This window comes from Spirochaetales bacterium, from assembly GCA_016930085.1.
Taxonomy (GTDB): Bacteria; Spirochaetota; Spirochaetia; order SZUA-6; family JAFGRV01; genus JAFGHO01.
Genome location: JAFGHO010000061.1, coordinates 57,672 through 109,037 on the forward strand (window position 1 = coordinate 57,672; position 51,366 = coordinate 109,037).

The following is a 51,366-nucleotide window of genomic DNA, read 5'->3' on the forward strand; positions in this document are numbered from 1 at the left end:
CGGCGACGACCCCCGAACCTTCGGGTCCGCCGACCGAACCAGTAAAAACAGCACTACCGACCCCGACACAGACACCGCGCCCGGCACAGACGCCGGAACCCTCCTCTCCGTCCCCGCTGCCGTACGACATACCCGAACCCTCACCCACGATAAAGCCCGACGACATACCCGAACCCTCACCCACGATAAAGCCGGATGAAATTCCGCCGCCGCGCCGGACAAGGGGGTAAGAAGAGAGACGATATAGAAATAGCATTTTCCAAATACTTGCATCAAAACACCGGGACCGGCAGACTCCTCACCCCCCCCGACCGCCCCTAATCGGACCATACGGACAGGCTACTGGACTTTTTCACCCGCCTGTGGTATAAAACTACCGGTACCCGGTCATGAAAGGGGAACGACGATGAAAAAAACGACAATCATCTTTATGGGAATAACAGCGGCCGTCTTCACGATTCTTGCCGCCTGCGGGGACGGTGACGGAAAACAAAAGAACAATGCCGCAGGGAGGTCGGAACCCGGCGAAGAGAGGATCTGCTGGGAAGCGGTCGGTAAAACGGGATTCAGCAGCGGAACGGCCGATTCGATATCACTTGATGTCGAAAACGGTATTCCGTATGTCACATTCAATGACAGCGGCCCCGGCAGCAATTTCAGTGCCATGCGGTTCAAAAACGGTGTATGGCACCGCATTGGAGACACCGGCGGCATCACCGCGGCAACGGAAAATCCTTCCTTGTATGTCTCCGAGGGCATCCCCTACATCGCGTTTCAGGATACCGCAAGGGAAAACAGGTTGTCCGTTGCTTCATGCGACGCCGATAAATGGCAGGTCGTCGGAGAAAGGGGAATTTCGGCAGGTCCCGCCGAAATTCCCGTGATCGCCGTCGACCGGGGCGTCATCTACGTCGCGTTCAGGGACAGCTCGGACAACTCGGTCGGCGTTACCGTATTCGCCTGGAATGACGGCTCATGGTCGCGTTTAGGCCGAAAACAATTTTCCGGCGGCCTTGTCTACGAAATTTCACTCGCCGTCGATAACGGTGTCCCCTATGTGTCGTTCATCGACTACCTTGCAGGAAACAGGGCATCGGTCATGAAATATAACGGAACATCCTGGGAATATTGCGGCGGCAGGGGAATGACCGAACATCCCGCCCTCTATACCGCTTTTACCGTAAAAGACGGTACCGCCTACCTCGCGTTTCAGGACACGGAAAACTCGGGCAAGGGAATATGTATAATCTATAAAAACGATGCGTGGGAAGTGGTGGGCGGCGAACCGTTTTCACCCGGACTCGCCAATTTCGTGTCCATCTCCGTCAGGGAAACGGTCCCCTACATCGCTTTCAGCGACGAACGCCGCCTTTACAAAGCGACGGTGGTGAAATTCGAAAACAATGACTGGGTGACGGTGGGAAGCCCCGCTTTTTCTGATTCCGCGATCGGCTATCTCCGCTGTGCCGCGGATGATGGGGCGGTCTATGCCGCATACAGCGACGGCATGCAGCAGGGTAAAATCACGGTCATGAAATGCTCAGGCGGCTTTTGATGCCGGAACAGCCGGTCTTGATTTCTTTCGAATAAATAACCTGCGTATCTTTACCATTGCTGCTGTTCGTGATGAATCCGGGTTGATTCTCTTCCCTAAAAAAAATCGAATCAAGAAAATTTCTCACAGAGTCGCAGGGGACACAGAGAAAGAATGTAATGTTTCTTTCGCCGGATCCCTTGTGAGAGATACAATTCCCACATACAACATCGAATAAATTCTCAAGATAATCTATTTTTATCGTTTAAACAATTATGCAACAGGAACTCATTAGTTACGCGGCGCGGCTTTTTCTGTTTTCGAAGAGAGAATGATAGAAACACGCCATTATAACCTGCGGTTATCGTCTTATAACCCGCGGTTATCGATTAGCCGCTTTATTTTCTCCTCCGGTCGCTTCCGTATGCTGCGCGGTTCGACGAGGGTGACCTTGGGAAGAATACCGAGGGCGCCCTCGATTCGCTTCATAATATCGTTCCGTAATTTTTCGAGGTCTTTCAGCTTGTCGATCATCGTGACCGTCTCCGAAATTTCCACCTGGATTTCCATGGTATCCGCCGTTCCTTCCCGGTCCAGCACGATCCTGAAATGGGGAACCGCCCCTTCGACTTCGACCAGTATTTCTTCGATCTGCGAAGGAAAGAGTTTCAGCCCCTCGAAAAAGATCATATCGTCCGTTCTGCCGGTTATCCTCGACATACGCACCGTGGTCCTGCCGCATCCGCATACCGGGCTTCTTGAAATCGAGGCGATATCCCCCGTCCTGTAGCGGATGAGGGGGAATCCTTCTTTCGTGATCGTGGTAAAGACGAGTTCTCCTTCTTCGCCCTCGGCCACGGGCTCCAGTGTTTTGGTATTGATCACTTCCGCGATAAAATGGTCTTCGTTGATATGAAGCCCGTCGCGTTTTTCACACTCGCCCGCGACACCCGGCCCGATAATCTCCGTCAGTCCGTAGGTGTCGAACGAGGTGATGTGAAGCCCCTCTTCGATACGGCTGCGCATCCGGTCGCTCCAGGGTTCGGCGCCGCATATTCCGGTCTTCAGATAAAGGCTTTCCGGATGTATATTTTTCTCTGCGAGCGTATCGGCTATATGAAGCGCGAATCCCGGCGTGCAGAGAAGGACGGTCGTTTTGAAATCCTTCATGATGATGATCTGCCGTTCGATCGGGCTGGTCGAGGCGGGAATGACGGAAGCGCCGATAAGCTGGGCGCCCTGATGAAAACCGAACCCACCGGTAAAGAGGTCGTAATGGAAGGCGATCTGCACGACATCGTGTTCGGTCACCCCCGCGGCCGCAAGAAGGCGTGCGGTGCACTCCGTCCAGGTACGGAGATCGTTTTTCGTATAACCGACGACGATCGGTCTCCCCGTGGTCCCGGACGTCGAGTGGATACGGACGATGTCCCGTAAGGGAACGGCGAACATGTCGTAGGGGTAACTGTCGTTCAGGTCCTCCCGCGTTGTAAAGGGAAGACCGCGCAAATGGTCGAGACTCTTGATTTTCCCGATATCGACATGATTGGCGTCGAAGATGTGTTTATAAAAAGCGACATTTCGGTAGACCCGGTTGAGTGTCGATTGAAGCCGTTCAATCTGGAGTTGTTCGAGATCCTCCCGTGAAAGTGTTTCTGTTTTTTCACTATAGATCATATTGACTCCTCGTCTCTTTATTTTCCTCATTTCCCTCCCCATGAAAGACGGCGGTGAGGAAAACAAGGTTATTCATTAATCCTCTGATAATCCTTTCCGAGATAGGCGCGCTGTACGTCCCGGTTTAAGAGTAATTCCTCCGCGGTCCCTTCGAGGAAGACCTGCCCCGTTTCCAAAACGTATCCCCTGTCCGCGACACCCAGGGCGGCTTTCGCGTTCTGTTCTATAAGCAAAACGGTCATCCCCTGTTCCCTGAGTCCGGTAATCGTCCTGAAAATACTTTTTACGATAATCGGGGCGATACCGAGCGACGGTTCGTCCATCATAAGGAGGTGCGGCCTCGCCATGAGCGCCCGCGCGATGGCGAGCATCTGCTGTTCGCCCCCGGAAAGCGTTCCCGCAAGCTGGGTTTCACGCTCTCCCAAAACCGGAAAGAGAACGAACATCCGCTCGAGATCGCTTTCCACTTCCTTTTTTTTACCTTTCCGCATTCTGAGGTACGCGCCGAGAATGAGATTTTCCTTTACGGAAAGCGTGTTGAACACCTGCCTCCGTTCGGGCACGAGTGAACATCCTAAAGCGACGATCTTCTCCGCCGCGCTTTGTTCGATATCCTTCCCGTTGAACGAAATACTGCCGGAAGCCGGTTTGATGATGCCGGCGATCGTGTTCAGGAGTGTCGTTTTGCCCGCCCCGTTCGCGCCGATGATCGTTACGATCTCTCCGGGTGAGACGTGAAGCGAAACCCCCTTGAGAACCCGGAGTTTCCCGTAACCCGCTTCGCAATTCCTTATCTTAAGCATCGTCTTCACCCAGATAGACGTTGATGACGTCGGGATTTTTTTGAATTTCACCGGGTGAGCCCTCGGCGAGTTTCTTTCCCCTGTCCAGCACCACGACGGCGTCCGAAATATTCATTACCAGCGATATGTCATGTTCGACCAGAAGAACGGTGATCCCCCACTCCTTGATCTTCAGAATGAGGCGGGCCAGTTCCTCCGTTTCGTACATGTTGAGTCCCGCGGCGGGCTCGTCGAGGAGGAGCAGGGCCGGTTCGGTCGCGAGTGCCCGCGCGATCTCCGCGATTCGCTGTTTTCCGAAAGGAAGATTCGACGCCTCTTCATCCGCGTATCCGGCAAGCTTAAGCGATTCGAGGATCTCGAGCGCCCGCTTCCTCATCGCCTTCTCCTCTTTATGAGTCCGTGGAAGGCTCAGGATACACGAAAGAATCTCTGAACGGGTTTTTGTGTGCCTTCCGACCATGACGTTCTCGAGGATCGTCATATGGTGAAACAACTTTGTCGTCTGAAAGGTACGTGAAATACCGGCCTCCGCGATTTTGTATTCTTTCAGGCCGGTAATGGTCCGGTCTCTGAATTTTACCTCACCCGAGTTCGGTTTCAGGCTTCCTGAAATCAGGTTGAAAAGGGTGGTTTTCCCCGCGCCGTTCGGACCGATGACCGCCATAATGATCCCGGGCGGAACGGTGAAACTCACATTATTAACCGCGTGAAGGCCGCCGAAATATTTGTCGATATTGATTGTTTCAAGCAGTATGCCGTTCATGTTTCTTCTTTTTACCGATTCTTTCTTTTATATACGCCGGTAATTCCCTGAGTGCCGCAATCAGCTCCTGAACCTTTGCTATCCGTAAAATACCGTGCGGCGCGAAAAGCATGATGACGATAAGGCTGAGTCCGAAAAAAACCTCATCAAAGGACCCGAATACCCCGCGCAGGGAGAGAAAATTCAAAAGGATTCCCATGAAAAGGCAGCCCCAGAGGTTATCCATCCCCCCCACGGCGACGATCGCCACATACCTGACGGACTTTATGACGGACGTCTCCGACGGCCCGATACTCCCGTTGTAGTGGGTGAGAAAAATCCCGCCGACGGAAGCAAACACCGCGCTCAGCACGAATATATACAGTTTGTATTTCGATGAATGTATCCCCATGGCATTTGCGGCCTCTTCGCTTCCGTGAATCGCCCTGAGAGCCCGGCCCACCCTCGAATGAACCAGATTGAGCGCGACAATCATGCCGACAATCACCAGAAACCATGCAACATAGTAATTCGCCACCCGGTGGGCCATTTTTCCGCACACCACAATACCCGGAAGCAGTTGAAAAGGTGGAACCTTCGTGATCCCGTCCGCTTCGCCCAGAAAACGGGTGCCGATCACGATCGTGTAGATGATCATGCCGAATCCGAGGGTCGCCATGGCCAGGTAATGCCCTTTCAACCGCAGAACGGGGATGCCGATGAGAAAGGCAATGCCGATGGTAATAACGATGGCGGCGATTATGGCGATCCACGGCGAGAATGAAAGAATTTCCTCACCGTAAAGATCTGTTCGCCGGAAGAGTATTCCCGCCGACTCAAGAAAACGGACGAATCCCGAATCCGCGAATGATGAAAGATTGATCGTCGTCAGCACCGCCTGCGTATAGCCGCCGATGGCGAAAAAACCCGCGTGGCCTAAAGAAATTTGTCCGGTATAGCCCATGAGCAGGCAGAGTCCCAGGATGACCAGGCAATAGTATGCGGCCATGATAATCTGAGTGAGAAAATACTCCGTCCCGCTTAACGTGAAAACAAGCTGAACGCAAATCACAAAAATCAGCAGAATCCCTATCGGCCTGTATCGTTTCATATCCATGTCAGAATTCCTTGAGCGCGCTTTCTTCCTTTTTCGCGAACAAACCGCTCGGCTTGAAAAAGAGAATACCTAAAAGGATGATAATGGCGACGACGTCGCGGTAGGCGTTCGGCAGCAGGACGATGCTGAATGATTCGAGCAGGCCAAGAATGAGTCCGGCGCCCACGGCGGCAAAGCTGTTGCCGAGCCCGCCGAGGATCGCAACGACAAACCCCTTGATCGCCAGCGAAGAACCCATGTTGTATTGCGTCTGCGTAATGGGCGAGGTGACGCAGCCCGCGAGCGCCCCGATTGCGGCGCTGATCATGAAAGAAATCGTCACCATCATCTTGATATTTATTCCGCACAGCCGGGCGGCGTTACTCGAAGCCGCACATGCCCTCATCGCCCTGCCCGTGAGCGTCAATCTGAAAAACAGTCCCAGCCCGATCACGATAACGGCGGTGACGCCGAGAACCCAGAGCACCTGCGGTGAAAAATGGGCGCCTAAAAGTGAAATCGACGAAACCTCGGTTCCGGTAAAATACTTTAGCGCCCTCACCTTTTCATCCCAGACATGAAGAGAGGTTTCGCGAAGCAGGAATGACAGTCCGATGGTGATAATGACGAGCCGCAGGACGGTCGGGTTATTGATCCATTTGATAAAAACGATTTCGATAAGCCCGCCGATGAACGTCGTTATTACGACGGCCAGTATCACAGCGATCGACATTGCGAGGGCGAACGGAAGGACGGGGATAAGCAGCCGGGAGAACGTAATCGCACAAAGCGCGCCGAGAACGACAAACTCTCCCTGCGCGAAATTAATGATACCGGTTGTGTTATAGATGATATTGAAACCGATCGCAACCACGGCATAAATACTGCCCAGCGTGATTCCCGAGAAACAGTACTGAAGAAAAATTTCGAAACTCATATCACCCTTCGGTTCCTGGTATCCCGCGTTAAAAATGCCGGATGTTCAACGACTCCGGCGGTTTCGATAACCCTGAAACGGAAAAAAAAGGGAGTACGACCTGCGTACAAGCGTCAGTACTCCCCGATTTTTATATGCAATAGCAAAAGAAAAGCACGTTTATTAATTATAAAGGACAAACTTGCCGTTTTCCACTGTCAGCATTTCAAACGAATCAAGCGCAAGACCGTTATGATCGGACGGAGAAAGATTGAAAATACCCCCGGTTCCGATAAATCCTTTCATGTTTTCGATCGCGGAGCGTATCTTTTCAACATCGTCCGCCCCGGCCTTTTTTATCGCTTCCATCAGGATCATGAACGAATCGTAGGCGTGCCCGCCGAATGTGCTCGCATCTTCCTTGAATCTGCTTTCATAGTCGTTTTTGTATTTTGTCAGTACGGCCTTCTGCGGATGATCCGACGGGAGAACGTCCGCGACCAGCAGCCTGCCGCACGGGAATATGATTCCCTCCGCCGCCTCGCCCGCTGCCTTCACGTATTCGATGTTTCCGAACCCGTGACTCTGGAAAAGCGGAATATTCATTCCCAGCTGCTTCATGTTTTTGGGTATAATCGATTGCGCCGGGACGATCGACCAGTTGACGACCGCCTCGACGCCTTTGTCTTTTACCTTTGTCAGCACGGCGGTCAAATCCTTTTCCCCTTTATCATAGACCTCCGTGATCGCTATCTCGATTCCGTGTTCCGGCGCGTATTTTTCGAGTTGCGCCTTGCCGCCGAGGCCGAAACCGGCGTTACTGACGACGACACCGATCTTCTTGATACCGAGATCGTTCATGGTCTGATATATCTTGATCGCCGCATAACTGTCTTTCTGCGGTGTTTTGAAAACATAGGAAGCGACCGGTTCGACGATCGTCTCCGCCGCTGCGCAGGAAAGCAGAATGGTCGAGTTCTCCTGGCAAAGGTCCTTGATCGCCATACTTTCGCCGCTTGTTGTCGGTCCGATGATCGCCGTGACCTTGTCTTCTTCGATAAGCTGTTTCGCGAACGAAATCGCATTTTCCGGGTTCGCCTGCGAATCCTTGACGATCAACTCTATTTTCCGCCCGTCGACCCCCCCGGCGTTATTGATCTGCTCGGCGAGCATCGTGAGTGTTTTTTCTTCAGGGGCGCCGAGAAACGAAGCGGGGCCGGTGACGGCCAGAATGGCGCCTACTTTTATGGGTTGCTTTCTGGTCTGGTCCGCGCAACCGCTCAATAATATCGCGGTTAAAACGGCCAGTATGACAATACATGCGCACAATGTCCATCTGGATTTCATACCTTTTCCTCCTTTTTTATTACCTGTAAGCAGAATAATCCTTCTATTGATAGTATACTTGGACGTCTTTGTCAAGGTTTTTTACAGACTCTGAAGCACATCGCGGGTGACAAGGCCGATATTGTTCCCGCGAAGTACATCGACGGCCTTCCTGTTCTCATCGATTTTGAATACGACGACCGCGTTGTCCACTTTTTTCTCGACAAAAGCGTACATATATTCGATATTGATATCATTCGCGTTTAAAAGCTGGAGTATTTTGTTCAACCCGCCGGGTTTGTCCTCCACCTCGCAGGCGATCACATCGGTCTCCTGCGCGACAAAATTATGTTTCTTGAGTACGCCCAGGGCTTTATCCGGATCCGTGACGATCATCCTGAGGACGCCGAAATCGGTGGTATCGGCAAGAAACAGCGCCCGTATATTGATACCGTTCTCCGAAAGCGTTTCGGTCACATCGGCGAGTCTTCCTTTCTTGTTTTCCAAAAATACCGATATCTGCTTAATGTCCATCGTATTTACCTCCTGTCAAAATAATGTTGTCCCTCGCTCCCGAATTCTTATTCGGGGGGACAAAAGAGATTGCCATAAGATGGGGCGGCTGTTTATAATTGCCTCCTGTCGATCACCCGCTTCGCCTTGCCCATGGACCGTTCGATGCTGTTTGATTCCACGAGTTTTACTTTCGCGTGAATATTCAAAGCGGAATAAAGCTCTTCTTCAATGGCCTTCTCCGCCTTTTCGAGGTTCTTTATTTCATCCGAGAAAATCCGTTCGTTCATTTCGACCCGGACCTCGATACTGTCGAGTTTTCCCTTTTCCCGGTCGACGACAATCTGGTAGTGGGGCTCCACCCCCTCGATCTTCACGAGTACTTCCTCGATCTGCGACGGGAAAACGTTCACCCCGCGGATGATAAGCATATCGTCCGTGCGGCCGAGCGACCGGTGCATTCTGACCGCGGTCCGTCCGCATGCGCACTGTTCCCGTATGAGGTAGGTGATGTCCCGCGTCCTGAAGCGGATGACCGGCGTTCCTTCCTTGGTGAGGGTGGTGATGACAAGCTCACCTTTTTCCCCGTCGGGAAGGGCCTCACCCGTCACCGGATTGATGATTTCGGGATAAAAGACATCCTCGCAGATATGGAGTCCGTCCTTGTATTCGCACTCGGAAGAGACGCCGGGTCCGATAATTTCCGTCAGGCCGTAAATATCGAGTGCGGTGATACTCAGTTTCTCTTCGATATCCTTCCTCATCGCGTCACTCCATGGTTCGGCGCCGAGAAGCCCCACGCGGAGTGGCAGTTTTTTAAAGTCGATTCCCCGTTTCCTTCCCTCTTCCGCGAGGTAAAGCGAATACGACGGGGTACTCGTGTAAACGGTCGACTTGAAATCCACCATGACATCGAGTTGTCTCGCCGTATTCCCTCCGGAAATGGGAATGATATTGGCCCCGATCTTCCGGGCGCCGTAATGGACGCCGAGGCCGCCGGTGAAAAGCCCGTAGCCGTAGGCGTTCTGGACCGTATCTTTTTTCGTCGTGTCCCCCATGGCGAGCGTCCGCGCCATTACCTCTTTCCACAACTCGATATCGGCCGCCGTATACGCGTCGACCACCGGTTTACCCGTCGTTCCCGAGGACGTGTGCACTTCGACGAGGTCTTCTTCGGGCACCGCCAAAAGGCCGTAGGGATACACGTCCCGCATATCGGGCTTTGTCGTGAACGGCAGCTTGACGATATCATCGATGCTATTGATATCCGCGGGCCTCACACCCGCCTCATCCATCTTTTTTCTGTAAAAGGGCACTTTTTCATAAACCCTGGCAACAAGTTCCTGAAGCCGCCTGCCCTGAATCCCGGCAAGCTTTGTGCGCTCCATGGTTTCAAATTCCTGATTCCAGATCATTCAAACGCCTCCCTGTATAATTTTTTTCCCGTATGAAAAGCGTTCCAGTTTCCTTCAAAGGTATCTTCGGGTACCTTTTCCCGGATCGCCTTTTCCCAGCAGTCTTCATTAAAATCGACAAATCCCGAAAGCAACCCGATGAGGGCGACATTGAGGAATTTCGCGTTACCGATTTCCTTTCTCAGCGGCTCCGGATCGATGAAACACGCCTTCGGGCTTGCCCGTTTGATCTCCTCTTCGATACCGGCAGGGTATTCTTCCACCATCGCCGGATTAATGCGGGTTTTCATACAGATAATGATACTCTTTTCATTCGCGTAGCCAATCCACCTGAGTGTTTCCATTTCTTCGAGCGAAAAGAGGATATCCGCTTCTCCCGCTGCGATCAGGGGTGAATGGACCTTCTCCCCTATCCTGATATGGCTGAACACGGAACCGCCGCGCTGGCTCATCCCGTGTATTTCGCTTTTTTTGACGTCCCTTCCCCCGTACATGGCGGTAAGGGAAACGATATCCGAAGCCATGATGATCCCCTGGCCGCCGACACCGACCATCAGAATATTGAAGATGTTGCCCATGGCATCACCCCGCCTTCCTTCTTCTTTTTTTCAGGATTATGCATAATCCCTGAACAACAAGGAGCGACAACCTTTTACTTTCAAGCAGCGAAGTCAGGGCCTCTTCGATCTCTTTCGGCCGGTACGCATCGACGATCCGCACATTTTCCTCGTTCATGCCGAACGCCAGAGCGAGTTTTATATAATCGAGCCTCACTGTTTCCTCACCGTTTATCCGCTGCCCGGAAAGGGGGTTGGGCTGCATGCCGGTCATGGCCGTGGTCGAGTTGTCGAGTACGACGATGAGGGAGCGGCGGCCGTTATAAGCGGCATTGAGCAGTCCCGTGATGCCCGAATGCGCGAAGGTCGAATCACCGATCACCGCGACCACGCCCGTTCCTTCGGGTTTTCCGCCCGCGATCTCTATCCCCTGGGCATGGCCGATACTCCCGCCCATTTCCACACAGGTATCCATAGCGTTATACGGAGGGAGAACCCCGAGGGTGTAACAGCCGATATCGCCGGTGACGATAAGGCCGAGTTTTCGGGCGATCTTGAAGAATTCCCGGTGTGGACAACCCGGGCAGAGGGACGGCGGCCGCGGCGGAAGGGATATCCTGTTCTCGAGTCCCTTTTTTGCCGTCTTGACCGTTAATGCCGCTTCTCCCTGAAACGGTTTGCGTACCAGATCCGGAGTAAGCTCTCCGGTGACAGGGTAATATTTCTTGCCTTCGACCTGAAGCCCCATCGCCCTGATGCGAAGTTCGATAAAGGGATCGAGTTCCTCGACGACGGACACCTTTTTGACGCGACCGAAAAACTCCCTGATCATTTCCCCGGGAAGCGGATTGACGCACCCGAGTTTGAGGACCGACGCATCAGGGAAAACTTCCCTGACATAGGTATCGACGATACCCGAGGTAATGAAGCCGATATTCGAATCGGCAATCTCCATTTTATTGATGGAAAATCCGTTCACGTCCTTTTCGAGCCGCTTCATCCGTTCTTCCACAACCACATGGCGGGCCCGCGCGTGACCGGGAATCATGACATACTTTTTAAGGTTACGCCTGAACCCCTCGATCTCCCTCTCCCGTGAAGGGCTTTCTTCGATTTCCACTACCCCGAGGGAATGGGAAAGCCGCGTTACGGTGCGAAGGATGACCGGCGTATCGTATGTTTCACTCAGATTATAAGCGAAGACGGTAAAATCCTTCGCCTCCTGGCAATCCGACGGTTCGAGCATGGGCACTTTCGCCGCATAGGCGTAGTGTCTGTTGTCCTGCTCGTTCTGGGATGAATGCATAGCCGGATCATCCGCGTTGGCCAATACGAGCCCGCCCTTTATTCCCGTATATGAGGCGGTAAAAAGCGGATCCGCCGCGACATTCAATCCCACATGTTTCATGGTTAAAAGACATCGGGCACCGGATAAGGCCGCGCCCATGGCGACCTCAAAGGCGACCTTTTCATTGACCGACCATTCAGTATAAATGCCGGGATATGTCGTGAGACTTTCGAGGATTTCCGTTGAAGGGGTGCCTGGATACCCGGTACCGACGGTTACACCCGCCTCGAATGCCCCCCGCGCGATGGCCTCGTTACCGGATAAAAGCTTTTTTTCCGCCACAAGGATATGCCCTTTCTCATTCCAAATTAATATTGCCCGGATAATGCCCGTTGCGCTGTATAAAATGAAAGCCCGCACGGCAATACAGGCCTCTATAATAGAAGAAAAATAGGGGAAAAGTCAAGGGCGGATGAAGGGTGTTGTTACAGAATATGCATATCCTCGTTTGAAACGAGTCTGATGTGATGATCCGCGAGTACCTTCTCCGCTTCCCGGGACTCATCCGTTTCCAGGACAATCGCGGCGCGCCGTCCGCCAGCGAGAACGAAACCGTAACAGTCTTCGACATTGATGTTCGCGTTCGAAAGGATTAAAAGGACTTGATGAAGGCTGCCCGGTTTATCATCGACTATGACAATCACGACATTCCTTTTATGCACCGTATAATTGTTCTGCTTCAACACCTCGTACGCCTTACCGATATCATCCGGCAGCAGCTTGACGATGCCGAACTCCCCGCTGCTTGAGATCGCGATTCCCAGAAGGTTGATGTGATTGTCCGCGATCACCTTTGTAATCGCCATGATTTTTCCGGGTTTGTTTTCGACAAAAACAGAAATATGTTCGGCCATTATCCTCCTCCTTGCTCCATTTCCCTCAAATCATACACCCGTTTGGCCTTACCTTCATGAATCGGAAGGCTCGATGCCTCGACCAGTTTGACGACCGGCGTGACGAGCAGCTCCGCTTTCAACTCCTCTTCGATCTTTTTTTCAAGATGCGCCAGTTCGGCGAGTGTTCCGTTGAAATAATTCTCGTTAATCTCCACCTTGACGGTGATTTTATCCATATAGTTCTTTTTATGCACCTCGATGATGTAATTATTTCCCGCCTCCGGTATGCCCATGATCACCTTTTCGATCTGCATGGGGAAAAGGTTCACCCCATTGATAATCAGCATATCGTCGCTGCGTCCCTTGATCCGTTCGATCCGGCGGTGAGTTCTCCCGCATTTGCACTCACCGGGTATGATCCTTGTCAGATCCCTCGTTCTGTAGCGAAGCAGGGGCTGGGCCTTCCTTTTGAGTGTCGTCAACACGAGTTCTCCCTCCTCGCCGTCGGGAAGGACGTTTCCCGTGACCGGATCGATGACTTCCATGTAAAACTCGTCTTCCCAGAGGTGGAGTCCATCCTTGCATACGCATTCGAATGCGACACCCGGTCCGCACATTTCGGAAAGCCCGTAGGAATTATAGGCGTCGACCCCAAGAAGTTCCTCGATTTTTTTCCTGATCGCTTCCGTATGCGGTTCCGCGCCGATAAAAGCGATCCGCAGGCAGGTGTCCTTTCGGGGATCGATTCCCGACTCCTCCATCACGTTATGGAGCCGTAATGCGTAGCTGGGAAGGATATGGACGACCGTTGTTTTGAACTGCTGCATGAACCACAACTGCCGCTTGCTGTTTCCCGGTCCTATCGGAATCACGAGCATACCGAGTTTTTCCGCTCCATAGTGAAGCCCGAGTCCCCCGGTAAACAGCCCGTAGCCCATCATATTCTGAAACACATCCGTATTTCTGGCCCCGGTCATATAAATACTCCGTGCCATAAGTGAGGCCCACGCTTCGATGTCCTCCGAGGTATGAAACACGACCGTCGGATTTCCCGTTGTTCCTGACGATGAATGAAGCCGTACCGTTTCCTCAAGATCGACGGCAAGAAAACCGTAGGGGAAATGGTTCCGGAGATCCTGTTTTGACGTAAAGGGGATATCGGCAATCAAATCCAGGGGGAGCGTGCCGCCGATATCATTTTCGCTGAACAGCCGTTTATAATAAGGCGAACGTGAAGCATTCGCCATTGTCGAAGCGAATCGGTCTTTCTGGAGTTTTTTAAGATGATCCCGGTCTATGCATTCCAGGTCCTTTTGCCAGTACATAGGCGCCTCTCCTTTTCCGCTACAAGTATACCCGTATCGAAGCCGTTCCGCAAGGAGATTGATGCTGTTTTCAGATGATGTCCGGCTGAAGAATCCATTCCAGGGACCAGTGTCCGTCTTCCCGTCTCATACAGACAATACCCGCATTCCTGAACGAAATGATATGTTCATTCTCGTTCCCGCAGAGAAGAAGCGACGATAATCTGTCGAGATAGGGGAGATGGCCGACAAGAACAATATTACCGCCCTTGTTGTCGATCTCCGTTTTCATCGGGAGAACCGGCTGGAGCGGCTCCAGCCCTTCCTTTTCCGAAATCCGTTCGCCTATTCCGAGTGCGTGCGCGAGGATTTCCGCCGTCTCCTTCGCCCTCAGTTTGGTACTATGAATGATCTCACCGATGTCCGACGGCAGATTCGCGAAGTGGTGGGATGTTTTTTCGATCGCCTTTCTTCCTTCGTAAGTCAATCCCCGCTGGGGATCTTCTTCTTTACCCTTTGCCTGCGCGTGCTGAACGAGATAAAGATACATGTTTCCCCTCCTTATTTATTGTTAACAACAATACTATTCATAAGTGTATTACATAATAAAAAAATATCAAGTAAAAGATATAAAAGAAGTATTTTCAAAAAAAAGCGATAATTGAAAACCGATAGATATATATTCTCCGGGACAGCTTGTCATTATCCGGCGTTTCCTGTATATTTATTTAAAAGTGTCTATTCACATCAAATTTTACAATAATAAGAGGAAATATCATGAGTAGAAAAAATGTTACAATTGACGGTAATTCTGCTGTTGCCTATGTCGCGCACGCAACAAATGAAGTGATTGCCATTTACCCGATTACCCCCTCGTCATCCATGGGGGAGATGGCGGATATGTATTCGGCGGAAGGCAGAAAGAATATCTGGGGTACCGTCCCGATTGTGGCGGAACTGCAATCCGAAGGAGGGGCTTCGGGCGCGGTCCATGGCGCCCTTACCACCGGGGCCCTTACCACCACCTTTACCGCTTCCCAGGGCCTCCTTCTCATGCTCCCGAACATGTTCAAGATAGCGGGTGAGTTGACATCGACGGTCTTTCATATTTCCGCGCGTTCGGTCGCCTGCCAGGCACTCTCCATTTTCGGTGACCATACCGATGTCATGGCGGCCAGATCCACGGGATTCGGCCTCATCGCCTCCAACAGCGTCCAGGAAGCCATGGACATGGCCCTCATCGCACAGGCCGCGACCCTTGAAGCACGGGTTCCTTTCCTTCATTTTTTCGACGGATTCAGGACATCTTCCGAAATCCAGAAGGTCGAGGAACTCACTCTCGACGATATGAAATCGATGATTCCCGATGAACTCGTCCACCGGCACAGGATGCTGGGTTTGAATCCGGAGCGGCCTTCGATCAAGGGAACATCGCAGAATCCCGATGTCTTTTTTGCCGCGCGGGAAACAGTGAACAAATATTACCTGGCGACACCCGCGATCGTCGAAGGCGTCATGAAAAAATTCGCCGAGGTCGTCGGACGGGAATACGGACTGTTCGATTATGTCGGTGCACCGGATGCCGAAAGAATTGCCATTCTTATGGGAAGCGGCGCGGAAACGATGGAAGAGACCGTCGAATATCTTGCCGGAAAAGGAGAAAAGGTCGGTCTCATCAAGGTGAGACTCTACCGTCCGTTCAGTATCGGGCATTTTATCGCCGCTTTACCGAAAAGCGTGAAGGCGATTGCCGTTTTGGACAGGACAAAGGAACCCGGATCACTCGGTGAACCCATGTATGAAGACGTCAGGACCGCGATCGGTGAGGCGATGGCGGGCGGACAGCTTTCCAGACAGGATTATCCTGTCGTTGTCGGCGGACGATACGGCCTCGGTTCGAACGAATTCAATCCGGGCATGGCAAAGGCGGTCCTTGACAATCTGAAATCATCGACGCCGAAAAATCATTTTACCATCGGTATCCATGACGATGTGACAAACACCAGCCTCGAATGGGATAATGACTTCTCCACGGAAGCCGAGGGCGTTCACCGGGCGATGTTTTACGGCCTCGGTTCGGACGGAACGGTCGGCGCGAACAAAAACTCGATCAAGATCATCGGAAAGGCCACTGACAACTATGCCCAGGGCTATTTTGTCTACGACTCGAAAAAGGCCGGCGCGATCACGATTTCCCACCTCAGGTTCGGGAAAAAACAGATTAAGAGCACGTATCTCATACAAAAGTCGAATTTCCTTGCTTGTCACAAATTCAGCTTCCTCGAAAAATACGATATGCTCAAGCATATCGTTCCCGGCGGGACCTTCCTTCTCAATACCCACTATTCGAAAGACGAGATATGGGACAATATCCCCGCTGAAGTCCAGAAGCATATTGTCGGGAAGAAACTCAGATTCTACATCATCAATGCCATGGATCTCGCCGACAAGATCGGTCTCGGCGGAAGGATCAATACGATCATGCAGACCGCTTTCTTTCTCATCTCCGGCGTCCTCCCGGAAGACGAGGCATTGAAACTCATCAAGAAGGCCGTCGAGAACACCTACGGCCACAAGGGTTCGGACATTGTGACGAAAAACATGATGGCGATCGAATCGGCAAAAGACAATATCGTCAGGGTCGATTATCCGGAGAAGGTAACCAGCTCCCTTCGCATACAATCACCGGTTCCCGAAGATGCCCCTGATTTCGTAAAGGAAGTCACCGGCATGATCATTTCCCAGAAGGGAACCGAAATTCCGGTTTCAAAACTTCCTGATGACGGGACATACCCTTCGGGTACCACCCAATACGAAAAGCGGAATATCGCGGAAGAGATCCCGGTCTGGGAGCCCGATGTCTGCATCCAGTGCGGTGAATGTTCGCTGGTCTGTCCCCACGGAGTCATCAGACTGAAAATATACGATGAGGGGGCGCTCAAGAATCCGCCTTCCACATTCAAACATACCGAGGCAAAAGGAAAAGAGTACGCGGGGAAACGCTTTACCATACAGGTCTCCCCTGAAGACTGTACCGGCTGCGGCGCCTGCGTCTTCTCGTGTCCCGCACACAAAAAGGACGCAGAGGGAAACAAGACGGAGGAAAAAGCGATCAACCTCAAGCCCCAGCCGCCGCTGCGTGAAGAGGAATCGAAAAACTGGAATTACTTCCTCTCGCTCCCGGACACCGATCCCCTCACGATCAAGCGTAACACGGTCAAGGGCTCGCAGCTCATTCCGCCGCTATTCGAGTTTTCCGGCGCGTGCGCGGGCTGCGGTGAAACGCCGTACGTGAAGCTGCTTTCGCAGCTTTTCGGCGACAGGGCGATCATCGCCAACGCGACGGGGTGTTCCTCCATCTATGGCGGCAATCTCCCCACCACCCCCTATACCAAACGCCGGGACGGGAGGGGGCCTTCCTGGTCGAACTCCCTGTTCGAGGACGCGGCCGAGTTCGGATTCGGCATGCGGCTTTCGAGCGATAAATTGAATCAGTATGCCCTCGAACTGGTCGAACAGGCCATCCGGGCCGGGGGACCGTCAAAAGACCTCCTGACCGCCATTTTGAACAACAAACAGGAAAGCCAGGAAGAAATTGAAACCCAACGGACGAATGTGGGCAAACTCAAGGAAGAACTTAAAAATTCAACCTCCGGCGGGGCGAAGGAACTCCTTTCCGTCGCCGATTATCTGATCCGGCGCTCCGTCTGGGTTCTGGGCGGCGACGGCTGGGCGTACGATATCGGTTACGGCGGCCTCGATCACGTCATCGCCTCCGGGCGGAACGTGAACATCCTCTGCCTCGACACCGAGGTCTATTCGAACACGGGCGGGCAGATGTCCAAGGCGACGCCGGTGGGCGCGATCGCGAGGTTCGCGGCAAGCGGGAAACCGATATCGAAAAAAGACCTCGGTATGATGGCGATGAGTTACGGCTACGTGTACGTCGCCCGTGTCGCCATGGGCGCCAACAAAATGCAGACGATCAAGGCCTTTAACGAAGCGGAAAACTACGACGGGCCGTCACTGATTATCGCATACAGCCACTGTATCGCGCACGGGATCAACATGACAAAGGGAATGAACGAACAGAAACTCGCGGTCGATTCGGGAATGTGGACGCTTTTCCGGTACGACCCCAGGCGCGCGGCGGAAGGCAAGAACCCGCTCTCACTCGATTCCAGGGAACCCTCGGTCGATGTCGCCGACTATATGTACAACGAAATCAGATTCAGGTCGCTGAAGCAAATCGAGCCGGAACGGGCCGAAAAATTACTCAACCAGGCCCGCACGGACGCGAAGCAGCGGTACCAGCAATACAAATATCTCGCGGACAGGCCGTTCTGAATGACGATAAGATGAATGCAAAGCCGTACCGCGAACTGCCGGGAATCGAAATATCGATTGCAGGAGAAGCCGGATCGCCCTTGACGAACGAGAGGACCGCACCGTAATCCCCTTCAAAAAACGGCGTCAATATCACATCAAAGGTATAACGCTCGTACGGGGGAACGGTTACCGGGAAATACGCCGTATGGCTGAAAACGCAGGCGTTGCACTTACGCAGGACAAACGTATACATGGGACCAGCCGCGCCCCCCTTCACCCCGGAGGAATATATACGAACGGGCTGTGTGAATATCGTCAATTCCTCCCGGGCCAACCGGCCGGGAGGTATTCGCCCCGAAACCGATACCATCACCATCCCGTTGATATATCCCAAAAGCACTCCGGATCATATTTTTTCCGAAATCCCTTGCCCATACGTAACGAGTTCAGGTATTGTATACCGTATGAAAACACTTATCGTATATTTTTCTCTGAGCGGAAGAACGAGGCGCGTCGCCGAAAGGATAAAGGCCCATATCACCAACACGGAGGCCGATATCGGGGAATACCGGTACACCGAATCCTTCAGGGTATATTTGTCCGACCTCGAGGCTATACGAAAAGGAATTCTCACCCATTTCGAATACAACAGAAAGTTCGAGGACCTCTCGCCATACGATGTGGTCATGCTTGGAACGCCGGTCCATGGCGCCCAATACGCCCCCGTATTCAGGCATTTTTTCTCGAACGCCCGCAACATGAACGGCAAACGGTTCATCCTTTTTAGCACGTGCAGGTTCATTCCGGGCAACGCACTTCCTGACATGCAGTCGGAAATAGAGAAAAAGGGCGGTATTGTACTGAAAAGCAGGACATTCAAAGGATTTTTTTTCATAAAAACGGCGGACGTCGACGCATTTATCGAAGAGGTGAACGGGGAACCGGATGAAAGATACAAACGGAACAAAAACGGGCCCGCTTAAAAAACATATCATTGCCTCTCGTGGGAAGGTCCTTCTCGCTTCTCTTTTTTCGGTTTTGAACAAACTCTTCGATCTTGCCCCGCCTTTTCTGATCGGGGCGGCCGTGGACATCGCGGTGCGGAGAAGCGGATCGTTTCTGGGTGCCATGGGGATTCGTGACGCGGTCACCCAGTTCATCATTTTAGGGGTTGCCACCCTCGTCATCTGGATCATGGAGTCGATATTCGAATACCTCTACAAAATCACCTGGCAGAACCTCGCCCAGCATATCCAGCACGCGTTGAGAAAAGAGACCTACGATCACATCCAGACCCTCGAAATGGCCTTTTTCGAAGACAACAAGACGGGCGGCATTATGGCGATCCTGAACAACGATATCAACCAGCTCGAGCGTTTCCTCAACAGCGGGATCAATGACATTATCCAGGTCACCGTCACCGTGACGGTTATATCATCAGCCTTTTTCTTTCTCTCCCCCCAGATCGCATGGATGGCGATGCTGCCGGTTCCTTTTCTTATATTCTTTTCGATCAACTACCAGAATTTTCTCAAACCCAAATACCGCGATGTGCGGGAAAAAGTCGGCATCCTGAACGGCATTCTCTCGAACAACCTGACCGGTATGGCGACGATTAAAAGCTATGTAGCCGAATCGTATGAAAGCGAACGCGTGGTAGCGATCTCAAAGGAATACATGAAGTCGAACAGACATGCAATCGCTTTCAGCGCCGGATTCGTTCCCCTCATCCGTATGATCATCGTGATCGGTTTTTTCCTCATGCTCGTCTTCGGGGGTCTCCGGACCCTTTCGGGGAACCTCGAGATCGCCGCATACAGCGCCATGGTCTTTCTTACCCAACGGCTGCTCTGGCCGCTTACAAGGCTGGGGGATACCCTCGATCTTTTCCAGCGCTCAATGGCGTCCGCTTCGAGAATTCAGTCGCTGCTCGTTCGTGAAAGCGGCATACGAGGCGGGACCCGCCGGCTCGAAACGGACGATGTGAAAGGCGGCATCCATTTTCATCATGTCGGTTTTTCATATAAAAACAGGGAACCTATTTTTTCCGATTTCACGGTTGAAGTCCGGCCGGGCCGGAACATCGCCTTTGTCGGCATCACGGGCGCCGGAAAAAGCACGATCGTGAAACTCCTGCTTCGCTTTTACGACCCCGACGAGGGAAAGATCGCCCTGGACGGCATCGACATTGCCGATCTCGATATCGGGGACCTCAGGCGGGCGATCGGCCTGGTCAAGCAGGACACCTTTATCATCGACGGCACTATTTTCGAAAACATCGCCTATGCGCGGCCGGAAACGCCGATGGAAGCGGTCATTGAGGCGGCAAGGATCGCGGAAATCCATGAGTTTATCGCAAACCTTCCCGATGCCTACGACACCCTGGTCGGCGAACGGGGCCAGAAATTGAGCGGGGGCCAGCGGCAGCGGATCGCGATCGCGCGGGCGGTCCTGAAAAACCCGCCCATCCTTGTGCTTGACGAGGCGACATCGAGCGTCGACAACGAGACGGAAGCGGCGATCCAGCGTTCGCTTGAAAAAATCATCAGGGGGAGGACCACGATCATCATCGCCCACCGGCTTTCGACAATCAGAAACGCCAACAGGATTTATGTTATCGGTGACGGGAGCATCACGGAAGCGGGAACCCACGAAGAGCTGCTCGGGCGGGGGGGATTGTATGCGAACCTCTGGAACGTCCAGACGGGAAAGCGATGATAAAGGGACTATCGTAACCGGCGGGTTCATCTATGACGGTTTTTATAAAGAAAAACCTCAATACCTGCGCTTCGTTACCTGTTGTCGGGGAGGGCAATTCCCTGCTTTGAAGCAAACAGGATGTATCACCGGACGTTTTCACCCGCGTATGAGATATAGGGAATCAGGGCCTGGTTGATATTTTTCCGGGTCCCGTCATAGGTAAGCGTGGCGACCGGGACCCCGGTGAGGGATTCGATCCGGTCCCTCATCGCTTCGGTGACAAGACCCGCGCAACAGAATGCGGGATTTGTCTGGACGAAGAGTGCTATATCGGGGTAACGGCGATGTAATGCGTAGATATTGATCAGGTTGTCGGCCGATTCGCCGGTTTGTTCGATTTTCACATTGAAATAATCGAGGGCTTCCCGATAATTGATGTTCCAATCGAACGGCTGCTCCTCGAGGATTTCGTTAAACAGCTTGAAGAATGTTTTTTCAAGCGAATCGATAATCGTGACCATGGCCTTTGCGGCAAAGGCATCGAAAAAGGTTCCCGTTCTCATCGACCGTTCGATGAAGGGATTTGCCACCAGCTTGAGGATGTCACTGAAGGGCATGGTAATGACTTCTCCCCCGTAATTCTCGATACAATGGATGAGATCCTGGTTCATCACATCGTTGTCCCTCACATAGATATCTCCGAAGACAGCCACTTTCGGCCTTTTAGCCGGTGAAATATCGATCCCTTTAAAGAGATTGACCACCTTCCTGACATCGTCTTCCTTGTTTCTGTTTCCCAAAAACATGTTGTAGAATATCGAAAGCGATTGCCCGATTATCGTGTCCGTCATCCCCTTCTCTGTTTCATAAGGCCTTATTTTACATCCGATTTTCCTGAGCATTCCCCCGAGCATCTGGGCGAAATACGCATCGATTGCCGCCTGGATTGATATGTCTGTAAACATTATGTCTCCGATATACACTGCGACGTTTTCCATACCTTTACCGTACGATTCAAACATGCTTTTTATAAAGGAAGGATAAAGCTTTATATTACAGGCGAGATCGGAATCGAACATCCATAAAACAGTCTGCCGGGGATCGAGATGATGTGTCGTCATATAGTCGAGATAACTCTGGATGATAATATTGACGGGAATACACATACCCGTATTTGAACGAGGTCCCAGCTGAATTGCATGTTCGGAAAGCTCGACCATACGTGCATCGATTCCCTCCTTTATCAATACCGCCTCGATGAGGCGGGAAGCAATGGGGTCCCAGCAGGGGAAAAGAAGGGTTTTTCCCTTTATTCGTTTATCGATTACAGGGACAACAGGGAGGCCGGTATTCCGCTGTACCGCCTTATCCGTCCGTGCAAAGTGGTTTCTGAAGGAACGTACCGCGGCCTCTATCCTGGTTTCATATCCGACGCCGGAACCATGTTCGTCAAGCTGCAGAATGAGGTAAGGTTTTTGATACCGGTCCATAATCCGTTTGAAATATTCAATGGCAAAGGAATCCGGGCCGCATTTGAATGAGGTGATATACACCGGATACAACCCCTTTGTTTTTGCCGCGATGACTGCCGATTCGAGTATTTTCGATGCATAATACCAATGAAAGGCTTTTAACAGATCCTCAATCTCCTCCGTATCTTCTTTGGAAAATGTAAGCATATCCTGGTAAAAGGTTTTAATTTCAAGGCTTTCAAAAAAATCCGGGATACCCTTATTCATATTTTTTTCAAGTATCGTATACGGCCTTCCGATGAATAAAACACTTATGTCGCTTGTTCTATCGAACTCCCGTTTAAAGATGTTCTTCAATCGCTCTCTGCGTTCGTTCATGAAATCCAAAGCCCGCTGATAGGCAAAATAAACGGACCAATAGGTGCAGTTGATAAGAGGTTTAAGAATTTTATATAATTCGGCTGCCGTATTGAAGTGCCTTGTGTCGATAACCGGCATAATGATTCTGCCTTCAAGGCGAAGGCCGGTTATCGATGCGGCAAGCGAGGAAGCGAACTGGGAGTAATAACAATACTGCCGTATTTTCTCTTTCTCTTTGTTCCTGTTCTCGAGATAGACCGGCAGGAAAATATAATCGGCTTTTTCGGAAAGATATTTCACATGGCCGAAATAGGCCGAAACAGGCGCGCAAAACTCACCTCCCGCAATTCTTTTGCCGATTGCTATCGGTTCTTTTACTGTTTCGCTTGAAACGACCTTCATCCCGAGGGTATTGAAGAAATGTTCCCATATAGTCAGTTCTTCGGATAAAAAAAGTGCACGGGGTATTCCGATTGTTTTTACCGACCTGTATTGTATAGGTGCGTGTGATTTCGAGAATACCTTTCTGTATTCATCCACGAGATTGAAAACATTCTTTTTATTGTTGACATATCGTTTTGTGTCGGCGTCCCTTCCGCATAAAAAACCGAAGACAACGGTTACGCCCTGTACAATAACCTTGTTGATTTTACATTTGTTGAGACATAATCCGCAGACATCCGTTTCAAATGGAATTTCTTCTTTATAAAGGCCGATTCCCCTGAATTTGGATCCTGTTATTTTATTTTCAGCCAGAATCAAAGCGCATCCGAGTGCCCCGGTGACATGGCAGTATTTTGAGACGAAAATGGGTTTTTGCAGTTTTTGTTCGAATGCCGCAACAAGCGCCTTGTTTTTGGCCGTTGCCCCCTGAAAGCATATTTTCTTTCCGATATGCGCTTCAACAGAGACTTTGGTGAGGTAATTTTCTCTTACCGAATGAAGGACGGAAGCGAGTACTTCATCGACCGAATACCCTGAAACGAGATAATGATTGATATCCCGCTCCATAAAAACCGTACACCGGTCGCTTGCAAGGGGTGACGGGGTATTCATGGCCCGCCGGGAATATTCTGTAAGGGGGCAACCGAGTTTTTCCGCCTGTTCCTCGATAAAACTGCCGGTCCCAGCCGCACACACATTGTTCATGACCGAAAACGTGACCATACCGTTGTTCAACGTGGTGAACTTCGAATCCTGGCCGCCTATTTCGATAATCGTGTCAACCTCGGGATCGAGTTCGTATGCGGCCCGTGCATGGGTGGTGATTTCATCGATAACAAGATCCGCATTGATGATTGTTCCGATAAATTTCCTGCCCGATCCGGTCGTACCGACTCCCTGAAAAGTTATCGAAATCTTCTTTTTTTGCATGATATCGTCAATCGCTTCCAATATTGTCTGCGTTGCCCTGATCGGCCGGCCCGCAGTCCGGGTATAAAAACCGGCAAGGACATTGTTTTGCCGGTCGATCAGCACGGCTTTTGTCGATGTCGAACCGATATCGATCCCCAGATACACATCGGTATCGCTTTCAAACCCCCCGTACACATCGACTTCGACATCGACGGCATGATTTCGTGGAGTAAACAGATATCTCTCTTCGCTCGAGAACTCCGGATACCGGGACAGACACAGCCGAAGCGGTTTATAGGCATACGTCTTTTCAATGGCTGTTTCTCGAATAACCGACAGTATGTCGTGTAATTCCCCGGCGGGCGGTTTTTTCTCTTCAAGCAGGAGAAGCGCCGCCCCGATGGCTCCATATACCTGCGAATATTCGCCGACCACAGGTTCCCTGGACAACAGGTTTCTGATGTGTTTGACAACCGCCCGGTTCATTGAAACCCCGCCTGCAAATATCAACGGCGTTCTGATTTTCGATTCATCCGGGATCAGGGTTTCGATGATGTTCCGTGCCAGGCCTTCACAAAGGCCGTCCGAGATCTGGCCGACGGAATACCCCTGCTGCTGGGCGTGAATAAGATCCGTTTTTGTAAACACCGCACACCTGGTCGCAATCCCCGGCCGTTCATTCCCGCGGTTCGATAATGCAATCCCGCTTAATTCGCTGCTGCTTCCGATATTGAGCCGTTTTGCCTGCTGATCCAGAAAACTGCCCGTTCCGGCCGCACATGAGGAATTGGCCCGGTAGCTTTTATATTCACCCCGTTCATTAAAGGTGATAAGGCCGTAATTCTGACCGCCGACAAACAGAATACTTCCGGTATCGGGATAAAGATGCCTGACCCCCCGAATGACGGAAAGCTGTGTATCATATCGGTCCGCTTTGGCTATAATATCGGGTGTAGAAGACGTTACCGCGATGGCGGAAGGAGGAGTGGTTTTCAGTCCGCACAATATGTCGGTTAATTTTTCTTTTATCGATCCGTGATGAAAACAATATGATGTTGTGAGTATTGTTTTGTTGTCATCGATCAAGGCAACTGATACGGCAACAGATCCTATGTCGATTCCTAAAACCGTTATCACCGGCTCCTCACCCTTCTGTGTTGCAGCCCTACGACATATACTCCAGCCCGCGTCTGTGCCGTTAAAAACCGGAGCCATGAGAGATGAAAGTTCAGGCGGCCGTCCTCTTCCCGGGCCGTTCTCACCTGAAACATACGCCGTGTCGGGAATAATGCCGTCAAACAATATCCCGATATCCAATGTCTCAATAATAACCTTTTTTGTCATTATATTCTATAGAATATATCAAATAATTACCGGAAACCCGATGTTTTGTTTCACGATACACTTCCGGCAAGGAATCGCCGACAATGACGGGACGATCGACGTTATATATTTCCTTTCCACGATGAAAAGCTTGACAGGAAGTACTACTTCTCTTATCATCTGATCTGATATATTGATTACACGTCGAAAAGGATGTTGTCGGCAGTAATGCTATGACCGAAAAATTGTTTCTACACAGAGTAAAAGCCGCATATAACGAAAAACGCCGTCTTGTCGCCCCCCTGATGGGATTTCCCGGTTTGAATCTTACCGGCAGCACGATAAAACTCGCCCAGCAAAATTATGGCGAACACTTCAAGGCGATCAAGGCCCTGGCGGATCTTTTTCACCCGGACGCGGTCTTCCCGCTCATGGATCTGTCTGTCGAGGCGAATGCGCTGGGACGCTATACGGTGTTCCCGAAAGAGGAATCGGCGACGGTGGTCAGGGACCATTTCTCCCTTGACGATCTCAAACGATTCAGGGAACCGGTGATCGTTTTCGATACAAGGCTTTCCGGTTACGTGGAAACCGTCAAACTGATGAGTATCGTCCTGCCCCAATCGATTATACGGGGGGCGTATGTGACCGGGCCGTATACGCTCGCCGCCCTGCTTATGGGCGCGGATGACGCGGCCATGGCGAGTATTTTAGATCCGGATGAGCTGGAACAGGTATGCCAGTTCGCGACGGAACGGGTATTGGAATACACCCGCCTCCTCGTCTCGGCGGGAGCGCAGATGATCTGCGTTCTGGAACCGAGTGCGGTCATGCTCGGGCCGGAACAATTCGCCAGGTTTTCAGGCCACTATGTCCACTCGATCACCTTGAGTTGCGAATATACGGATGTGGCGGTCGTTTATCACACCTGCGGGAATACAATGCACCTTATCGAAAAAATGGCCGAATGCAGTGTGAACGCCCTGAGTCTCGATGCCGATGAAACCGGTGTCGATCTGGCCGAAGCGGCGAAAAGGGTGCCGGAAGACGTGATCATTATCGGCAATATCAGTCCGGTCGGTACATTGCTGCACGGAACACCCGCGGGCGTCGAAAAAGAGGTACTTGCGCTGCTCGATCGGATGAGACCGTTTGCGAACTTCGTCCTGAGTTCCGGGTGCGATCTTCCCCAGGAAACACCGATCGAGAATATCAAGGCGTTTATGCGGTGCAGCCGCGACTACAGGCTGCCGTAGAACACATCTTTCCCTCCGCCGCTGCCCGCGGCCGAACCCGATTTATCCGTTTCCTACCAGGTTCGGGCATACCGCCGTCCCGACTTTCTCCTTTTTTTAAGTAAGTTTCGCTGTCTCGGCGACCGGTCGCGGTTCGTTCCGCCATCACGGGTCAGACCCGATATCATTTTCACCTCGATGTCACAGTCGAGCAACCGCTGGATGCCCCAGAGGTACTTCTGTTCTTCCGCACTTACTAGCGAAAGGGCGACACCGTTTTCGCCTGCCCGTCCGGTCCGTCCGATCCGGTGGATGTAATCCATGGGGAAATGGGGAAGATCGTAATTGACCACATACGGGAGATGGGCGATATCGAGACCCCTCGAAGCGATATCGGTTGCCACGAGGACTCTAACCTTCCCCTCTTTAAACGCGGAAAGCGCCCGGGTCCGTGCAGCCTGGTTTTTATTGCCGTGTATTGCCTCGGCGGTAATACCGTCTTTTGACAGCTGCTCCGCCAGGCGGCCGGCACCGTATTTCGTACGGGTGAACACCAGTACCTGTTTCCACTCCCCTTCCCTGACGAGGTGGGTGAGCAGTTCCCGTTTTTTTACATGATCCACGGGATAGACGGACTGGATAACGGTATCGACCGGTTTGTTCCGGGTGATCTCGATACACTGCGGATTATCGAGAATACGGTCCGCAAGCTCCTTCACGCTGTCGGTGTAGGTCGCTGAAAAAAAGAGTGTCTGACGCCTGCCGGGCAAAAGCCGTAATATCCTTCTGATATCGTGAATGAATCCCATGTCGAGCATCCGATCCGCCTCGTCCAGCACCAGAATTTCCACGCGGGAAAGATTGACGGTTCCCCGATTCTGGTGGTCCAAAAGCCTTCCGGGAGTCGCGACCAGAATATCGACACCCCGCTTGAGGCGGCTTATCTGGGAATGTATCCCGACCCCGCCGAAGACAACCGCGGAACGAAGCCGGAGATTTTTTCCATAGTGGCGGACGCTTTCTCCCACCTGCGCAGCCAGTTCCCGTGTGGGGGCAAGAATGAGGGCGCGGGGACATAATCCCCCCGAAGATTCCCTGTTTAACATTTGAAGCATGGGCAGGGTAAAGGCCGCCGTTTTCCCGGTCCCTGTCTGGGCGCCGGCAAGAATGTCGCTTCCTTTAAGGATGACCGGTATCGCCCTTTCCTGAATAGCTGTCGGGCTGCTGTAGCCCCGTGCTGCGACCGCACTGATCAATTCGGCCTCGAGGCCGAGTTCCTGAAATCTCATATAATAACTCCATTATAGACCTCACCGGTATACCCGGAAAGGATGTTGATTACAGAAAATGTTTTAAGCTTTTAATGGATGTATATATATAAAGGTAGATATATTAATTATTCACCAAAACTCATTACTATTTCTGTCTATTCATACGAATATGCTCAATAATACATCCGAATCGGAAAAAAAGCAATACCTTCACGAAAAAAAAGTGCAAAATGTCTGGTTTACGACAAAAAAAAGATAAAAATCGTCTTTTATGAAACCAACCTTCACCCCGATGCGTATACTCCAATATACATAAACGGTATTTTTTTAAAGAACATAATAAAAAAGGCGGATATGGAACATAAAAACAAGCATCAAACGAAAAGGAAAACCAATTTCCGGTATTGTCGGTTTCTCACCACCACAGGCGCCATGCTTATCTGGTCGCTTCTCGCGGGTACTGCGTTCTTTTTTTATGTGAAATATCATGAACTTCTCTATCTCGTTATTACGATATTGATCGTGTTGATCGGCGTATCGAATCTGGCGGGTAATATTATTGCGAAGGCGGTGCGGAATGAATCAAAAAAAGAAAACCATCATTAACAGAAAAAACCTTCTTGTTGCGCTGTTTTATATGGTAACGGCGGCGATACTCTTTCTCGCTTTTTTTCTGACGGGGAAGGATGAGAATTTTGTGGGCCCGATATGGAAAATCCTCTTCATTTTTCTCGCCCCCCTCATATTACGGCTGTTCGTCTATATTTTCCTCGGCCCGTGGTATTCGGTCGCTATGGCGATAAAGGACGCGCGGCTTTCGCGGGAGCGGAAGAATTATACGCCCAGGGTATCGCTTCTCCTGCCGGCGTGGAACGAGGAAGTCGGCATTATCCCGACGATCCAATCCGCGCTTGAGAGCGATTACCGGAACCTCGAAATCATCGTCATCAATGACGGCTCGACGGACAATACCGATTCACTCGTGAGGCAGTTCATCGCACGCAATGTGAAGCGTATTCGGGAAAGCGGGAAATCGATCGTCTACGAATACAAGACGAACGGCGGAAAGGCAAAAGCCCTGAACAGGGGGATCACCCTCTCCTCCGGCGATATCATCATCACGATCGACGCCGATTGCATCCTCGAACCCTCGGCAATTTCGAACTTCGTCAAACGCTTCCGGGACCCGAAGGTAATGTGCGTTGCAGGAAACATCATGGTGGGAAACACGAACACGCTGCTCGGAATCGTTCAGTTCTTCGAATACCTCTTCTCCTTCTACCTGAAAAAAGTCGACTCCCTTCTCAATACCATCTATATCGTCGGCGGGGCGGCAGCCGCTTACCGGCGGAGCGTGTTCGAACAATTCGGCTATTTTTCGGCGGACACGATCACCGAGGACATCGATCTATCCATACGGATTCAGGACGCGGGTATGAAGATCGAATTCGCCGCCGACGCTGTCGTCTACACGGAAGGCGCGACCGACCTCGGGGGTCTGCTCAAGCAACGGCTGCGTTGGAAACGGGGTAGAATCGATACCTTCTGGAAATACAGGTACCTCTTCTTCAGCACGAAGAAACGCCACAACAAACTGTTCACATGCGTGGTCCTCCCATTTTCAGTCTATTCGGAACTGGAACTTTTTCTCGAGGTATATATCGTCGGCCTTTTTATAATGCACCTGATTCTTTCACACAATTTTTCCGGTTTTTTAATCGGCCTGGCCATCCTCGCGTTCCTTTTTTACCTGATTCTCTCGTCTCCCTGCAACAGGAAACATTTCGGTCCGAACGTAAAATACATTTTTGTCGGCTGGATGCTCTTTTACATCGCGATCTTTGTCGAATACAACGCCCTGGTCAAGTCGATTGTCGGATTCATGAAAAAGGATGAAATCAGGTGGCAGTGCTGGAAACGAAAAGGGGTGTTCGGGGAATAGAAAGGCTGACACAGAAGCGGCCCGTTTTTCATTCCTCCTTTAGCGGGGCCGCTTTTGTTTCCGCCATAAAATCTACTGCTCCTCCTTTCTTACGGGCGCTGGTAGATGTCTTCGATATAGGCTGAGTCAAGCACCCTGTCGAAAATATAAACGTCGTCGATATCCCCCTCGAAACTGTCCATATAATTTCCGTCTCGTCCGATACCGAGAGGACTCGTCGACGGTGTCATCGAAGCCGTGCACGGCATCGACGCGGCAAAAACACCGTCAAAATAAAGCTCGACCAGATCCGTCGTGTCTTTGTAGGTAACGGCGAAATGATGCCACATAGAGTCAACCGGAAGCACGGGGTGTCCCGCGTCGGAAAACCAGAGGGTTTCAGTACCGACCTTTATATAGAACTTGCCTGTGTCACATCGAACCCCGATCCCGTACATTTTTGTATAATCCTTCCCTAGAAAACACTGGTATGCGTGGGTTCCGGAGATGGTTCGCCGTACCCAGCCCGCAATGGTAAAACCCTCATAAATGTCCGGGTGCACCCCATCAGACACTTTTATATAATCCGATGAGACATCGTAGGCGCTGCACGGGTTTCCGTTTCTGTCCGTAACACATGGGGGGGAGCCTACGAGTTGACCGTCTCTCCCCCACCCGCTTTCATCGTACGGATTGCCATTGAAGGGATAGAATGCCTGCGCCGTCGATTCTACGACAATTGTCGTGTAATCATAACTCCAGTTTCCCGCATAATCGTAGACGGCGAATTCGATATCATACCAGCCGTCGTATGAAGCGGTGACATACGTGGTCTGGGCGTAAGGATCTGAAAAATCGAGCGTTCCCGGGCCCGACATCTGGTGCCACTCGAATCCGGCGATACCGTTCGCATCGTTTCCGTTTCCCGCAAGTTCGAAACCGCTTCCGGTCGTGCGGTCGTACCCCGCGTCGACGTCCGGCGGAACGGTGTCGATTATCAAATAATTGTACGATGTTTCCGACCATATCCCCGACCCGTTGCGCTCCTGTATATAAAAGTAATGGATGCCGTCGGAAAGGGATGACGGCGCGCTAAAATAGGTGTCGGAGATTTCATAGGCATCCCACTCGAGGTTCGAATCGTCGATCTTCAAGCGGTAGGTTCCGTTACCCCCGCCGCCCGACGACCAGGTCCATGTCGGCGTGTCGTAATTGACATAGTCTCCCATTCCGTTATAGATACAGGGCGGATTCGGCGCGGAAGGATCGGGGGTCGGATCGGGATCCGGGGTGCTTCCCGCAGGATCGTATATCGAGAGGGTCGCCTTTCCGGTTTTTCCCTCATACCGCGCGTACACCTCGATCGTTCCCGCGGACCATGCGTACACTTCGCCGTTGTATGAAATCGTGGCGATCTCCGGACGACTCACGCTCCATGAGGCCGAATTGGTGATATCCATCCGTATATCCTCTCCCGGATCGATCCATTCGGCGTGGAAATAGATATATTGATAGATTTCGACGGACGCGTTTCGGGGGGTCACATTGATCGAGGGTTCATTCAGGCCGTCGATAAAGGTGATGAGCAGATTGCATCCTGACAGCGTCATTGCGGCAATTATGAATATAATGAATAGAATTGATTTTCCTGTATTCACGTTGGCTCCTTGGCGGCAGTCACCGCCGCGCATCAGGCCGCGTTTTGCACCAACGTTTTATAAAATACTTTCAGATAATAAAAACAGGCAACATTTTAATAAACCATATGTCTCTCACAAAGACCGATGCCGTTCTGTGTTAAATATACTATCGGAAAACGGAAAACGGCAACTTCACGCAGGAAAAAAACGTCCGGATCTACCCGCACGGACGACGGGAAGAAAGCGGGCTTATATATTAATCATTGCTTTTCAGGGAAATTATGCTATAATGAAGCAACAAACAGCCGGATTTCCGGTAAATCCGGGATTATATACATAATACAGGGTACAGGATGAGGAGAAAAAATGGTTAAAAAAGAATATCTGCTTGTTTTTGTCATCGCGGGGCTCGCCGTCGCCTACGCGCTGCTTTCGCTTTTCAATTTCCTCACCGGGGGACGCATCGCGAAGGTCTTCAATAGAAAACTCGCGGTCGGCACCATGATCATCGCCATGACCGCGATTTTCAATGCCGGCGCGTTCGCCCAGACAACGGCAACCGATACCCCGACACCGACCCCCGTCTACGGGACGCTCGAACCCACATCTGAACCGGATGCGACGCCGGTCGTCGTTCCCGTCTACACGACGCCCCCGCCGACTGAAACCGAAGCCCCCGTACCCTCAGAACCGGTGGTCGTCTACGGCGCGCCTCAGCCCGGCGACGTGAACCTCGATTTCAAGGTCGATATCGTGGATTCCCTCCTGATCGCCCAATACTATGTGGGAAGCCAACCTGCCAATTTCCTGAGTGACTATGCCGATGTGGACAACAACGGCAAGATCGACATCATCGATGCCCTGCTTGTCGCGCAGAAATACGTGGGGGCGATCGACAGGTTTCCGGATAAATCGGGGGAATAAGACCGATATATGACACGCGGCATTGACCTCCCCGACATCCCGGCAGACCAAATCGGTTCAGCCTATACACGATAACAACCGATGGAGAACAATTCGACGGATTACATTCCCACCCACGGCGTGTGGGAGATCACCTATGCGTGCAACATGCGCTGTATGCATTGCGGTTCGGCCTGCGGTGAAAAATATCCGGACGAACTTACGACGGAAGAAGCCCTCGACCTCTGCGACCAGCTTGCCTCGATCGGTCTCAGAAAACTCACCCTTTCGGGCGGCGAGCCCTTTATGCGCGAGGACTGGCCGCTTCTGGCCCGGCGCCTGACCGACAGGGGCGTCGTGACGAATGCCATATCCAACGGCTGGTTTATCGACGAACGGCTCATCGACAGGGCGTTCGAATCCGGACTGGTCAATATCGGTATCAGCATCGACGGACTCGGAGAAACACACGATACGATCAGAAAAAAGGGCTCCTTCGAACGGGTGCTCTCCGCACTCACGCTCCTCCGGAAGCGGAACATGCCCGTATCGGTCAACACCAGCATCAACAACCGTAACCTCGCCGAACTCCCCGGCCTGAGGGACCTGCTTGTCTCAAACGGGGTGATCAAGTGGCAGTTCCAGATCGCGCGTCCCATGGGGAATTTTCTCAAACACCGCGACCTCGTGCTTTCCCCGGACCGGGTGGGCGACCTCATCGATTTCGCCCATGAGACCGTGACCTCGAAACATATCGACATTCACCTCGGCGACGATATCGGGTACTACAGCAGAAAGCAGGACGAAATCAACCGGCGCATCACGGGCGGGAAAAAGGCTTCCTGCTGGACGGGCTGCCACGCGGGAAAACGGGTGATCGGCATTTTCGCGAACGGCGACATCAACGGCTGCCTTTCCATCCGTGACAGGGAATATATCGAAGGGAATATACGACAATTGTCGTTGAAGGAGATATGGAACCGGCCCGGGGCCTTCGCGTGGAACCGGGAACTCACCAAGAACGGCCTCGAGGGCTTCTGCCGCATTTGCGCCTTCGGAAGCCGCTGCCTCGGCGGGTGCGCGGGTTCCAAACTCACCATGACCGGGTCCATGAAGGAAAACACCTACTGTTCCTACAGGACAGAAGTCGAAAAACAGGCGGAGAAGATTGCGGCAATCGACGATTACGACGAACTCATCCGGAGCGGGTATGCATGCATTAAGCAAAAATCATACCAGGTCGCGGCTCTCTATTTCGAACGCGCCCTGGACATCAAGCCGGACGATCCCTCCGCGATCGACAACCTCGGGTTCGTCCACTTTTTCCTTGAAAATTACGAGATATCGAAAGCCTGGAACGAACGGGCCCTCGCACTCAATCCAAAAAACGCCTATGCGCGCAAAGGCCTGGGGTTGTGCCTTTCAAGACTCGGCAGGGTGAAGGAGGGCATATTCCATATTACCAGGGCCATTCAGCTGGCGGGGAATGATACATCGGACTACTACATCGATCTCGCGGTGGTACTCGACGAACACAGGCGCACAAAGGAAGCGGTGAAAATTCTTGAAAGGGTGAGAAAGCATTCGGAGGATTTCAGGAAAAAAAGCGAAACCCTCTACCGGATGCTCGCGGCGAAGATAGGGTGAGACTCTATTCCGTCGTTATCAAAGGGCCGGCAAACGGGATAATCCTGACGATACATCAGGAGATTACAGCGGCTATTCCTGCGCTATCGATCCCCAGCCATTGTATCGATTTCATAGCACCACTTTACAGTAAAATATTCCTGTTTCTCTATAATCAACGGACCTATAGCACGTACACTCCCGAGCTGTCACAAGCCACGCCGCCGCCGCCGGGAAACATGATTCCCATTTTATCACCATCCCGCCATGAATACTGTGTGGAATAATTATTTTGATAGTTACTGAATAACGATCCTAAAGACGACATTCCGCCCGTCGTGCCTTGCCCGTACTGCGGTGCGGTCTGCTGCAATGGTTGTGCAATGATCATTTGGGTCGTCATCTCTGCCATAGAAGGATCGAGACAACGCATCATGTTCAACGTCACCGCAAGACCGCTGACCGCGGAGCGAAACAGCTCGATACTTTGATCCGGTACGAACATAAAAATAAACTGGAATATCTTTCGTTTCTCTTCTGCCTGCGCCGTGTTTCCGGTAACTTCCCAGGAGAGTGCGCATGCCTCGTGAAGCATCAGTGCGTCATCCAGGAATCCGTAAAAGCCGGGAAGGTTATCCGGCAGAAGATCGCGGGGCTGTACAAAGTAGGCAAGGCCTGCGGCGATGACGCAACGAAATGCGGGTTCTCCTCCCCCTTTCCGCAGCATCTGTGTCATTTCCTCGGCAATTGCAGGAATACCTTTGGTTACCCCAAGTTGCGCCAGGCAAAGCGTCGAGAATGCGCCTTCGATATTTTCCGCCTCGATACCCTGGGCCTGCAGCTCTCGTTTGAAGTTCGGTTTCATCTTCAGCAGTTGGGCGGCAAATTTCGGCGCTTCGGCCATGGGATCCATTTTGTTTATTCGAGAACAAGTCTCATCGATCAGTTTAAATAACATGAAAACCTCCTTAAAAAAACTCTTATTTGTCATAGATTCATCGACTATTTATGTTTGAGGAAATCATACACTTCACTTCCGAGTGTTTCCTCGAATCGTGCATTATCGTAGCCCGCAATCCGGAATCTGCTGATGGATTTGAATACGTTTATTGCGGGATCACCCTGGCACATCATCTTCACATTCTTGCCGAGCGTATGAGCAATACCCAGTTCGAGAGCGACATTCGGATTGAAACCGGTGATGTCGACGAGTACATGCGTTGAGCGGGCAATAGCCATCCAGATCGAACGAATGACATGAGGGTCATTTTCCTCGTCGCCGCGTATGTATTCGATTCCTGCTTTATTGCATACAGCCCGTACAACCTCTCTCGCCCTGTCCGCCCATGCGGGTCCGAACGGCATTACATGGAAAAGCATCGGTTTCCCGGTTTCAGGAAAAACCGGCGGCCATACGGGATTAATCAGCATTGTCTCGCCGTCCTTGAGGTAATCGAACAGCTTCGATAGTGTTCGTGTCACCGCGAGAGGATCCGGTGAGTCGTGAAGCCCGGAGAGTATTCGGAGTGTCTGGTCCACATAGATATTCGGATGAGGCCGTTTGTAAGATCCGAGAACGAATTCCAGCGTTTTTTGAACCCCGCCTTCCCGATACGCCGGATGCATTCGTGCGATAGTCTGATCGATAGCCATAGCAAGCGCTGTATAGTCTTCGTTCCTTTTCTTGATAACAACAGGATTAATATCGATATCAAACGGCACTGTCTGATTTTCCGCTACTGCCACCAAAACCGGTTTCCCAAGTGTCAACGCAATGCCGAGCTCGTACATCACATGAGCCATCACACGGCCGTCTGAAGCCCTGAGGTCGAAAATGGCCAGTAGCGTCTTGTGCATCTGATTCCATCGCGCGGTCGCATATGTTTCTCCAATCGGTTCGGCAATAATGGAAAGCCCGAACCGGCGACAGACTTCCGTAAAAAAAACGAGACCGTTCGCCGGGCCTGAATGAAATACCGCATTTGTATCCGCCGCTGAATTCGAAACCTTCCATACCGGTTTTGCAGGCATGGTATTCATTCGTGCAGAAAAGTTCCTGATTGCCATGGCAAGGGGACGCAGCACCTCTCTTTCAATAGTCGAGGCCGCCGAATCATCGTTCCCGGTTTCGTAAATTCTTCTGTCAAGTCTCGCGGCCCGTAAATTCAGGTCGAGGAGTTCCCTGCGCTCTTCCTCACCCTTTTCCGTGCGAAACATTTCCTCGAGTAAATATCGGCGAAGCAGCCAGTTGAGTTCTACCAGGCCGGCGGCTCGCGTGCCTTTTCGCGGTCGCTCGATACCGTGACTGAGATAATGAGCCGCTTCGAACATACTGCCCGTCATTTCTCCCATCTTTTGCCTTTTATTCAACAACGCGTTAATGTCGTTTTCATCGCCCGCAAGTATGTTACCAACGTCGGCAAGCAGATCGCGTAAACCTGCCGCATGATCTTTACCGACTATTCCCTTTTCACTGTCCGAACGAAGACGCTCCGCCAACAGTGTCAATATCTGTTTGTTTTGGGGATCCATTTCTCCCGATTCCGCAGCTTTCTCGTTTATAGCTTTTATCTGCTCCCGTATTTCTTTGAACTTTTCGCCTTTCTTCAAGCCTTCCGGTAACATTTCGATAACGCCTGAAAGCCGGGCCATGATCCCGGTTATCCCACCATCGCTTTTCATGAGGGTGTTCATTTTTCCGGCAATTTCCCCCACATCTCCACCGGCTGCGAGCTTTTCCCGGAGACCGGCCATTTCACTGATGCTCCGGTTGATGGAACCGGCAATGGGTGCAGCCGAAAGCAAAGCCTCCACCGAGTGCAAGGCATCGTCGGCCTGTGCGAGAAACTCCGGCGCATGAGTCGCAAAATACGCTCTCGCAACGAGGAGATACTTCCTTGCTCTGGAAAGCCGGTCGACGTCGTTCGGATCGATGAGCCGCAGCGTGTTCGCAAAGTTGAAATAGAGTTTTGCCTGCTCCAGCTCATCCGACTGGCCTTCAAGAAGATGCTCGGCCGTCTGATACGCCTCGCTCGCTTTCAAAAGCATATCTTTGCCTTTGGCAGGCATCAGATCCGAATACATGCAGCCAATGAACCGATACGTCCGGCTCTGCTCGATTCGACTGAAATCGTTCGCCTTCATTTGATGCGCAATTTTCATGAGTTCCTCGATAGCAAGGAGTGACTCCTTTACGAATTCTTCTCCCAATCGTGACGGCCAGACTGCATCGAGCGCCTTGTTCGCCCTCGCCATAACCTGCTCTCTGTAATGTATGACATCCTGTATCATAAAAATCTCCTTTCAAGAGATTGCCGCAAAAAGTCTAAAGGAAATTCGACGCGTACCCGTATATCGGTAGCCATCAGAAGAAATGTTTCACGTTTACCTTTTTTTCGGCAAGAGTTTTTCCGATTTTCTGCAACTCATGGATGTGGTCGACGGCATCGAGTTTTTGCACATCACAGGACTTTATTTCCGGAAGACCCATTGCGTTGAGCGCTTCCTGCGACAACCCGGTGTTATACCGGGCGTACGTGAAGAGTTTTGGAGAAACAGGCCCCTTTTTGCCGATCATATCCCAGACTTCCCGATCGATGACGTCCCCGCAAACGCATTTGCCGAATGTACGGCACAGAAAATCCTGTTCGTTCATGGCAGCGGAAATAAGCGCCGAAGGGAGCGCTGCTGCATTATATAAGACGTTCATGTCGGAAACAGCAAGCTTTTTATCGGCGAGTGCATCCATGCCCGTACCGACAGAAATGACGAGAAGGTTATCCTCCCCGGCTTGCCAGTTCATATTGTAAGGTTCGGTTGTGGCCATGAGAAACGCCTGAAATGCGGGATTGTTGCATGTTGTGACGCCGCCGTCCATGAAGATGAATTCGTTTGGTCCCATTATTATCTTTTCCGGCGGAAAATAGACGGGAGCCGCGGTACTCGCCCGTATGAGTTGCCAAAGCGGAAAGTCGAGATTGCAGTCGAAATACGGCTTTTCCCTGCGATCCGGGAGATTGTATTTCGCGAACGGATTATTGGATAACGGCCACGGCGAATCCGTTGTCGCATTTCGCATCACTAACATGAGTACGGTACGGAGTTTGTCGCTTCCGAGTTTCGTATCCTTGCCGTAAACCTTCTTCATGGTTTCTACGAGTTTCGTATCTTCGTACTGGTACATAAACCGTTTCAGAAGGGACGCCTTATCGAACATGCTGTGCCCGCTTGCACTATAGAAGTCACGGATCCTGTCAACACTCATTCCGAGTGAAATGCACGCGCCGATGATCGCCCCGGTGCTCGTTCCGGCCACAAAATCGAAATAGTCCGCCAGCACGAATTTCGGACCTTTGTTTAATTTCCTGCGCAACAGGGTTTCAATTTTCCCGAGCACCTCGATTTCGATGATACCCCTGATACCGCCGCCGTCCAGGGCAAGTATTTTTTTCGGACCGGCCGATTTTATTCTTTCAGCTACCGTCATGTCACTACCTCCACAATTTTTTCGTATCGAGCATGAAGACCCGGCCCGAACGTTTTTTCACTTCATCATACATGTGGCCTGTACCTCCCGGACCATCTCCTGCCTCCCCGTTCCAGAGGCAGATAAAATCAAGCTTGTCGGCTCCCCATGCCAAAGCAGCGTACAGCTGCCAGAGGTTGTTTCGTTCATATGGGTCTTTCTTTGGAGGAACCGTCCCCAGTTCTGCCGGCATAGAATAGAGTTTGGTATTCCTGTTTCGTTTCACGGTATAGAAGCGTTCGCGCCATTGCTCTCCGGCAAAGGTAACGGATGCCGGAAGAAATTCCTGTTCATCGAACGGTATGCGTATCTCGATACGCATATCCCTGGCAAGGCACGCTTCCGCAAAGAGGAGGTCGCCCCCGCACGCTCCCCCGCAAAGAGCGAGGTCGTCCGATGAAGCCCCTAATTCATCCAGTTTCCTTTCTATCGCCTGAGCCGCCAGCTTCTCTTTCCCGGGCGGAAACCTGGGATTACGTCTGTCCGGAGCGTCGATCATGTGTCCGCTGAAAAGGAAAACCTTCCTTGGTTTCCACACTGCTTCCAGCTTTTCCATAACCCGGTCGAAACAAAGTATCGCGGCACCGACCTGCTCGGGACGAAATCCCAGGTCCCGTAAAAGACACAGCTGTTGCAGCGATGATTCCAGGGCAAACCGATCACCGCCAGCCGCCGCGACGGCATCTTTATAAGCTCTCTCGACAACAGCGGTATCGCCGCAAAGGACTTCGAGATCGCCGAGCGTCGCCCTCGCCCAGTAATCCTTGCATTCGGGAGTCTCCCTTGAAAGCGCGCATCGAATGCACCAACGTATCCCGCCTTCCATTTCCCTGTATAAGGCAAACATGCTTTCATCACCTGTCAGGTGATGCAGCAGCCGGATGAGCGTCGCCGTATTAATGGCGGAATAATAATGTGCCGGATCCATCATGGACCCCTTTTTGTATGCTTCGATTGACGAAAGCAAAATCGCATCTTCCCTGGCCGCATCGTTTTTCATTTCTTCGACGGTTCGGCCTTCTTTTCGCCACGTGTCGACCCACCTGTCTTTTTCAACCCTCCCCAGGAGTGCGAGAATTTCTGCGTTGTCCGGGTTTTTTTCAGCGAGATCTTTAATATGAATACCGGCTTCCTCGAATTTAGCGAGGCGTCCGAGGAGAATGCCTTTTTGCATCAGACTCTCCAAATCTTCGGGATCGACCGACAGCGCTTCTTCATACTGCTCGAGGGCAAATGAGAATTGCCCGAGTTTGAGCAGGGATTTGCCTGCACAACGATATGCTTCCATCCGAAGAATCTGTACAGGTGCTTCAGCCGCAAGAACGATGATGTCTTGCGGCCGCATTTTCTCCTGTGCAACCTTGACGCGTTTTTCCCATTCCTCGTGTTTCTCCCAGAACTCGGTTATCTTCCCGACTCTGAGGGACTTCCAGTCGTTTTCCATGAGATTCGGCAGGAGTATGTAAACCGGGCTGATTTTTCTGCTGTGCCACGACGCCATCGTCTCTGTTGCCATCGAAGTAAGTGCATCCATATCGGCTTCAAGAAAATCGGGATCCGGCACGCCATCCTTCAGGTGATAATGAAGCTTTCGATCCGTATAGATATCGAACGGCTGGGACTCCCTCGTGCTCTGAATCAGGATAATGCCTCGAGCCCGGAGTGCGTGCCGAACACCCAATTCGTACCAGACGTTCGGATTATCAATCGTAAGGTCCGCTATGACGAGGTCTGCAAGGAGCAGCTCCTGAAACATGTCTGCCCTTATCTCGCCGGCACGGAGTTCCTTGTCTGCCCGGAAGACCTCGTATCCGGCCGATTCAATCGCGGGTTCGATGTATTGATCATATATCGTATCGAAATTGATACCTTCCTTCATTCCGAATGGCATTGCGACAAACACATGCAAAGGCACATCGAACTCCTTGTTTCCCAATATATTTCTCTCTGATATAATTTCTACCTTAAAATTTGCAAGAAAATCGTCAACACACCATCATGCGGGATTATGTTATAACACAATCGCAAAGCTGTCTACAAAAAAAAATATAAAGATACAATAAAACCGCGACATTTGCATAGAATTTGTAAATCCTGTATGTTTCCGGCAATCCCGCCGGGCGGGATCGTCACCTGTCTACCCGGGAAACCGGGAGAAAGCACGTCAATTCAGACCGGACCATATACTGCCTGTGTTTTCATGGGATATGAGTGGTTAAAATGGGCGTTGAGACCAAATTCGTTTGCGACCTGGTCGAGAAGCCCCTTCAGGTCCCCGATCCAAAAGCCGTGAAAGACCTTCTGCGAGGTTTCATACACGAACCGGTTCACGGCCGCGATCCATCCCACCCTCCCATCCGCGTCGAGTATCCTTTTACCGGATGTGTGCAGATAGTCGGTAGTGCCAGAAAATACGACAATTGTCTGTATCATGAATAAATGCAAGACGAGATAATGCTTAATTGCTATACTCCCGCTTTCTTGTATCTTTCAATAGAATACCATATCCTGCTTTTTTTATAATAGGTCGATAGCCTATTTTTTAATAGGATAATCGACCGGCTGGATTCCTCTGTAACAGATATATAATTCTATCCGGATGTTGATCGAAAATATACAGGAATATTCCAATTAACATAGATTACTGTAAATCAAATATACATATGAATCCTTCTGAGTCCTAAAAAACGAGAAATGATTCATAATATTTCAGAGAAAAAGTGAAATTCATTATCGTGTTTTGCAAAAAAGTAAAATCAAGTTGAAGGGCTTATATTCTTCAATATAGTGTTTATACGGAAAGATCGAGCAGGACGTGGGCTTTAGGCCTCCAACCACTCACACCACCGTATGTAAGGTACCGTATAAGATGGTTCGTAGTCAGTTGCGATTTAGCGTTTAATTATCGATGAACGAAAACATACCCAAATAGTCAAAATAACTCTTTGGTAAAGGTTGTACCCTTTTCTATCCGTAAAAATCTCTTTGATCTTTCTTTAAAAACGCGTGATTGCTTTCAATAGGGGGTTTTTATACCCTGTCAATGTATATCCTAAAAACTAAACTTCCATGGCCGATTCACATTTGTTTTCTCTTGCTTCACTTTGACTTTCAATTTCTTTTCCAGAAATCTGGTTACTGAATCAAAAATCCGGTCACTGCCCTTTTACTGCCCTCATCATTGTTACAATCATCTGCGTAGCGGTAAAAGTAAAGGCTATGTCTTTCCAGTTCTTTGTCCAGTACATCCAGCAAGCAAAATTCTTTCTCACCAAGGATACTCTTGCCGTCAGGCTAACTGATCCCCTGCCGGGTATGTAGAGGACTTCCTGTTTTCTCGGGTCACCTCCAAGTGGGTGCGCCCTGCCGGGCGTACCAAAAAAAGAAGCTGTCCGCCTTGCAGACAGCTTCTTGTATATTCATACATGTTAATCAACAGGCAAAATTAATATTTGCCGGCGATCATATTAGTGAGGGTAATCGTCGGACTTCCCGGAAAAGCACCGACGGGATTATCGCACTGGAATTTAAAACTTGCAGTTCCAGCGCCAAGATCACTGGTTGCCGTAAGCAATGCGACAAGTGTTGTGCCGTCAGCGATTCCAGTATCTGACCACGCTTTGGCGGGATTCCCGTCTGCAGGCCATGCCCAGCCGTCGATGCCAGACTGGATGGCAACCTGTTTGTATGCACTCAATCCTGATACTTCAGCCGTAATGATAACATTCTCGCCTGTAGCAATCGCCTCTGTGATATTGATATAGATTTCATCACAATTAGCGCCAGCATTATGAGACATGTCATGAGTTCCGTCAGCCCTATCAAGCGTAAAATATTCGGTGATTACAATTTCATCATCGTCGTCGTCACCATCACTTGAAGGACAGGCTACAAAGAGACACATCGCTGCAAGACATAAAAGCAACATAATTAAGTGTTTGAGTAGTTTTTTCATGCTTTTCTCCTTACCTTTATATGATTCGTTTGTTTTAAGAATCCATTACCGGATCCTTTTAAATTATTTATCAGGCATAATAATCCTATAAATAATTACAGACGCATTATATAATAAAAATATCAATATGTAAATATCCCCAATAAATATAAACAATAGTTATAAGAAGTCATAGTATTTTCAGTGAATTCAGTTTGAGAGGATAAGTTCATTTTATCAATAAACTCAAAAAGATTTTAATAATTTTGATTTAAAGGCCGCCCGCAGGAACCTCCCCCGCGGACGAGCCCATACATCCATTCCTGTTACTCCCCCTATTTGGGCCGATAATTTGCCGTCAGGGTGACATTCGAAGCGAAGTTCCGCACCGTGGTCGATGGGGCGTTCATGTTGTCGACCGTGGCGCTTCCGCTTTTGCTCCAGTTCGTGAAGAAGAGCGTCAGCGTGTAATACCGCGGGTCCCCGACCGTCACCGATCCGGGGACAGATATCGAAACCCTTGACGACGATGTGAGATTCCTGTAGGTAACGGCCGGGTATTTTCCGTTCCCGTCCATATAATCGACGGTCAGCGTGTATGTCGGGGGCGGCGGGGGCGGAGGGGGAGGCGGCGGGGGCGGTGTCTTTTCCCTGTAAGTCGCCGTTACCGAAATATTCGACCCGAAATTATAAACGACGGTCGAACATGAGTTTTTGTTGCCGATTGCAGCGGTCCCGGTTTTGCTCCAGTTGACGAACTCGAGTGTTTTTGTGCTGTATTTGGGGTCTCCGACCGTAACCGATCCGGGGACGGATATCGAAACCCTTGACGACGATGTGAGATTCCTGTAGGTAACGGTCAGGTATTTTCCGTTCCCGTTCATGTAATTGACGGTCAGCGTGTATGTCGGGGGCGGCGGGGGCGGCGGGGGCTCCGGTGTGGGTTCCGGTTTGGATCTGTAATTCGCCGTGACAAAGACATCGGATTCGAACTGACGTACGATCATGGAAACCGCCGAAAGATCTTCGAAGACGGCAATGCCGCTTTTTGTCCAGTCATTGAACACCAGGGTCTGCCTGTTCCCGTAGACGGGATCGCCGACCGTGACTTCTTCGGGGACCGTAATGGTCACACGCTCGAAGCTGCACAGGTTGTTGTAATACCGTACCGCGTTCCCCTGTTCGTTCATATAATTGAGGGTGAGGGTATACCTGGGGACGGGCGGGAAATACGGCGAAGCGAGCACGATCAGTTTCTCGAAATCGTGGAGGATCATGGTATCGGAGGGCGTCGACATGATCGAAGGGACATCGCTGTGCCCGCTGATGCCGAAGCTGTGGCCCAGTTCATGGCCCAGGACGTACAGGGCGTCTTTGTTATCGTCGATCGAACACCACCGGGGCGGAATGAAAACGCAGCTTCCCCCCATCGCGCCCCAGGAACTCGCCGCGTTCCCTATTTCACCGACATAGGGGGTGATCACCACGATCTGGGGTCCGTATCCGGCGGGACGGAAAGCGCCCCCCTCATAGGCATGGACCGCCTCCCAATACAAATCGTCGCGATACGGACTCGAGGGATCGTCGCCCGCGCGGCTATGCCATTCACCGCTATTCCATTGGGCGGCGGTGAGGGTGGAACCGGTCTGCACAAAGACGCAGATCGTGGGAAGCAGGTTGAAATCGACACCGACCTGTTCACGGTACCATTGCCTGACACAGGCGATATTCGCGTTGGAACGGGCTGCGGCCTTTCGTACGCCCTCGACATTGCCGAAGTAATCCGTGGGCACGAGCACCACGGGTAGGACATTGTTTTTGAAGCGGACATTCCCGACCACCCGCCAGTCCGCCGCACGGTTTCCGACCAGGACAAGGGAATGACCCGGACCATATTTTTCGTTCATATACCACGCGAGATCGAGGTCGTAGAGGGTCCCGTTCACATCGGCCTTGACACCGTACTTGTCTTCGCTTACCGTCACCGCGACAGCCTCCTCCCCGTACTGCATTCTCGCAGCTTCATCATAATCAAGCGGTATATACGCATCCGAACCTTCTGTGGCTTGAAATTGTGTGGCGGCAATATCAGGCCAATCGATATTCCCGTTCGGGGGCATACAGGCGGTAATGAATACCATAACAATGCAGGAAAAAAGCGGAAAAAAGCGCCATAATTTCGATTGATCCATTTTGTTACTCCTCGTTCAGGGGAAAAGCGTGAAGTGCTTTTCCATTTATATTTGTATATAACCTAAGGCGTTGAGGGAGGGAAAATCCCTCAAAAGAATGTCGATTCTCGTAACGATATTTGTATTTATCTGAAAAATAAAAGGCCGATATCCGAATGACTCCATCAGTTGGTTTACCATACTGAAACTTCTACTTATAGAAGGCAATGATTGACAAAAAGGGGTCTTTAATGTACATTAATAGTATAAAAAAGGTGGGTGTTTTGGCCATAAAGAGAACAGCCGAGTGCTATCTATTATAATGGTTACATAACAAACATCGAAAACCATTGATTATTCGCGGCGCCCGGCAAGTTGAAAAATCGGCCCCTTTCGGGGAATTCGCGAAGAACAACAAACGTGTGATTCATGAAATAAACCTTGAACGCCGGCTTGAACTAAATACTTTCCATCACCAAAACTCGTCGTCGATTTCATCCCCAATGAGGTCCCCCAGGCTGCCGAGTCCCGCGTTGTAGAGCACGACATGAATATCTCCCGATTCCACATCCACCCAGCTCGTAAATGACGGGGTATAGATATAACCGTCAATATCGGGCATAAGCGGGAGGGAAGCATCCTCGAGCAGATGTCCCGCGGAGCCGTTCAGGAGATCGCGGAAGATAACGCAGATGTCCGATACCGTCGAAAACACGCCGGCCTCGCCGGTATAATACCCGACGAGTATCGAGGTGTTTTCGACGACTTCGCCTTCGGTGAAACTGAGATAGCTTTTGACGGGCCCGTCTTTTACCGAATCATAGCCGAACCAGGTATGGGTCAAACCAAGCGGGGTGACGATCCGTTCTTCGACGACCTGGGCGAGGGGTTTGCCTTCGATCGTTTCAATGCAGATTTGAAGGAGGATATCGTTTGTCGCCGCGTACGGAATCGTCCAGCCGCCGTCATCGGTCTTCTTTCCGAAGACGAACGGAAGAATATCGTCCGCCTTCCATTTTCTTCCCGGATGCGCCATCACGGCAAGGACGAACTCGACATCCTGGGAATAATCGTAAAGCCCGCTCGAATGGTTCATCAGCTGTTCGATCGTCACGCCGTATGAATCCAGGATATAAAGCTGCTGTTCTCCCGTGAGATAATCCCATATTTTGCTCGTCAACTCGAGTTTCAACTCCTCGATCAACTGCAGCGTAATGACGCAAAGAAAATAATGAGATACGGCAGCGGCATTGAAGATCGAATCGAATTGAACGTCCTCTCCGGTCGAAAGATCCGCCTTTCCGCCAACACCGATCCATGTGCCCTCGACGGGATAATCGACGCCGATCGCGATCCCGGGAATGCCCTTGGCCGTGTATTTGTTCATGAGTCCGGCGTACAAGGCGTTTGCCGAATGGGCGGGATTGTTTACCTGTGATGCCGGTGAGTTTTTCCCCGAATCATCCAGAATATCGCAGGTCATGCAAACGACCATGATGACGGGTACAAAGAGCAATAGCGACAACCGGTTTTCCATTGTGTTTCTTCCTTTCCTAAAAATGCCAGACAAAGCCGCCGTAAAAGGCGACATGAAGCATTGCCGGTACCGCCTCGTGAAAACCGATCTGTATGGAACACTCGTAGCGGAGAACGACCTCGAGCGGCACTACCGTAATTCGCGATAAATCATAGCCCAGACTCAATCCGAAGGGGAAATACGGATAGATATTACCGAAGGTAAACTCCGCTTTCTTGTACATCCCGTCATCGAAGACGTACTTCTCCCCTTCATAAAAGACGTCGATTATACCCGCCCCCAGGTACACCCCGATCGTCGCCTGGTCCTTGATCCACCATTTCATGTAACACAGGGTATTGAGGAATAACGAATGAAGCAGTCCGATGTGGTAAACATACCCTAAGTTGATGCACTGGATGTATGCGTAACCTCGCTTACCGCTCAAGCTGAACTCCACCCCGATCATTCCCCCCGGATTCGATGGGGAATTGAAAATCGGAAAACCGAAATTTTCACCGGCATATGAGAAGATCAGACCGAACCTCGAAGGTAGTCCGGAAGCGGTTTCTTCCGTAGTTTCTCCCACAGTTTCCTCCGCCGGTTCTTCTGCGGAAAGCGGGAAAATTACACAGAATAATAAAGACATGATGGCAATATATTTCACCATAAGAGGATTTTACCACAAAAAGCCGCCGGCTGCAACTTTTTTATATTGGCAGCGGTTCGTATACCATGCGGATTTAGGATGAAACAACAATGGCCGAACCGGCTGAAGAAACTGTCGGCTTTATTTATTGTATTTATTTAAAAAGAAATCAAAGCAGGATGCAATTTTAAAGCGTTATATAATGTATAGATATAAAAACAGTAAGGAGTAAACTATGATAGAATCAGTTCTACACGAATTCCATTGTGTTATAACCACTACAATGAGAAAGAAACTGAAAAACCAGAAATTATTCTGTTCCAGGGGTTCTCTATCCGGCATCATTGTCGGGATCATTTCCCTTTTCAATCCATTTACCCTGAAGGAACATCAATGGGGAAAACAACGTATGAGTCGGTATCAACCGGTATCGCACGATCACGATGAACACCGTGAACATATACATGTGTATTTTCCCGAGGATGTGTATAGGAAGGTTAAATTGCTGCACGCGGATTTGAACTTTTTCAGTATCGCACAGTTGGTGAGGTGGTTGTTGGAGTTGTTTTTGGAGATGTTCGAGAAATACGGTAATAAGGTGATCGAAGAATTTGAAAAAATATTTCTTGAATGGAATAATGAGGAGAGGCAAATACAACAAACTTCTCGAAGGAATTTACGACAATTGTTTAAGATAATTCAGCATTTGCAGGGTAGAAACAGCTTTATTTCCATGTATACATGCCATTATTCACCATTCTGGATACTCCGGCTTTAATACCATACATTCACCATCCACACCCCATCTCCTTCAAATACATCTCGTTCGAATCAAACAGAATGAATTTGCACAATAAGACAAATACAATCATACATACCGCGAGCCCCGACAAATTCTTTGTGCGAATGTTTCACAATCGGTTTATTTATTAATTCATACAGAATAACAATTTGCTATACTTGACCCGGACTATTCACAAGCAGCATCAATGAACCGTCGTCGATACGGCGTAAAAAAGCCGCGGGGGGATGATTCACCGACCCGCGGCAAACTATCCGTTCAAAGCCGTGTTCTTTCCAAACCGTTCCTAGTACACCGGTTCGATCCTTAAGGTGTAGTGGAAGGTTTTAATGACATTGTTTACTGGTTGCTTGAAAGAAAAAGAAAACTCTTCACCTGTCTGTGTCACCGGTATGTTTTTTGAATATACTAAAGTGGAACTGCTGCTGCCTCCGCAGGCGGTAGATGTGGTGTTTTTATGAACACTGATATCGAAGTAGCCGTCCGCGATATGTGCCTCATCCGGAAATACAAAAGTATATTCACCGGTTTGACCCTTATCGGGAAGCTTATAAACGACAGGATATGTCGTGTTCGCAATAGAGGTGTACTTCAATAGTATGGTTGCGTTGATTGAAAACCTGTTTGTACCCGATGCCGGTAGGCCAGGTGAGCACCAACCACTCACCGGATTACTCCCGCTGCTATCCTGTTGACTTGTCACAATCAGTTTATAATTTGTTTTCAGCGGCGCCGTCGTCGGATCAGGTTCTCCGTCTCCCCCGCATACCGTGACCTTTTTTTCGCTGTTGCAGACCATCTGCATGACCGTGTTGTCGCAGAGGTAATTCACCTGGTAGCTCAACGGTGAAACGGGCGTGCTTACCGTGTGGTTTCGGACATCCGTGAGGTAATTGGCGAACTCGAGGGGGTCAACGACCGCCGCGGCGGCGCTCTGGCTGTCACCCCCGATAATCACCGCCTTGATCGTGCAGCGGTTGATCACGTCCTGATCTTCAGTTGAAATAGTAACTTCAGCACCGCCGTGACCGAAGGGACCTGCTGCCGCTTTGAATCCGGCCTCGAATGCGTTCGTCACGGTTTCGACATCCTCTTCGGACTCGATGAAGAAAAGGGCCATCCGTCCGTAATTGATCTTCGCGACATATCCGGGCGAGACCAGGCCCGAAATCTGCCGGTGCAGGTCCTCGGCGGTCACCGAATCGGCAAAAAAGTCTTCAGGGGTTATCGGAATATCGATGGCGCAGTCATAGTAGACCTGGATGAATTTGTACAGGATCTTCGTTTTCATGCGGTAGCTTTCCCAATGGTAGATATCGTCGATCCATGATTTGAATATGCCCAAAAACGATGCGTCAGCGTGGATTCCGAACTCGCGCAGAAGATGCTCTCTGTCATAGATTTCATGGCAGGTATAATTCATATACGATGCCAAAGGGACATCCCTGTTTCTGAAAATAATTTCATTCAGCTTTTCCCGTGATTCTGAAAGGCATGGAGACGTCATTGTCGCCGCAACGGATTCCCCCGTGTTTTTAATCGAACACGAGATGGTCAACGGTTTCCGCTCGGCCATGATCGGCCGGTACTGGCCTGTTTTGATCGTTGCCCCGTCGATGAGGGACCCGGGCCAGATGACCATATTCTCGGGATCGAGTGAGAAAAGCTCGTTGAAACCGAGTTCGACCCGGTAGGAATAGACCCTGCACTCACCGTCATCGGATAATTCTTCGACAGCCCGGACATCCGCGTTATGCGGCGGCTGTTCGATTTTTCCAAGCCTGTCGATATAATGATCGAGCGGTTCGCCCGGATCGATACTGTCGCAGCCCGTTACCGCCATCACGATGGATACGGCAGCCATTATGATTATCAAAGATATTTTCTTCATTACTTCCTCCTTATATTATGTCACATGCTGTTATAACATTCTCGATTCATCGTCGTCCGGGGATACTCTCCCCGTCATTAAAAAATATAGTATATCATATTCTTTAAAATCCCGCACCTCCTTTTATATTTAATCAGATTCTCAGCAATTGCTTACATTTGAATAAGCGTTTGAGAAAAGGAAATCACGCGTTTTTTATCTTTTTTTTTACATCCCTCATCTTAAAAAAAACCGCATGATTGCCCCGTTTCGAACGCTTATATATAATGGAGGAAGATGGAGTTTACGCATGATTTCATACGACAACTCAAGGCCGGAAAAAAAGAGGCATTCGAACGGCTTTACGAACTCACCTGGGCTTCGCTTCTTGGCTTCATACAGTTCAAACTGCGTGGAAACCGGGAAACCTCGGAGGATATCCTTTCCGAGGTCTACTACGACGCCATGCTCTATGCCGGAACGCTGACCGCCGCCCACAACCTGATGTCCTGGCTTTACCGGATCGCGCGATCGAAGATCGTCGATTATTACCGGAAGATGAAGCGTGAAGACGCTTTGATACGGGTCCAGAAAACGATCGTGCGTGAGAAGAATATTCTCAACTATTTTTCCGATTCGCCTTCATCCGAGGTTCTCCGGCGGGAAGAAGACCTCATTCTCCGGATCGGGCTTTCACGGCTTTCCTCCGGCTACCGGGAAGTGCTGCGGCTGAAATACGAGGAAAAAAAGAGCGTGACCGAACTCGCGCGGGCAGCAGGAAAAACGGAAAAATCCATCGAATCGCTTCTCTTCAGGGCGAGGCGGAAACTCGAAGAGGAACTGCGCAGGGCAATGAAGGAAAAAATCTATGAGATACGGGAAGGAGGGGAAATCAATGCCGGAAAATCAGCGTGACGACCTGAAAATGGAACGTCTTATCGCGCGTGCACGGACGGCCCCGGACCTGCGTGAAGGGACGAAGGACAGAATTCTCGCCGGATTCGACTCGATCGGGAGGGGAAAGGGACGAAAGAGAAATCCTTTCCAATACCTCCGCTATCATCCGCGCGCGTTTCTCATCATCGTTATCCCCTTCTTCCTCCTCCTCTCCGTATGGGGAGCGTACCGGATCGTTCACGTTCCGCGGGAATATTATTCCCCGCTCGTTTTTTCATCCGGTGAGGCGCACCGTACCGGTACCCCGGAAACGCCCCTTGCCCCCGGAGATGAGATCGGTGAGGATGATACGGTCACGGTCGCCCCGGATGACGTATGCGATCTCGGCCTGGACGATACCCCCGTCTTCAGGTTCTTCCCCTCATCCCGCTTTACCGTGACGGATAATACCGCCTCTACGGACCGGCTCGTGATCCGGCTCGAGGCAGGAAGCCTTTATATCAACAGGGATCCCGAAAAAGCCGGAGTGAAAAAGGTCGCGATTGAAAGCGGGAATTACCGGTTTGTCCTCGAGGGAACGAGGGTTTTGTTCGAAAGCCTTCCCGAACGTCTCGATGTTTCCTGTTTCGAAGGAAGGGTGAGGGTGATCGCGGAAGAAGACAGGCGCCTCCGGGAATTGTTCCTGCTGCTGGCGGGTGAAAAAATCGGTATCGAACTGGGTGAAGCAAAGGGACACTACCGTATCGATCCCGTCACACGGGAAGACATCCGGATCGACGATGCCTTTATCGGGTTTCCC

Annotated in this window: 40 protein-coding genes (1 of these 40 cut by a window edge); 13 read left to right on the top strand and 27 right to left on the bottom strand. The window is 50.8% G+C overall.

The features are described 5' to 3' along the window. Together JW881_10550 and JW881_10555 are read left to right on the top strand one after the other, a co-directional pair. Positions 1-230, top strand: the 3' end of a protein-coding gene (locus JW881_10550) for a hypothetical protein (protein ID MBN1697942.1). 3,115 nt of this gene lie to the left of the window's left edge; the window shows 230 of its 3,345 coding nt (coding positions 3,116-3,345); the start codon falls outside the window, past its left edge; its stop codon occupies positions 228-230. 176 nt (positions 231-406) lie between these two features. Next, on the top strand, positions 407-1,555 hold the full coding sequence (locus tag JW881_10555; GenBank protein ID MBN1697943.1) for a hypothetical protein: 1,149 nt from the start codon (positions 407-409) through the stop codon (positions 1,553-1,555). 348 nt (positions 1,556-1,903) lie between these two features. On the opposite strand, the gene JW881_10560 is transcribed toward JW881_10555, so the two are convergent. From JW881_10560 to sixA, 13 genes are all read right to left on the bottom strand, one after another. After that, complete coding sequence (locus JW881_10560; protein MBN1697944.1) at positions 1,904-3,211, bottom strand: phenylacetate--CoA ligase; 1,308 nt, start codon at positions 3,209-3,211, stop codon at positions 1,904-1,906. A gap of 68 nt (positions 3,212-3,279) precedes the next feature. After that, positions 3,280-4,023 (bottom strand): ABC transporter ATP-binding protein, encoded by a 744-nt coding sequence (locus JW881_10565; protein MBN1697945.1) that lies wholly within the window; start codon positions 4,021-4,023, stop codon positions 3,280-3,282. After that, on the bottom strand, positions 4,007-4,777 hold the full coding sequence (locus tag JW881_10570; protein MBN1697946.1) for an ABC transporter ATP-binding protein: 771 nt from the start codon (positions 4,775-4,777) through the stop codon (positions 4,007-4,009). Before JW881_10570 ends, JW881_10565 begins: the two co-directional genes overlap by 17 nt. Beyond that, positions 4,758-5,873, bottom strand: coding sequence for a branched-chain amino acid ABC transporter permease (locus JW881_10575; protein MBN1697947.1), 1,116 nt, complete (start codon positions 5,871-5,873; stop codon positions 4,758-4,760). The genes JW881_10570 and JW881_10575 overlap by 20 nt, the downstream gene beginning before the upstream one ends. A gap of 1 nt (position 5,874) precedes the next feature. Continuing rightward, a complete protein-coding gene (locus JW881_10580; protein MBN1697948.1) occupies positions 5,875-6,789 on the bottom strand; it encodes a branched-chain amino acid ABC transporter permease in 915 nt (304 codons plus the stop codon). Positions 6,790-6,951: 162 nt separating this feature from the next. Beyond that, a complete protein-coding gene (locus tag JW881_10585) occupies positions 6,952-8,115 on the bottom strand; it encodes an ABC transporter substrate-binding protein (protein MBN1697949.1) in 1,164 nt (387 codons plus the stop codon). An 81-nt stretch (positions 8,116-8,196) separates the two neighbouring features. Continuing rightward, positions 8,197-8,628, bottom strand: a complete 432-nt coding sequence (locus JW881_10590) for an ACT domain-containing protein (protein MBN1697950.1) — start codon at positions 8,626-8,628, stop codon at positions 8,197-8,199. A gap of 92 nt (positions 8,629-8,720) precedes the next feature. Beyond that, positions 8,721-10,022, bottom strand: a complete 1,302-nt coding sequence (locus JW881_10595) for a phenylacetate--CoA ligase (GenBank protein MBN1697951.1) — start codon at positions 10,020-10,022, stop codon at positions 8,721-8,723. Then, positions 10,019-10,600 carry an indolepyruvate oxidoreductase subunit beta gene (locus JW881_10600; GenBank protein MBN1697952.1) on the bottom strand — a complete coding sequence of 194 codons (582 nt, stop codon included), beginning with the start codon at positions 10,598-10,600 and terminating at the stop codon, positions 10,019-10,021. Before JW881_10600 ends, JW881_10595 begins: the two co-directional genes overlap by 4 nt. Before the next feature lie 4 nt (positions 10,601-10,604). Next, positions 10,605-12,209, bottom strand: a complete 1,605-nt coding sequence (locus JW881_10605) for an indolepyruvate ferredoxin oxidoreductase subunit alpha (protein MBN1697953.1) — start codon at positions 12,207-12,209, stop codon at positions 10,605-10,607. Positions 12,210-12,352: 143 nt separating this feature from the next. Next, positions 12,353-12,781: a hypothetical protein gene (locus JW881_10610; protein MBN1697954.1), complete on the bottom strand. Its 429-nt coding sequence runs from the start codon at positions 12,779-12,781 to the stop codon at positions 12,353-12,355. Beyond that, on the bottom strand, positions 12,781-14,088 hold the full coding sequence (locus JW881_10615; GenBank protein ID MBN1697955.1) for a phenylacetate--CoA ligase: 1,308 nt from the start codon (positions 14,086-14,088) through the stop codon (positions 12,781-12,783). The genes JW881_10610 and JW881_10615 overlap by 1 nt, the downstream gene beginning before the upstream one ends. A 70-nt stretch (positions 14,089-14,158) precedes the next feature. Beyond that, positions 14,159-14,617, bottom strand: coding sequence for a phosphohistidine phosphatase SixA (sixA, locus tag JW881_10620; protein MBN1697956.1), 459 nt, complete (start codon positions 14,615-14,617; stop codon positions 14,159-14,161). 227 nt (positions 14,618-14,844) lie between these two features. On the opposite strand from sixA, the gene nifJ reads away from it, so the two are divergent. Continuing rightward, positions 14,845-18,414: a pyruvate:ferredoxin (flavodoxin) oxidoreductase gene (nifJ, locus tag JW881_10625; GenBank protein ID MBN1697957.1), complete on the top strand. Its 3,570-nt coding sequence runs from the start codon at positions 14,845-14,847 to the stop codon at positions 18,412-18,414. On the opposite strand, the gene JW881_10630 is transcribed toward nifJ, so the two are convergent. Further along, on the bottom strand, positions 18,344-18,790 hold the full coding sequence (locus JW881_10630; GenBank protein ID MBN1697958.1) for a hypothetical protein: 447 nt from the start codon (positions 18,788-18,790) through the stop codon (positions 18,344-18,346). The genes nifJ and JW881_10630 overlap by 71 nt on opposite strands. A gap of 70 nt (positions 18,791-18,860) precedes the next feature. On the opposite strand from JW881_10630, the gene JW881_10635 reads away from it, so the two are divergent. Together JW881_10635 and JW881_10640 are read left to right on the top strand one after the other, a co-directional pair. Continuing rightward, the gene (locus JW881_10635; protein ID MBN1697959.1) at positions 18,861-19,379 is read left to right on the top strand and encodes a hypothetical protein; all 519 of its coding nucleotides are present in this window, start codon (positions 18,861-18,863) and stop codon (positions 19,377-19,379) included. Beyond that, on the top strand, positions 19,342-21,114 hold the full coding sequence (locus JW881_10640) for an ABC transporter ATP-binding protein (protein MBN1697960.1): 1,773 nt from the start codon (positions 19,342-19,344) through the stop codon (positions 21,112-21,114). The genes JW881_10635 and JW881_10640 overlap by 38 nt, the downstream gene beginning before the upstream one ends. Before the next feature lie 125 nt (positions 21,115-21,239). Here JW881_10640 and JW881_10645 read toward each other — a convergent pair whose 3' ends face one another. After that, a complete protein-coding gene (locus JW881_10645) occupies positions 21,240-25,628 on the bottom strand; it encodes a hypothetical protein (GenBank protein ID MBN1697961.1) in 4,389 nt (1,462 codons plus the stop codon). A 212-nt stretch (positions 25,629-25,840) separates the two neighbouring features. Between JW881_10645 and JW881_10650 the strand changes: the two genes are divergently transcribed. Then, the gene (locus JW881_10650; GenBank protein ID MBN1697962.1) at positions 25,841-26,863 is read left to right on the top strand and encodes a uroporphyrinogen decarboxylase family protein; all 1,023 of its coding nucleotides are present in this window, start codon (positions 25,841-25,843) and stop codon (positions 26,861-26,863) included. A gap of 53 nt (positions 26,864-26,916) precedes the next feature. On the opposite strand, the gene JW881_10655 is transcribed toward JW881_10650, so the two are convergent. Beyond that, positions 26,917-28,131: a DEAD/DEAH box helicase gene (locus JW881_10655; GenBank protein MBN1697963.1), complete on the bottom strand. Its 1,215-nt coding sequence runs from the start codon at positions 28,129-28,131 to the stop codon at positions 26,917-26,919. A gap of 336 nt (positions 28,132-28,467) precedes the next feature. Here JW881_10655 and JW881_10660 point away from each other — a divergent pair, with 336 nt between their 5' ends. Together JW881_10660 and JW881_10665 are read left to right on the top strand one after the other, a co-directional pair. Beyond that, positions 28,468-28,719, top strand: a complete 252-nt coding sequence (locus JW881_10660; GenBank protein ID MBN1697964.1) for a hypothetical protein — start codon at positions 28,468-28,470, stop codon at positions 28,717-28,719. Continuing rightward, a complete protein-coding gene (locus JW881_10665) occupies positions 28,691-30,055 on the top strand; it encodes a glycosyltransferase (protein MBN1697965.1) in 1,365 nt (454 codons plus the stop codon). Before JW881_10660 ends, JW881_10665 begins: the two co-directional genes overlap by 29 nt. Positions 30,056-30,144: 89 nt before the next feature. On the opposite strand, the gene JW881_10670 is transcribed toward JW881_10665, so the two are convergent. Next, positions 30,145-31,692, bottom strand: coding sequence for a LamG domain-containing protein (locus tag JW881_10670; GenBank protein MBN1697966.1), 1,548 nt, complete (start codon positions 31,690-31,692; stop codon positions 30,145-30,147). 348 nt (positions 31,693-32,040) lie between these two features. Between JW881_10670 and JW881_10675 the strand changes: the two genes are divergently transcribed. Then, positions 32,041-32,598, top strand: a complete 558-nt coding sequence (locus JW881_10675; GenBank protein ID MBN1697967.1) for a hypothetical protein — start codon at positions 32,041-32,043, stop codon at positions 32,596-32,598. An 81-nt stretch (positions 32,599-32,679) separates the two neighbouring features. Further along, positions 32,680-34,224 carry a radical SAM protein gene (locus JW881_10680; protein MBN1697968.1) on the top strand — a complete coding sequence of 515 codons (1,545 nt, stop codon included), beginning with the start codon at positions 32,680-32,682 and terminating at the stop codon, positions 34,222-34,224. Between the two features lie 163 nt (positions 34,225-34,387). On the opposite strand, the gene JW881_10685 is transcribed toward JW881_10680, so the two are convergent. From JW881_10685 to JW881_10725, 9 genes are all read right to left on the bottom strand, one after another. Next, entirely contained in the window at positions 34,388-35,161 is a 774-nt protein-coding gene (locus JW881_10685; GenBank protein ID MBN1697969.1) for a DUF1232 domain-containing protein, read from the bottom strand. Positions 35,162-35,205: 44 nt separating this feature from the next. After that, positions 35,206-37,494: a hypothetical protein gene (locus JW881_10690; GenBank protein MBN1697970.1), complete on the bottom strand. Its 2,289-nt coding sequence runs from the start codon at positions 37,492-37,494 to the stop codon at positions 35,206-35,208. Between the two features lie 73 nt (positions 37,495-37,567). After that, positions 37,568-38,689 (bottom strand): patatin-like phospholipase family protein, encoded by a 1,122-nt coding sequence (locus JW881_10695; protein MBN1697971.1) that lies wholly within the window; start codon positions 38,687-38,689, stop codon positions 37,568-37,570. Between the two features lie 4 nt (positions 38,690-38,693). Beyond that, the gene (locus tag JW881_10700; GenBank protein ID MBN1697972.1) at positions 38,694-40,643 is read right to left on the bottom strand and encodes a DUF4071 domain-containing protein; all 1,950 of its coding nucleotides are present in this window, start codon (positions 40,641-40,643) and stop codon (positions 38,694-38,696) included. Between the two features lie 254 nt (positions 40,644-40,897). After that, the gene (locus JW881_10705) at positions 40,898-41,161 is read right to left on the bottom strand and encodes a hypothetical protein (protein MBN1697973.1); all 264 of its coding nucleotides are present in this window, start codon (positions 41,159-41,161) and stop codon (positions 40,898-40,900) included. 1,012 nt (positions 41,162-42,173) lie between these two features. Beyond that, the gene (locus JW881_10710) at positions 42,174-42,683 is read right to left on the bottom strand and encodes a hypothetical protein (protein ID MBN1697974.1); all 510 of its coding nucleotides are present in this window, start codon (positions 42,681-42,683) and stop codon (positions 42,174-42,176) included. A gap of 314 nt (positions 42,684-42,997) precedes the next feature. Beyond that, positions 42,998-44,854, bottom strand: a complete 1,857-nt coding sequence (locus JW881_10715; protein MBN1697975.1) for a hypothetical protein — start codon at positions 44,852-44,854, stop codon at positions 42,998-43,000. Positions 44,855-45,305: 451 nt separating this feature from the next. Beyond that, positions 45,306-46,370, bottom strand: coding sequence for a beta-lactamase family protein (locus JW881_10720; protein MBN1697976.1), 1,065 nt, complete (start codon positions 46,368-46,370; stop codon positions 45,306-45,308). Between the two features lie 16 nt (positions 46,371-46,386). Next, positions 46,387-46,938 (bottom strand): hypothetical protein, encoded by a 552-nt coding sequence (locus tag JW881_10725; GenBank protein ID MBN1697977.1) that lies wholly within the window; start codon positions 46,936-46,938, stop codon positions 46,387-46,389. Between the two features lie 295 nt (positions 46,939-47,233). Here JW881_10725 and JW881_10730 point away from each other — a divergent pair, with 295 nt between their 5' ends. Then, the gene (locus JW881_10730; GenBank protein ID MBN1697978.1) at positions 47,234-47,776 is read left to right on the top strand and encodes a hypothetical protein; all 543 of its coding nucleotides are present in this window, start codon (positions 47,234-47,236) and stop codon (positions 47,774-47,776) included. A gap of 310 nt (positions 47,777-48,086) precedes the next feature. On the opposite strand, the gene JW881_10735 is transcribed toward JW881_10730, so the two are convergent. Next, positions 48,087-49,691: a thiol-activated cytolysin family protein gene (locus tag JW881_10735; GenBank protein MBN1697979.1), complete on the bottom strand. Its 1,605-nt coding sequence runs from the start codon at positions 49,689-49,691 to the stop codon at positions 48,087-48,089. Positions 49,692-49,967: 276 nt separating this feature from the next. On the opposite strand from JW881_10735, the gene JW881_10740 reads away from it, so the two are divergent. Together JW881_10740 and JW881_10745 are read left to right on the top strand one after the other, a co-directional pair. Continuing rightward, positions 49,968-50,585, top strand: coding sequence for a sigma-70 family RNA polymerase sigma factor (locus JW881_10740; GenBank protein MBN1697980.1), 618 nt, complete (start codon positions 49,968-49,970; stop codon positions 50,583-50,585). Then, on the top strand, positions 50,539-51,366 hold an 828-nt coding region (locus tag JW881_10745; GenBank protein ID MBN1697981.1), incomplete at its 3' end, for a FecR domain-containing protein. The genes JW881_10740 and JW881_10745, both read left to right, overlap by 47 nt.

Bases quoted from the DNA above. Each gene is read 5' to 3' on its own strand.
- JW881_10720 (MBN1697976.1), bottom strand. From the start codon at position 46,370: ATGGAAAACCGGTTGTCGCTATTGCTCTTTGTACCCGTCATCATGGTC.
- JW881_10705 (MBN1697973.1), bottom strand. From the start codon at position 41,161: ATGATACAGACAATTGTCGTATTTTCTGGCACTACCGACTATCTGCAC.
- JW881_10580 (MBN1697948.1), bottom strand. From the start codon at position 6,789: ATGAGTTTCGAAATTTTTCTTCAGTACTGTTTCTCGGGAATCACGCTG.
- JW881_10575 (MBN1697947.1), bottom strand. From the start codon at position 5,873: ATGGATATGAAACGATACAGGCCGATAGGGATTCTGCTGATTTTTGTG.
- nifJ (MBN1697957.1), top strand. From the start codon at position 14,845: ATGAGTAGAAAAAATGTTACAATTGACGGTAATTCTGCTGTTGCCTAT.
- JW881_10660 (MBN1697964.1), top strand. From the start codon at position 28,468: ATGGAACATAAAAACAAGCATCAAACGAAAAGGAAAACCAATTTCCGG.
- JW881_10595 (MBN1697951.1), bottom strand. From the start codon at position 10,022: ATGATCTGGAATCAGGAATTTGAAACCATGGAGCGCACAAAGCTTGCC.
- JW881_10740 (MBN1697980.1), top strand. From the start codon at position 49,968: ATGGAGTTTACGCATGATTTCATACGACAACTCAAGGCCGGAAAAAAA.
- JW881_10590 (MBN1697950.1), bottom strand. From the start codon at position 8,628: ATGGACATTAAGCAGATATCGGTATTTTTGGAAAACAAGAAAGGAAGA.
- JW881_10715 (MBN1697975.1), bottom strand. From the start codon at position 44,854: ATGGATCAATCGAAATTATGGCGCTTTTTTCCGCTTTTTTCCTGCATT.
- JW881_10695 (MBN1697971.1), bottom strand. From the start codon at position 38,689: ATGACGGTAGCTGAAAGAATAAAATCGGCCGGTCCGAAAAAAATACTT.
- JW881_10555 (MBN1697943.1), top strand. From the start codon at position 407: ATGAAAAAAACGACAATCATCTTTATGGGAATAACAGCGGCCGTCTTC.
- JW881_10645 (MBN1697961.1), bottom strand. From the start codon at position 25,628: ATGACAAAAAAGGTTATTATTGAGACATTGGATATCGGGATATTGTTT.
- sixA (MBN1697956.1), bottom strand. From the start codon at position 14,617: ATGTATCTTTATCTCGTTCAGCACGCGCAGGCAAAGGGTAAAGAAGAA.
- JW881_10610 (MBN1697954.1), bottom strand. From the start codon at position 12,781: ATGGCCGAACATATTTCTGTTTTTGTCGAAAACAAACCCGGAAAAATC.
- JW881_10655 (MBN1697963.1), bottom strand. From the start codon at position 28,131: ATGAGATTTCAGGAACTCGGCCTCGAGGCCGAATTGATCAGTGCGGTC.
- JW881_10635 (MBN1697959.1), top strand. From the start codon at position 18,861: ATGAAAACACTTATCGTATATTTTTCTCTGAGCGGAAGAACGAGGCGC.
- JW881_10685 (MBN1697969.1), bottom strand. From the start codon at position 35,161: ATGTTATTTAAACTGATCGATGAGACTTGTTCTCGAATAAACAAAATG.
- JW881_10640 (MBN1697960.1), top strand. From the start codon at position 19,342: ATGAAAGATACAAACGGAACAAAAACGGGCCCGCTTAAAAAACATATC.
- JW881_10665 (MBN1697965.1), top strand. From the start codon at position 28,691: ATGAATCAAAAAAAGAAAACCATCATTAACAGAAAAAACCTTCTTGTT.
- JW881_10735 (MBN1697979.1), bottom strand. From the start codon at position 49,691: ATGAAGAAAATATCTTTGATAATCATAATGGCTGCCGTATCCATCGTG.
- JW881_10730 (MBN1697978.1), top strand. From the start codon at position 47,234: ATGATAGAATCAGTTCTACACGAATTCCATTGTGTTATAACCACTACA.
- JW881_10615 (MBN1697955.1), bottom strand. From the start codon at position 14,088: ATGTACTGGCAAAAGGACCTGGAATGCATAGACCGGGATCATCTTAAA.
- JW881_10560 (MBN1697944.1), bottom strand. From the start codon at position 3,211: ATGATCTATAGTGAAAAAACAGAAACACTTTCACGGGAGGATCTCGAA.
- JW881_10680 (MBN1697968.1), top strand. From the start codon at position 32,680: ATGGAGAACAATTCGACGGATTACATTCCCACCCACGGCGTGTGGGAG.
- JW881_10570 (MBN1697946.1), bottom strand. From the start codon at position 4,777: ATGAACGGCATACTGCTTGAAACAATCAATATCGACAAATATTTCGGC.
- JW881_10600 (MBN1697952.1), bottom strand. From the start codon at position 10,600: ATGGGCAACATCTTCAATATTCTGATGGTCGGTGTCGGCGGCCAGGGG.
- JW881_10650 (MBN1697962.1), top strand. From the start codon at position 25,841: ATGACCGAAAAATTGTTTCTACACAGAGTAAAAGCCGCATATAACGAA.
- JW881_10690 (MBN1697970.1), bottom strand. From the start codon at position 37,494: ATGATACAGGATGTCATACATTACAGAGAGCAGGTTATGGCGAGGGCG.
- JW881_10675 (MBN1697967.1), top strand. From the start codon at position 32,041: ATGGTTAAAAAAGAATATCTGCTTGTTTTTGTCATCGCGGGGCTCGCC.
- JW881_10710 (MBN1697974.1), bottom strand. From the start codon at position 42,683: ATGAAAAAACTACTCAAACACTTAATTATGTTGCTTTTATGTCTTGCA.
- JW881_10585 (MBN1697949.1), bottom strand. From the start codon at position 8,115: ATGAAATCCAGATGGACATTGTGCGCATGTATTGTCATACTGGCCGTT.